Annotated in this window: 48 protein-coding genes and 3 pseudogenes (2 of these 51 cut by a window edge); 20 read left to right on the top strand and 31 right to left on the bottom strand. The window is 51.1% G+C overall.

All coding sequences use genetic code 11. From position 1 onward, the window contains the following. The 3 genes from C1N53_RS20300 to C1N53_RS20290 all read left to right on the top strand — a co-directional run. A protein-coding gene (locus C1N53_RS20300) for an MAE_28990/MAE_18760 family HEPN-like nuclease (protein WP_137761044.1) crosses the window boundary here: on the top strand, positions 1-102 show its 3' end. It extends 519 nt beyond the left edge of the window; 102 of the gene's 621 nt are visible here — the last part of the coding sequence; its start codon lies off the left edge, out of view; its stop codon occupies positions 100-102. Positions 103-435: 333 nt separating this feature from the next. After that, the gene (locus C1N53_RS20295) at positions 436-1,833 is read left to right on the top strand and encodes a phospholipase D-like domain-containing protein (RefSeq protein ID WP_137761043.1); all 1,398 of its coding nucleotides are present in this window, start codon (positions 436-438) and stop codon (positions 1,831-1,833) included. Continuing rightward, positions 1,778-3,034, top strand: coding sequence for a tetratricopeptide repeat protein (locus C1N53_RS20290; RefSeq protein ID WP_168194072.1), 1,257 nt, complete (start codon positions 1,778-1,780; stop codon positions 3,032-3,034). Before C1N53_RS20295 ends, C1N53_RS20290 begins: the two co-directional genes overlap by 56 nt. Before the next feature lie 233 nt (positions 3,035-3,267). On the opposite strand, the pseudogene C1N53_RS20285 reads toward C1N53_RS20290, so the two are convergent. Further along, a pseudogene (locus C1N53_RS20285) lies at positions 3,268-3,708 on the bottom strand (integrase core domain-containing protein); the annotation flags it as partial. A 69-nt stretch (positions 3,709-3,777) separates the two neighbouring features. Here C1N53_RS20285 and C1N53_RS20280 point away from each other — a divergent pair. Continuing rightward, a complete protein-coding gene (locus C1N53_RS20280) occupies positions 3,778-4,053 on the top strand; it encodes an IS66 family insertion sequence element accessory protein TnpB (protein ID WP_137761041.1) in 276 nt (91 codons plus the stop codon). A 96-nt stretch (positions 4,054-4,149) separates the two neighbouring features. On the opposite strand, the gene C1N53_RS20275 is transcribed toward C1N53_RS20280, so the two are convergent. The 3 genes from C1N53_RS20275 to C1N53_RS20265 are packed head-to-tail and all read right to left on the bottom strand — an operon-like array spanning position 4,150 to position 6,292. Then, positions 4,150-5,625: an IS66 family transposase gene (locus tag C1N53_RS20275; protein ID WP_137758838.1), complete on the bottom strand. Its 1,476-nt coding sequence runs from the start codon at positions 5,623-5,625 to the stop codon at positions 4,150-4,152. Positions 5,626-5,671: 46 nt separating this feature from the next. After that, positions 5,672-6,016: an IS66 family insertion sequence element accessory protein TnpB gene (gene tnpB / locus C1N53_RS20270; RefSeq protein WP_137758839.1), complete on the bottom strand. Its 345-nt coding sequence runs from the start codon at positions 6,014-6,016 to the stop codon at positions 5,672-5,674. After that, the gene (locus tag C1N53_RS20265; protein WP_137758840.1) at positions 6,017-6,292 is read right to left on the bottom strand and encodes an IS66 family insertion sequence element accessory protein TnpB; all 276 of its coding nucleotides are present in this window, start codon (positions 6,290-6,292) and stop codon (positions 6,017-6,019) included. Positions 6,293-6,341: 49 nt separating this feature from the next. Here C1N53_RS20265 and tnpB (C1N53_RS20260) point away from each other — a divergent pair, with 49 nt between their 5' ends. After that, positions 6,342-6,635 (top strand): IS66 family insertion sequence element accessory protein TnpB, encoded by a 294-nt coding sequence (gene tnpB / locus C1N53_RS20260; protein WP_137761040.1) that lies wholly within the window; start codon positions 6,342-6,344, stop codon positions 6,633-6,635. A 46-nt stretch (positions 6,636-6,681) separates the two neighbouring features. Next, positions 6,682-8,190 (top strand): IS66 family transposase, encoded by a 1,509-nt coding sequence (locus tag C1N53_RS20255; RefSeq protein WP_137761039.1) that lies wholly within the window; start codon positions 6,682-6,684, stop codon positions 8,188-8,190. Positions 8,191-8,207: 17 nt separating this feature from the next. On the opposite strand, the pseudogene C1N53_RS20250 reads toward C1N53_RS20255, so the two are convergent. Then, positions 8,208-8,771 (bottom strand): annotated as a pseudogene (locus tag C1N53_RS20250) (helix-turn-helix domain-containing protein); the annotation flags it as partial. Between the two features lie 302 nt (positions 8,772-9,073). Next, a complete protein-coding gene (locus C1N53_RS20245; protein WP_137761038.1) occupies positions 9,074-10,441 on the bottom strand; it encodes a hypothetical protein in 1,368 nt (455 codons plus the stop codon). A 324-nt stretch (positions 10,442-10,765) separates the two neighbouring features. Here C1N53_RS20245 and C1N53_RS20240 point away from each other — a divergent pair, with 324 nt between their 5' ends. Together C1N53_RS20240 and C1N53_RS20235 are read left to right on the top strand one after the other, a co-directional pair. Further along, a complete protein-coding gene (locus C1N53_RS20240; RefSeq protein WP_137761037.1) occupies positions 10,766-11,101 on the top strand; it encodes a transposase in 336 nt (111 codons plus the stop codon). A 2-nt stretch (positions 11,102-11,103) separates the two neighbouring features. Further along, a complete protein-coding gene (locus tag C1N53_RS20235; RefSeq protein ID WP_168194071.1) occupies positions 11,104-12,009 on the top strand; it encodes an IS3 family transposase in 906 nt (301 codons plus the stop codon). Positions 12,010-12,641: 632 nt separating this feature from the next. Here the strand turns inward: C1N53_RS20235 and C1N53_RS20230 are convergent. Further along, positions 12,642-13,322 (bottom strand): recombinase family protein, encoded by a 681-nt coding sequence (locus tag C1N53_RS20230; RefSeq protein WP_137761035.1) that lies wholly within the window; start codon positions 13,320-13,322, stop codon positions 12,642-12,644. 638 nt (positions 13,323-13,960) lie between these two features. Then, positions 13,961-14,197: a helix-turn-helix domain-containing protein gene (locus C1N53_RS20225; protein ID WP_137761034.1), complete on the bottom strand. Its 237-nt coding sequence runs from the start codon at positions 14,195-14,197 to the stop codon at positions 13,961-13,963. A 137-nt stretch (positions 14,198-14,334) separates the two neighbouring features. On the opposite strand from C1N53_RS20225, the gene C1N53_RS20220 reads away from it, so the two are divergent. After that, positions 14,335-14,805 (top strand): hypothetical protein, encoded by a 471-nt coding sequence (locus tag C1N53_RS20220; protein ID WP_137761033.1) that lies wholly within the window; start codon positions 14,335-14,337, stop codon positions 14,803-14,805. Here the strand turns inward: C1N53_RS20220 and C1N53_RS20215 are convergent. The 10 genes and pseudogenes from C1N53_RS20215 to C1N53_RS20170 form a co-directional block, all read right to left on the bottom strand. Further along, positions 14,780-15,781 (bottom strand): hypothetical protein, encoded by a 1,002-nt coding sequence (locus C1N53_RS20215; protein ID WP_137761032.1) that lies wholly within the window; start codon positions 15,779-15,781, stop codon positions 14,780-14,782. The two genes, C1N53_RS20220 and C1N53_RS20215, sit on opposite strands and share 26 nt — an antisense overlap. Before the next feature lie 308 nt (positions 15,782-16,089). Further along, complete coding sequence (locus C1N53_RS23010) at positions 16,090-16,209, bottom strand: IS3 family transposase (RefSeq protein WP_371415968.1); 120 nt, start codon at positions 16,207-16,209, stop codon at positions 16,090-16,092. A 103-nt stretch (positions 16,210-16,312) separates the two neighbouring features. Beyond that, positions 16,313-16,528, bottom strand: a pseudogene (locus tag C1N53_RS23005) (DDE-type integrase/transposase/recombinase); the annotation flags it as partial. 6 nt (positions 16,529-16,534) lie between these two features. Next, positions 16,535-16,867 (bottom strand): IS3 family transposase, encoded by a 333-nt coding sequence (locus C1N53_RS20200; RefSeq protein WP_371415967.1) that lies wholly within the window; start codon positions 16,865-16,867, stop codon positions 16,535-16,537. 156 nt (positions 16,868-17,023) lie between these two features. Further along, the gene (locus C1N53_RS20195; protein WP_137761029.1) at positions 17,024-17,752 is read right to left on the bottom strand and encodes a DUF4262 domain-containing protein; all 729 of its coding nucleotides are present in this window, start codon (positions 17,750-17,752) and stop codon (positions 17,024-17,026) included. Between the two features lie 23 nt (positions 17,753-17,775). After that, complete coding sequence (locus C1N53_RS20190; protein ID WP_137761028.1) at positions 17,776-22,107, bottom strand: DUF6443 domain-containing protein; 4,332 nt, start codon at positions 22,105-22,107, stop codon at positions 17,776-17,778. A gap of 68 nt (positions 22,108-22,175) precedes the next feature. After that, positions 22,176-23,579 (bottom strand): hypothetical protein, encoded by a 1,404-nt coding sequence (locus tag C1N53_RS20185; protein ID WP_137761027.1) that lies wholly within the window; start codon positions 23,577-23,579, stop codon positions 22,176-22,178. 60 nt (positions 23,580-23,639) lie between these two features. After that, positions 23,640-25,322 carry an RHS repeat domain-containing protein gene (locus tag C1N53_RS20180; RefSeq protein WP_137761026.1) on the bottom strand — a complete coding sequence of 561 codons (1,683 nt, stop codon included), beginning with the start codon at positions 25,320-25,322 and terminating at the stop codon, positions 23,640-23,642. After that, positions 25,235-27,121: a hypothetical protein gene (locus C1N53_RS20175; protein WP_137761025.1), complete on the bottom strand. Its 1,887-nt coding sequence runs from the start codon at positions 27,119-27,121 to the stop codon at positions 25,235-25,237. The genes C1N53_RS20180 and C1N53_RS20175 overlap by 88 nt, the downstream gene beginning before the upstream one ends. Before the next feature lie 69 nt (positions 27,122-27,190). Continuing rightward, positions 27,191-30,439, bottom strand: coding sequence for an RHS repeat protein (locus tag C1N53_RS20170; RefSeq protein ID WP_168194068.1), 3,249 nt, complete (start codon positions 30,437-30,439; stop codon positions 27,191-27,193). 811 nt (positions 30,440-31,250) lie between these two features. On the opposite strand from C1N53_RS20170, the gene C1N53_RS20165 reads away from it, so the two are divergent. The 7 genes from C1N53_RS20165 to C1N53_RS20135 all read left to right on the top strand — a co-directional run bounded on the left by C1N53_RS20165 (position 31,251) and on the right by C1N53_RS20135 (position 37,023). Then, positions 31,251-32,210 (top strand): hypothetical protein, encoded by a 960-nt coding sequence (locus C1N53_RS20165; protein ID WP_137761023.1) that lies wholly within the window; start codon positions 31,251-31,253, stop codon positions 32,208-32,210. A gap of 89 nt (positions 32,211-32,299) precedes the next feature. Then, entirely contained in the window at positions 32,300-32,638 is a 339-nt protein-coding gene (locus C1N53_RS20160) for a helix-turn-helix domain-containing protein (protein ID WP_137761022.1), read from the top strand. 14 nt (positions 32,639-32,652) lie between these two features. Then, entirely contained in the window at positions 32,653-33,879 is a 1,227-nt protein-coding gene (locus C1N53_RS20155) for a primase-helicase family protein (protein ID WP_137761021.1), read from the top strand. Positions 33,880-34,116: 237 nt separating this feature from the next. Continuing rightward, positions 34,117-35,085, top strand: coding sequence for a toprim domain-containing protein (locus tag C1N53_RS20150; RefSeq protein WP_137761020.1), 969 nt, complete (start codon positions 34,117-34,119; stop codon positions 35,083-35,085). Positions 35,086-35,231: 146 nt separating this feature from the next. Beyond that, a complete protein-coding gene (gene mobC, locus C1N53_RS20145) occupies positions 35,232-35,603 on the top strand; it encodes a plasmid mobilization relaxosome protein MobC (protein WP_137761019.1) in 372 nt (123 codons plus the stop codon). Further along, a complete protein-coding gene (locus tag C1N53_RS20140) occupies positions 35,600-36,535 on the top strand; it encodes a relaxase/mobilization nuclease domain-containing protein (protein ID WP_137761018.1) in 936 nt (311 codons plus the stop codon). The genes mobC and C1N53_RS20140 overlap by 4 nt, the downstream gene beginning before the upstream one ends. Continuing rightward, entirely contained in the window at positions 36,532-37,023 is a 492-nt protein-coding gene (locus C1N53_RS20135) for a hypothetical protein (RefSeq protein ID WP_137761017.1), read from the top strand. Before C1N53_RS20140 ends, C1N53_RS20135 begins: the two co-directional genes overlap by 4 nt. Before the next feature lie 45 nt (positions 37,024-37,068). On the opposite strand, the gene C1N53_RS20130 is transcribed toward C1N53_RS20135, so the two are convergent. Next, complete coding sequence (locus tag C1N53_RS20130) at positions 37,069-37,527, bottom strand: helix-turn-helix domain-containing protein (protein ID WP_137761016.1); 459 nt, start codon at positions 37,525-37,527, stop codon at positions 37,069-37,071. A 263-nt stretch (positions 37,528-37,790) separates the two neighbouring features. Between C1N53_RS20130 and C1N53_RS20125 the strand changes: the two genes are divergently transcribed. Together C1N53_RS20125 and C1N53_RS20120 are read left to right on the top strand one after the other, a co-directional pair. Continuing rightward, positions 37,791-38,201: a helix-turn-helix domain-containing protein gene (locus tag C1N53_RS20125; RefSeq protein WP_137761015.1), complete on the top strand. Its 411-nt coding sequence runs from the start codon at positions 37,791-37,793 to the stop codon at positions 38,199-38,201. A gap of 185 nt (positions 38,202-38,386) precedes the next feature. Further along, positions 38,387-39,460, top strand: coding sequence for a DNA alkylation repair protein (locus C1N53_RS20120; RefSeq protein ID WP_137761014.1), 1,074 nt, complete (start codon positions 38,387-38,389; stop codon positions 39,458-39,460). 152 nt (positions 39,461-39,612) lie between these two features. Here the strand turns inward: C1N53_RS20120 and C1N53_RS20115 are convergent, their stop codons facing one another. From C1N53_RS20115 to C1N53_RS20075, 9 genes are all read right to left on the bottom strand, one after another. Continuing rightward, positions 39,613-40,932 carry a site-specific integrase gene (locus C1N53_RS20115; RefSeq protein WP_137761013.1) on the bottom strand — a complete coding sequence of 440 codons (1,320 nt, stop codon included), beginning with the start codon at positions 40,930-40,932 and terminating at the stop codon, positions 39,613-39,615. A gap of 588 nt (positions 40,933-41,520) precedes the next feature. After that, positions 41,521-42,522 carry a metallophosphoesterase gene (locus C1N53_RS20110; protein WP_137761012.1) on the bottom strand — a complete coding sequence of 334 codons (1,002 nt, stop codon included), beginning with the start codon at positions 42,520-42,522 and terminating at the stop codon, positions 41,521-41,523. Positions 42,523-42,559: 37 nt separating this feature from the next. Beyond that, positions 42,560-43,792 carry a CehA/McbA family metallohydrolase gene (locus C1N53_RS20105; protein WP_137761011.1) on the bottom strand — a complete coding sequence of 411 codons (1,233 nt, stop codon included), beginning with the start codon at positions 43,790-43,792 and terminating at the stop codon, positions 42,560-42,562. Between the two features lie 107 nt (positions 43,793-43,899). Then, positions 43,900-45,018: a phosphatidylinositol-specific phospholipase C1-like protein gene (locus C1N53_RS20100; RefSeq protein ID WP_137761010.1), complete on the bottom strand. Its 1,119-nt coding sequence runs from the start codon at positions 45,016-45,018 to the stop codon at positions 43,900-43,902. Between the two features lie 10 nt (positions 45,019-45,028). Continuing rightward, on the bottom strand, positions 45,029-46,786 hold the full coding sequence (locus C1N53_RS20095) for a RagB/SusD family nutrient uptake outer membrane protein (RefSeq protein WP_371415935.1): 1,758 nt from the start codon (positions 46,784-46,786) through the stop codon (positions 45,029-45,031). 34 nt (positions 46,787-46,820) lie between these two features. Further along, positions 46,821-49,901: a TonB-dependent receptor gene (locus C1N53_RS20090; protein WP_137761009.1), complete on the bottom strand. Its 3,081-nt coding sequence runs from the start codon at positions 49,899-49,901 to the stop codon at positions 46,821-46,823. A 649-nt stretch (positions 49,902-50,550) separates the two neighbouring features. Further along, the gene (locus C1N53_RS20085) at positions 50,551-52,440 is read right to left on the bottom strand and encodes an alkaline phosphatase (protein WP_240773301.1); all 1,890 of its coding nucleotides are present in this window, start codon (positions 52,438-52,440) and stop codon (positions 50,551-50,553) included. 21 nt (positions 52,441-52,461) lie between these two features. Continuing rightward, complete coding sequence (locus C1N53_RS20080; protein WP_137761008.1) at positions 52,462-53,853, bottom strand: CehA/McbA family metallohydrolase; 1,392 nt, start codon at positions 53,851-53,853, stop codon at positions 52,462-52,464. A 623-nt stretch (positions 53,854-54,476) separates the two neighbouring features. Beyond that, a complete protein-coding gene (locus C1N53_RS20075) occupies positions 54,477-54,875 on the bottom strand; it encodes a DUF1761 domain-containing protein (RefSeq protein ID WP_137761007.1) in 399 nt (132 codons plus the stop codon). Between the two features lie 469 nt (positions 54,876-55,344). Here C1N53_RS20075 and C1N53_RS20070 point away from each other — a divergent pair, with 469 nt between their 5' ends. Continuing rightward, positions 55,345-56,097 carry a DUF2490 domain-containing protein gene (locus C1N53_RS20070; RefSeq protein WP_240773300.1) on the top strand — a complete coding sequence of 251 codons (753 nt, stop codon included), beginning with the start codon at positions 55,345-55,347 and terminating at the stop codon, positions 56,095-56,097. 87 nt (positions 56,098-56,184) lie between these two features. On the opposite strand, the gene C1N53_RS20065 is transcribed toward C1N53_RS20070, so the two are convergent. Together C1N53_RS20065 and C1N53_RS22620 are read right to left on the bottom strand one after the other, a co-directional pair. Further along, positions 56,185-56,532, bottom strand: coding sequence for a hypothetical protein (locus C1N53_RS20065; RefSeq protein WP_137761006.1), 348 nt, complete (start codon positions 56,530-56,532; stop codon positions 56,185-56,187). Positions 56,533-56,575: 43 nt separating this feature from the next. After that, a complete protein-coding gene (locus tag C1N53_RS22620; protein WP_168194067.1) occupies positions 56,576-56,719 on the bottom strand; it encodes a hypothetical protein in 144 nt (47 codons plus the stop codon). Positions 56,720-56,865: 146 nt separating this feature from the next. Between C1N53_RS22620 and C1N53_RS20060 the strand changes: the two genes are divergently transcribed. Then, positions 56,866-57,282, top strand: coding sequence for a BrxA/BrxB family bacilliredoxin (locus C1N53_RS20060; protein WP_137761586.1), 417 nt, complete (start codon positions 56,866-56,868; stop codon positions 57,280-57,282). An 83-nt stretch (positions 57,283-57,365) separates the two neighbouring features. On the opposite strand, the gene purD is transcribed toward C1N53_RS20060, so the two are convergent. Then, positions 57,366-57,671 carry the 3' portion of a phosphoribosylamine--glycine ligase gene (purD, locus tag C1N53_RS20055; RefSeq protein ID WP_137761005.1) on the bottom strand. The gene runs 984 nt beyond the window's last position, so the window shows 306 of its 1,290 coding nt (coding positions 985-1,290); its start codon lies beyond the right edge, outside the window; it ends in the stop codon at positions 57,366-57,368.

The following is a 57,671-nucleotide window of genomic DNA, read 5'->3' as shown; positions in this document are numbered from 1 at the left end:
ATGAATCATTTAACAGAATTTGTTTCTCTTGTAGAAAATTTGATGTTAGATATCGTGATTGGAGTTGAGGACAGTGAAAAGAATGAAACCTTTAAGAAATAAAAAAACACGAAGGCCCAACAATGGGTGTAAAACATGAGGCGGACAGTAATTTCCGCAAGCTCCTGGGTCTTTGCAAACTTAGTTTCGGCAGACATGTACTCAGTTTCGAAATACCTTGTGTTTCATAACAGAGAACGTCTTTACCTGGAGTAAAATCAAGGAAGATTTTCTTTACTATTCTACATCCTAGGCCTACCAATTACCATTATCGTTTTTTGTTATCTAATGTTGCTATTGGTTGCCAATCGGGTGCCAAGTATGAAATGATTTGCAGCAGTGTCTCCGTCTCAGAAATAAGGTGTTAATTCTTGTGATTTTTAAATAATAAGCTAAATGATTTTAACAGAAGCGCATTTTTCCGGAATTAAATTCAAAATCAAGGATGAAATTGCATTAGCTAAGAAGCATATCTATGTTGCAGTAGCTTGGTTTACGGATTATGAACTTCTTCAAGCATTGTTACAGAAGCAGAAACAAGGAGTATTAGTGAGTCTGGCATTAGTCAAGGATGAAATAAATTTTGGGGAATATGGGCTTAACTTTGATAGTTTGACTAATGCAGGAGGAAAGTTCTTTGCTCTTGAAGGTAGTCTGATGCACAATAAGTTCTGTGTAATTGATGGTCGTACCCTCATAACAGGCTCATTTAACTGGACACGAAAAGCTTCGGCATTGAATATGGAGAACATTGTTATCACTTATGATGATTTTGATTTAGCCCATAAATTTATTGAGCAGTTTCAACTCATTACAGGTTCTCGTGCTAACCAGGCAACTAACCCAAATGTAAATAGCATTCTGAAACGCTTGCAAGTGGTTAAGCATTTCATTGCATTGGATGAAGAAGAAGATCTATTGCTACAGGCTAATCGTTTGAAGAAAGATGCTGACGTAGAATGTATAGCTGATATAGTAGATCACATAATCGGGAAAGAATATTCTAAGGCAATTATCCTTATAGATCAACTTACCGCTAAGTATAGTCAAATAATAATTTATGAGAATCAAATGCTGTTCGCTCTACGGTTAGAGTTACGTGACCTTGAATACAGAACTGTTGCAATAGATTCTGAAATTAGTGAGAAGGAAAAGGTCATTAACCTCTATAATTACCTTCTTAATAAAAATCTTGGTGAACTACTGGAACAGATATTACAGTTAAAAAAAGAATATTCTTATTTCCACCGCAAAGAAAGCCAGTATTCTGAATCTGAATATCAAGAAGCAAAGCGCAAATATGAGCAGTACAGCCAACAGAGGGAAGAGGAAGAAAAGGAGGTATATCATGACTTATCTGCACCTGAGAAAGCAGAATTGAAGGTGCTGTACAAAGAAGCAGTTGTACTTTGTCATCCTGATAAGTTTCAAGGAAATAAACAAGAAAAAGAAGCAGAGGAAGTATTCAAGGAGCTTGGAAATGCTTACAAAAGGCAAGATATCAAATCAGTTTATGGAATTCTTGATAGCTTAAAGAGAGGAACTCTTATTATATCTCCTGACAAAGCGTCTGATGTGGAGCTACTTAAAATCAAAGTGGAGAAATTGCGAGTCACCTTGGAGAAGAAAATGATTTATCAAGATTTATTAGAAAAGTCAGAAGTATACCGAACTGCTTCATCCATATCTGATCATAGTAAGCATTTTGCGGTGTTAAAAACCAAATTAGAAGATGAGTATGAATTCTGGAGAAGAAGAGTTGGAAAACAAGCAACTTCCGCAAATATCGAATAGTAATGCTATTGGTATAGCATCTACTAATAATTCTGTTTTATGGGAAGTGCTGCAGGAAAGGAAGCCTGGTGTTTGGTATGCGAAAGGGATAAGGCAAATTAGCGACTTTGGTGATTATGACAAAGCATTGTATTTCTTTTTAAAAGAGGTTTCTTATAATCACGATCATTGGCAGAGTCACCTTTACTTAGCTTATCTCTATACTTGTAATATTACTTCTGGAACAGATGTAGTAGCAAGTAGTTCCCATTTTTTAAGAGCTTTGAAATTATCCCATAGGTGTCATAATGATTTTTTACATGAACTTAGCTATGATAAACAAACTGAGCTTTTATCATTCTATAAAGATAATATTAAGGGTGAAGTATTAAATTCAGATACTCTAGAAAAGATCTATATAGAGGAGGATAATCTTATAATTGCTTTTATTGTTGCTTCTTACATGGCGCTTCCATTCTTTACCCCGGATGTAGTAGCATATATGAAAGCATATAATGTACAAAGTGGTGAGGAAAGCTGGGTCGTTTACTTTATATTAGGAAGAGAATATTATTGTAGTGGTAACTATGTTCAGGCGCTTGAACACTTAAATATAACAATTGAACTAGAGCCAGAATTTGTGCAGGCATACTCCATGAGAGGAAATATTAAATCTCGATTAGAAGACTTCTTTGGTGCTATAGGAGATTATTCTCGCGCCATTAATCTTGAGCAAGGCACAAACCATTTATGGCGACATTACGAAGAAAGAGCAAATGTTCGAAAAAGAATAAATGATTATTATGGAGCTGTAGAAGATTTAATAGTAGCGATAAATAGCTGCAGTGAATCTACTAATCGCCATCTATATTGTGACTTGGCTTGTTTAAAAATAATCATACATGACTATCATGGTGCTATAGAAGATTGCACGAAATCTTTGGCATTAAGTGGTGACTATTGCGGATCCATGTCTAAAGGCTTTTATATAAGAGGAGTAGCTAAAGGTTTTTTAGGGGATACTGAAGGTGCAATTCAAGATTATACTAATTCTATCGAAGCATATCCAGAAAGTGCGATAGCATATTTCGGCAGGGCACAATCATATAAAGTTATAGGAGAAATAACCCTTTGTGAGCAAGATATGGCTGATTATGAAAGGCTGAAGAAGAGAAACGCAATAGGTAATCTTAGTTGGGGTGAACAATGGCACAGAGTATAAGCAATACGCATTTATTTACATGAGTTGTAATAGTCAAGATATAGTCTGACAGCTGTGGTTTAGCTGACAGGTATCTGCCTTAAAGTATTATTCCATGAGCCCGCGTCGTCGGGTTCATTTTTTTTCTGCACCACCCCTTGATCTGTGGGTGTAAGGGCTGGTTCCGAAAAAAAATGTTTGACAGGATCTTGCCTTAAGGTATCAAGCATCTTCTGCTGAGCCAGCGGGATCGTTTCGAGCAGTGTCTGGTAAGGTGTTCTGCCGAAGCAGTACTTGCCTGTATGCGTCCGCTCCTTATTGTAGTATTCGAGCCATAGGTCCAGATCTTGCTGCAGTTCTTCTAGAGTAGTATACACCTTTTTACGAAAAGCGATCGCATAGAACTCATCCTGCATCGTGCGGTGAAAGCGCTCGCAGATGCCGTTGGTCTGCGGGCTCCTGGCTTTAGTTTTACTGTGATCAATATCTTCGATAGCCAGGTAGAGTTGGTATTGGTGATGTTCTCTGGCCCCGCAGTACTCCGTGCCACGGTCTGTGAGAATGCGCAGTAGCTTCACATCATGCTGCTCATAGAACGGCAGCACCCTGTCATTGAGCATATCAGCTGCTACCAAAGCATTCTTCCTGTCATAGATTTTGGCGTGTGCCACTTTAGTATAGGTGTCAATGAAAGTATCCGGCCGACCAAGTGCATATTTTGTAGTTGAGTTGCAGGGCTTAGTTTTGCTGGTAAAAAGAGAGAGATGACACACCAGGAAAAGATGCTCCACTTAGTGGAGGCCTATGAGCAAAGCGGGCAGAGCCAGCGGGCCTTCTGCCAGGAGCAGGGCCTGAAAGTTTCACAGTTTATCTACTGGATCCACAAAGTACGAAAAGAAAAGCAGCAGGTCTCTGGTTTCATGCAGCTAAGTGCCGGGCCAGCAGCTGCCCACCTGGAGGTGATCTATCCTAACGGTGTAAAGATAAAGGTGCCTTCGGGTGATTTGAACACGCTTTCCCGCCTCATCCGGCTTTACTGATGTTCTCCCTGGGGTCCTCCCACCGCTATTACCTCTACCGGGGGCACTGTGACATGCGCAAATCCTTCGACGGGCTGTGCGTATCGGCCCTATGAACTACATATTTGCTTTGTTTTTGAAGTTCTGCGGGAAGAGGTCTTTGATGTTTTTGTGGTTGATGGACATGATGTTTTGCAGGGTGTGTTTTAGCCACTGGTAGGGGTTTACCTCATGCTTTTTGCAGATGGCCAGGAAGGAGTAGATCATACCGGCCCGCTTTGCAGCATCATGTGAGCCGGCGAACAGGTAGTTCTTGCGTCCCAGGGCCAGCGGCCGGATGGCGTTCTCCACCCCGTTGTTGTCGATGTGCAGGCTGCCGTCGTAGAGGTAGGCCGAGAGGGCGTCCCAGCGGGCGTAGGCGTAGGCCATGGCTTTGCCGATCTGGCTCTTGGGCAGCGTGCTCTTGATCTCCTCGAAGATCCATTTGCCCAGCTCGTTGAGCACCGGCAGCGACTCAGAGAGCCGTAGTTCTTTAATGGCTGCTGCCTCCAGCCCCTCTTCTTTTGCCTTCCTTTCCACTGCATACAAGAGCTGGATGAGGGTGAGCGCTTTGCCAGCCCTTGCCTTGTCATTTTCCAGGGCCCGCTCGAACTCTCTTCGGGCATGGGCCCAGCAGGCCAGGTGGGTGACCTCCTTTTTCCTGCCGTACTTTTCGTACACTGCGTAGCCGTCGGTCTGCAGGTAGCCCCGGAAACCATCAAGCATAAGCTTTACCCCCACCGCAGCGCGCGTGGGTTGGTAGTCGAAGAGCACCGTCCTGTCCAGGGGGGCATGGTAGACCCAGTACCAGCCGGTATGGGCGGCACCTTTCTTATCCGAGTCCAGCACTTTGATCGGCGACTCATCCACCTGCAGGTAGCCTTTTGCCTTGGTGTCGAATACCAGCTGCTCGTAGAGCGGCTCGAGCTTCAAGAGCGCCTCCTTGGTCCAACCCTCAATGGTGGAGGAGGCTATCTGGATGCCCTCCCGGGCGAAGCGCTGCTTCTGGCGGTAGAGCGGCAGGTGGTCCATGTACTTATCCACCAGGATGGAGGCCAGCAGTCCGGCCCCGGCGATGCCTTTGTCGATCACCCGTTCCGGCAGCTGGCCGATCACCACGCTTTCTTTGTCTTTGGCGGCATACTTATAGCGGATGTAGCGGCGGATGAAGAAGCGGGCCGGCTCGCACTCGAGCTCCTCGGTGACTTCCTGGCCGATGCACACCATCTGGGAGAGGTCTCCTTCCGGGTGTATCTCTACTTCCTCCACGGGCAGGTGCTCAGGGAGCTTGGCGCGACCGTGGTGGCGGGGGCGACGGCGCACGTAGTCGATCTTCTGCTTTACCTCCTGGTGCTGCTCTTCTACCTCTTTGGCCGCAGCTTCAAAGGGAAGCTGGAACTGGGAGGCGTCGCCCTCGAAGCGCTCGCGCCTCTGGCCGAACTGCATGCGGCGGTACATGGCCACCTGGGCCTCCAGGTAGGCGATCTTCTCGTCACGGCTGGAAATAAGCTCCAGCAGCTCCTGTTTGGAGAGGTTTTCCAGTACCGTTTGCATGCTCTAAAAATAAGCAAAAACAGCCATGGCACCAAGGATAATGCGTCTATGGTGGCAAAGAAAATCTTCTCCTGCGGTTGCTCTTCACCACTTCGATTCCTTCCACCATCAGCACCAGTTCGCTCCAGCTCATGGCGCTGCCCCCTGTCGCTTTGGGCAGCGGAAAGGTGCCCTGCTCGAGCCTTTTGTAGTAGAGCACAAAGCCCCCGTGTTCCCAGTGGAGCAGCTTGAGATGGGTACGTTTGCGGTTGAGAAACACGAACACTTCACCGCTTGTGGGACTGCGGCCCAGTTCCGATCCTACCAGACCGCACAAGCCGTCGAAGGATTTGCGCATGTCGCAGTGGCCTCGGTAGAGCAGGTAGCGGAGGGAGGAGGTGAGGCTGAGCATTTAGTAAAGGTGCAGCAGGCGGCTCACAAGGGCCAGGTCCCGGGAATCGACCCGTACCTGCACGCCATTGGGATAAATTACCTCCAGGTAGCTAGCTGCTCGCTCAGCGCTTAGCTGCATAAAACCGGAAGCCGGCTGCTTTTCCTTCCGTACTTTGTGGATCCAGTAGATAAACTGAGAAACTTTTAGGCCCTGCTCCTGACAGAAGGCCCGCTGGCTCTGCCCGCTTTGCTCATAAACCTCCACTAAGTGGAGCATCTTTTCCTGGTGGGTCATCTCTCTCTTTTTACCAGCAAAACTAAGCCCTGCAACTCAACTACAAAATATGCACTTGGTCGGCCGGATACGGCTGTGCGGTCTGGTAGGATCGGAATTGGGCCGCAGTCCCACCAGCGGGGAGGTATTCGTGTTTCTCAACCGCAAACGTACCCATCTGAAACTGCTGCACTGGGAGCAGGGGGGCTTTGTGCTCTACTACAAAAGGCTCGAGCAGGGCACCTTCCCTTTACCGAAAAACACCACTACTGGCGCTATAAGCTGGAGCGAACTGGTGCTGATGGTGGAAGGAATCGAAGTGGTGAAAAGCAACCGCAGGAGAAGGTTTACCCTGCAGCCATAAACAAGCTTTTTCTTGGTGCTATGGCTGCTTTTGTGTATTTTAGAGCATGCAAACGGTCCCGGAAAACCTCTCCCAAGAAGAATTGCTGCTGGCTTTCCGCCGTCTGCAACAAGAGAAAGACGAGCTGGGCAAAGAGAAGGACGAAAGGATCGCCTACCTGGAAGCCCAACTAGCCATGTACCGCCGCATGCAGTTCGGCCAGAAGCGCGAGCGCTTCGAAGGAGATGCTTCACAGCTGGCACTGCCTTTCCAGGCTCCTGTTGAAGCGGTAGCAGAGCAACAGCAAGAAGTAAAGCAGAAAATAGAATACGTGCGCCAGCGCCCCCACCACCACGGCCGGGCCAAACTGCCCGGGCACCTGCCTGTAGAGGAGGTGGAGATACACCCGGAAGGAGACCTCTCCCAGATGGTGTGCATCGGCAAGGAAGTGACTGAAGAACTCGAGTGCGAGCCGGCCCGCTTCTTCATCCGCCGCTACGTCCGCTACAAGTACGCCGCTAAAGACAAAGAAGGCGTGGCGATCGGCCTGCTGCCTGAGCGCGTGATTGACAAAGGCATCGCCGGAGCTGGTCTGCTGGCCTCCATCCTGGTGGATAAATATCAGGATCACCTCCCCCTGTATCGCCAGAAGCAGCGCTTTGCCCGGGAGGGCATCCAAATAGCCTCCTCCACCATCGAGGGCTGGGCCAAAGAGGCCCTTCTAAAGCTCGAGCCGCTCTACGGGCAGCTGGTGTTCGAGACCAAAGCAAAAGGCTACCTGCAGGTGGATGAGTCGCCGATCAAAGTGCTGGACTCTGATAAGAAAGGGGCCTGCCACCAGGGCTACTACTGGGTCTACCACTCCCCCCTGGACAGGACGGTGCTCTTCGACTACCAACCCACGCGCGCGGCGGCGGGGGTAAAGCTTATGCTTGACAGTTTCCGGGGCTACCTGCAAACCGACGGGTACGCCGTGTACGAAAAGTACGGCAGGAAAAAGGAGGTCACCCACCTGGCCTGCTGGGCCCATGCCCGAAGAGAGTTCGAGCGGGCCCTGGAAAATGATAAAGCAAGGGCTGGCAAAGCGCTCACCCTCATCCAGCTCTTGTATGCAGTGGAAAGGAAGGCAAAAGAAGAGGGGCTGGAGGCAGCAGCCATCAAAGAGCTGCGGCTCTCCGAGTCGCTGCCGGTGCTCAACGAGCTGGGCAAATGGATCTTCGAGGAAATAAAGAGCACGCTGCCCAAGAGCCAGATCGGCAAAGCCATGGCCTACGCCTACGCCCGCTGGGACGCCCTCTCGGCCTACCTCTATGACGGGGAACTGCACATCGACAACAACGGGGTGGAGAACGCCATCCGCCCATTGGCCCTGGGACGCAAGAACTACCTGTTCGCTGGCTCACATGAAGCGGCCAAACGGGCCGGCATGATCTACTCCTTCTTTGCTATATGCAAAAAGCATGAGGTAAACCCCTACCAGTGGCTAAAACACACCCTGCAAAACATCATGTCCATCAACCACAAAAACATCAAAGACCTCTTCCCGCAGAACCTCAAAAACAAAGCAAATATGTAGTTCATAGGGCCGATACCAATGAAAGTCTGCTGGTAGATTTTGCCTACACCTTTGATATAGCCCACGTAATAAGTGTCCTGCGCGCCCAGGTAGCCTGGGTGGTGTGTCTCGATCTCTCCATGCGCGGTTTTTTCTTCTTTGGCTTTCTCCAGGGCCACTACCTGCGCTTCTGTAAGAATCAATCCTTCTTCTGCTACTTTAGTTTCCAGCGCTTTTAGTCGCTTGGGAAAGGTCTCCAGCTGGTAACGAAGCCACACTGATCGCACGCCGCCTGGGGAGATAAAGATGCCGCGCTTCTTGAGCTCATTGGAAGCTCTTAGTTGCCCGAAGGCAGGTTGTTCAGTGGCCAGTGCCACCACTGCATCTTCAACGGCTTGCTCTACCCTGTTCTTAATATTGGGCCTTGCCCGGCTGATCTCCTGCAGAGCTGAAGTGCCGCCTTGCTCATAGAGTTGTTGGAAGCGGTAGAAGGAATCCCTGCTGTATCCCATCACTTTACAGGCTTGTGATACGTTGCCCAGCATCTCGGCCAGGTTTAGCAATCCTAACTTGTTTTTGATAATTTTGTCTTGAGTGGTCATGATATAATCGAGTTTAGATAAATAAATGCGTCACATTCAATTTAATTAAACTGTCAGATTATATCTTGACTATCTCACATGAGTAGAGGCTGTAAAATAAACTGTGTCAAGATAATGTTTATATTCCCAATGCCCTAAACTGTTAATTACCATTGTTGTAATTTTTTCCAATCTGGTGCCAGATAAGAACTGATTTGCAGTTGTGGCTCCGTCTCAGAAAAACGGTGATTTTCTGGTACAGCTCTAGTTTAGTATCATTCTGATTTTATGGTTCTGTTTTAATCTCAAATGAAATTTTTTATTTAATAAATTTTACTTGTTAAAGGAACCCCTACACTAAATCCTAAAGTGAATTTATCGGAACGGGACTTATTGGTTAAAAAGTTATTATTGTAGTCATTCCATTTTAACTGAATTTCAAAATTAGCTTTCGTGTCTTTGTCCTTTCCTGTCAGAGTAAAAGGGATTCCTAATTTAATATTTAGAGGATCATAACCCTTCATATATTTTTCTGCAGAGAAGCTAAGGCCTATTGATTTTTCTGCTAAAAAGAAACTAACTATTTGGAACCTTGTGAATGGAGTAAAATAGCTTGTATAATTTCCAATGTAAACATCCTTGGCCTGCAACTGGGCTAACTTAAGAGTATCTACACCTCCTAAATTCCTATAATCATTTATAGAATGTTTTTTAAGGGATGAGGTTATAATATTGTTGTGATTTTTTAATCCGCCTCCTAAAGATATAAACAAACGAATTTTTTCCTTCTCCAAGATATGATTATAGAGTAATCCTGCCTCAATATTATAAAGTTTCTTTTCGACTATTGGGCTAGTAAAGTCCTCACTTACCTCATAAGGCTGTTTAGTAAAAGGAACATAGATATTTAGGCTTAACCAATGGTTCCAAAACCAATTATACATTCCTTCTTCATCAATATTATCTGCCTCTCTAGTAATGTATGCTGATCTGTATTTTTTATTTTGTTTCTTGATATGGTCATCTAATTTTTTGATAGCCCAATTCTGGGCTTGTTCATCATCAATTAATCCAGATAAGGAATTTATGAAGTCTGTAGAATCTTCTTTCATTTCAGCATAAATTTGATTTTTTACCTGACGCCTCAAATATTCTCCAGCTTCCTGATCCGTATAGCTTATTTGTCCTGTTGAATCTAGACCAAGATTTACAAGGTTTTTCTGTTGTCTTAGTATTCGATTTGCATCATAGCTGATAATCCCTCTTCCTAATAAAGTCAGCTTTAGAACTGCCCCAATGTTTTCTTTCAATTTATTGTCTTCCCCAGAGTATATAATTGAAAAAGCATCTGCTACATTCATTTTTATTCCCCCAGTAAAGACCCATTTTGTCCTACCATCTCCAGAGGATGGATCTTTGGCATGATTAGTACCAATAAAAAGACGCCCATCTGTGGGGTCTATAATAAAATAGCTTTTGTTCAAAGATAAATCCCCTGTCCCTGTTAAGTACGTATTAACTTTTTTAGCCATAAACACATTGAGACCAGGATCGGTCATGAGGACAGTGCCTGTTGCGTTATCAAGCGAGTCTATAAACCTTCTAGATTTATTATAGATCTCTTGAGCATACGTGCTGCTATTTAAAAATATAAATACAACAATTATATAAAGCCTTAATAAGTGTCTCATGCATTATGATTAAAGTAATTGAATCTATAAAAACTGTATGCTATAATATTAGCAATTAACATGGTATTGATGGCGACAACAATACTGATTTTTCAGTATTGTTTACTTTCATCCTTTTTTATCAGGTTTTCCCAATAACTATTGATATTCACTTACGATGCGCTTAACCTGTTCCATGCAGCGCCTATTTTCCAGAGCTATGTTGTTGCATGGCTTTCTGAAATAATAGGTTGCTGATGTTAATTTTAAGCAGCTGATAAAAAGGAGAACGATTGCAATTTTTTTGTCTAGTCCTGAAATAGGTTGACAAAAAAGTCAACGAAAATGAAGGACAAAGCATTAAGAGAACGTATTGTAGCTGAGTATCTCACCTCGGGTCAGAGCTACCGAGAAGTGGCCGATAGATGTGGTGTTGATTACCGTAGCCTGCACCGTTGGGTAAAGGAGTACCAAGGGCGCATGAAAAAACCACACAAAATCAGAAGGGCCAGGCTGCTGCGGGAACTGCCCACAGACAAGTTGCCGACCAATGTCGAGACCCTGCAATCAGAGCTACGCAAAGCCAGGCTCTACAACCAGGCCCTGCAGGAGGCTATCCTCATAGCCGAGGAGGAGCTCGGAACTCCCATCCTAAAAAAGTCTGGCACCAAGCAATCCTAAGAGTGGAGCAAAGAACGCCCTTCCAAGCAGTTGGAGTGCTTTGCCGCTTGTTTGGTTACAGTAGACAGGCGTACTACCAGCACCTCAGAATTCGGCAGCAGCAAGCGCTGAAAGAGGACTTGCTTGTGCAAGAGGTACTGCGAATCCGTCGCACGCAGAAGCGGCTGGGTGCGCGCAAGCTGCTGGTGATAATGTCTCCTTTTATGGCTGCCCATAACATTGAAGTAGGCCGAGACGCCTTTTTTGAACTCCTGCGCGAGCGCGATCTGCTTGTCAGGAAGCGAAGGCGCTCTAAGCCCCAGACCACTTTCTCTGGTCACTGGCTGCACAAGTATGAGAACCTGACTATAGGTTTTGTGCCCAAAGCAGCCGGGCAGCTGTGGGTGAGCGACATCACCTATATTCACCTGGAGGAAGGCTTTGCCTATTTGAGCCTTGTTACCGATGCTTACAGCCGCAAGATCGTCGGCTTTTACCTAAGCGAGGATCTTACCGCCTGTGGATGCATCCGGGCTTTGGAGATGGCACTTGCTAACTGCCCCATGCTAGGTTACTTGATCCATCACTCCGACAGGGGTATTCAGTACTGCAGCCAAGGTTATGTCAGGCTGCTGCAGGAGCGGCGAATCGCTGTCTCCATGACCCAGAGCGGCGACCCGCTGGAGAATGCGCTGGCCGAGCGGGTGAACGGTGTCCTCAAGCAGGAGCTCCTGGAGGCAGTGTACCCTGACTTCATGGCGGCCCAGCTAGCCGTGGCCACGGCAGTGAGCATCTACAACTATCAGCGCCCGCACTCGAGCGTGGACATGCTCACGCCTGTGGAGGCGCACGACAGGACCGGCGAGCTGAAGAGACACTGGAAAAATTATTATACTGACAAGAAGGGAAAGGAGGTGCCCATGCAGTAAGGTGCAGGCCAGGAAGGCTTGTTGTTGCCAGAACCCCTTACTTATGGTGAGGGTATAAGGTGTAAAGGGATGGCAGGATTAAGAAACAGCTGTCAACCTGGTACAGGATTAACAATGTAAACTGTCAACTTTTTTCAGGACGAGTCATTTGCTTTTATTGTGAAGCAATCGTCCCATAAAACGGCAGATTAATGAGTACGTTTTATCAGTGAGAGCTGAGCACCAGGTATAAAGGCTATTTTTGGCTATAGGGTAAGTTGATTTTCGGTTGAAAACGGATTGCTCTGCGGCTGATGTTCGGTTGCTGTTATATCAAAAAAGTGGGTATTGCAGGGATATACAAAACTTGCTGATGGACCTGAAGCGAAACAGCAGCGAGTTAAAAACAGAGCTTCAAGAGTAGTTTTAGCTGCTATTCAAGCACAAAACATTCTTTTCAAGCTTATTTGCTCTTATTTCGGGCTTGTTGCTTCTCGTTGCTGAGTTGTTGCTACCTGTTTTAGGCTTGCAGCGCATCTCAAGAATACGTTACTATTTAGGACGATACATTATCTATCTCATTTTACCGTCTCAATAAATAAAAACAGAATTTAATTTGTGAGACGGAGGAATGAGACAGATAGTAGATTTGACTAGCCTTGCACTTCTGAGTAAAGGCGCATGGCCTGCGTCGCCTGAAATTCACCACCCCTACTTGTTCTAAACCCACCCATGTTAAGCTCCTGGGCAATTTGCCGCCAGGTCAGCTTTTGGTAGATTCGCAGGGATTTAACCAAAGCGGCTGCTTTCCTGTTGTTGATGTTGGCTTGCGCCTTCTCCTGGATGGCCACCACTCCTATCGAGGAAGCCTCGCCATTCATAAACACAGCGGAAGGAAGACGCCACTCCCCGTCGCGCTTACGCTTCTCATCCAGGGCCGCTTTGGTGCGGAGGCTGATGAGCTCCCGCTCCCGGTCGGCGATGGCCATGAAAAGGGTGAGCGTGAACTTGTCCAAGTTGGGAATGTCACAGGACTCCAGCCTTCCCTCCAGTTCGGAGTAGATCCGGAGGGCCTGCTCGGTATTGCGACTAAGCCTGTCTATTTTGGCCACCACCAGCGTCGCCCGGTGCTGCTTGCAGAGGGCCAGCGCCTGCTGCAGCTTTGGCCGGTTTGTAATGTCCTTGCCGCTCACCGTCTCTACAAACTCGGCCACCGGCTCCTGGGAGTAGAAGTGCCTGACGTATGTGCGCTGTGCCTCCAGGCCCAGGCCGCTCTCGCCCTGGCGCTTGGTGGAGACGCGGTAGTAGACGATGATGGGCTTGTTTTCTTTCATATTTTCACTCTTGTTACAAAGCTTCTACGTTCGTAGAAGTAATGTAACAAAGATAATTAATTTCTCCTTTCAGACATTTCTACCCTTGCCTCGGCAAGACAAAATCCCAGTTTCCATGTTTGGAAATACCTTCTCCCGCCTATCTTCCCCTCGTATTTGACTTTCAGCGTTGTTCACCAGTATCAATAAGTGCGGCTGCGTGCCCCGATATCGAACTGTCAATCTCAGGCGATGGCAAGGCCTCATCTATGGTAAGGATATTCTATCTGTTATGCCCTTTGCCTGCTTTTCCTGGATTGAAAGCAGAATTGTTCGATCTGAATCCCTTCTTTATAGGAAGCGGCGACTTCGGCTAAACGAAAGTATTCTTTGCCAAATAGAACCCTAAAATGCGCGCAACGAGCTCTAAAGGCTGTTTTGGCAAAGCTTGAGTTTGGCAAAGTTGGCAGAGGACATCGGAGTAGTTGGCAAGGAACGCCAACAAAAAACTCACTGTCAATATATTAGATATCGTACCTGCCACTTATGGCTTCCTCTTCTTTAACAGCGCATTGGAGCAGAAAACATCAATGCCGCACATCTTGGCAAAGAACAGGGCGGCGCGCCTGCTGCGATCATTTGTAGGAGAAGCTGAGTTTTTAGGATAGGCTGTGGATGTTGAGTAGGTGGGGTGGGTCCACCTCCAGTGCCCGTGCAAGCGCGAAGAGTGTGCTGACGGTGGTGTTGACCTCTCCCCGCTCAATCCTGCCAACCTGGTTGACGGGTATGTCGGCCTGGTAGGCCACCTCTTCTTGAGAGAGCCCCTTCTCCAGCCGGATGCCCCTGAGGTGGCGCCCGAACCTTTCCAGCAGTTCCGAGTCCCTTACTTTGGTCACGGGGCAAGTTGAGGATTCGCCGTTGGAATTATTAACACATATATGTGTTATAAAGAGAATTTCGCTATTCTTGCAACTGATTGGAGGCTGCCTTTAAGGGAACAACAGCTACAAGACCTAAACTTAAGAAGAATCAAATGGAAAAGTATTTAATCGGATTTGCCCAGGTGCCGCTGCAGGAGCAGGAGCCGATAGTGGTGTCGGCCGAAGGTAAGGGGCAGGCCTGGGAGAAAGGTATCCGCGAGTTTGTTATCAAGCAGGAGCAGTTCCTGAGCAGCGTCTATGTCAATACCGCGGACTCTGTCTTTGCGGAGGCTCTGTGGGAGGACGAGGAGGGGCCTCTGCTAAGCAGCGACGGCTTCAGGGAGGGGCTCACGCAGGAGGAGGCCTGGGAGATTTTCGAAGATAATCTCAACGATTTCTTCCGTGATGCACCAGACTATGCGAACCTGTACCTACGATTCACCAAGGACACGGTCACCTCAGACTGGCAGGAGGCAACGGAGGCATGGCAGTTTCCTGAGGAAATGCTGGCCGATATCTACAGAAGGGGCGGCGACTGGGAACACCTGCAGCTGCATGTCATCCCGCTGAGGGAGATGGAGTGATCTCAAGCAGTTTGTCCAAAAGCTGCTCTCGGAGGTTCGGGGTATGTTGGACCAGGTATAGAATAGTCTCTAGCAGCTCCTTGTCTGAGCGGTTGGTGACGTCTTCAGGTTTAGGCGAGGGGGGAGCGGGGAAGGGGATGCGCCTGGTATCCCTCCACCTTTTGGGGTCCAAGTTGGTCAGGGTGAAGAGGACGGCGCCTAGAGAAGGCGGCACCTGTACAGTGGTCTCTTTACTGGTTTTGAGGTGCTTTGCCACTGTGCCGTCTGGCAGCAGGGAATGCGCGTAATACGCCTCCTTCCTCGTGTACTTAAAGCCCTTAACCAGCTTCAGAAGGCCAGTCTCCGCTGCCTCCAAAACCTGCCTGCTTTTTGCCTTACCGCTTTTTCGCTTGCCTATTTTATAAAGAGCTCTTATTTCTCTCACTTCCTTTCTCCACCTCCAGAATGTCTGGTACGGGACACCTGCCTTTTGGCAGCATGCGGCAATGGAGTCCAGGCCCAGCGCGTACTCCGAGCAAATGGCGAGCGCCAGCCCGAACCTGTCCCGGTCCTTGGGAGATGAGAGACTCTCCCTCATCTCTCGGATACTCACCTCGTCTAGCAAAGGAGTATGCTCTGCCAGAATTTCCGAAAGCAGCGCCTCCCGCTTGCCTTGGCTGAACTTATAGCTTGACAAGGAGACTAAAACGTTCTTTACAGGGGTAACATGCTTTTTTACAGGTGCTTGAATATTTTGTTTTTTACTGCCTTCTACTGTATTGTGCTTTGCCACCTCATGCTTGAAGTCACGCAGATAAGGAATAAGCAGGCTTTCCTCATAAACAAAGCGCCTACTTTCCTGCCGGGTAGCTGCACGGTACAGTGTCTGGTCAGTACGCTTCAGATAACTTATCTGCCGTTCAATGGTGCGCTTGCTAGTCTTCACGCCCTGACCGATAAGCATGGAAAACAGTTGGTCAATAGTCAAGAAGGCCATGGCTTCCGTGTTGTACAGCTAAAGATAAGGTCTGTTGGCGGAGTTAAGAAATGTTGGCGGAGATAATTTTGGCAAAGTTGATAAAACTGCTCTGTTTTGCATCCCGCAAAATGTGGGTGCCTGTTGCACAACTCATCTATCGGTTTACTTGCTCTCGGTCTTACTTCAAATTAGATGCTTAAAATCCAAGCTCAATTTTCCAGCTGGAGAAGTGATGGTAGCAACACTTCAAAAAGCTTAGGAGAGGCTGTTGGTGTTCCCTTTCCATGGTGATGGCTGGAATTGCAATGTTTTACTGGAGACTTTTTTCAGGCAGCCACAGCTTGGCTGTACAACTGGTTTTCATATTGGCATGGCGTCAGATAACCTAGTGCCGAATGTTTCCTTTTCCTGTTATACCACCCTTCGATATACTCGAAAACGGCCAGTTTTGCCTCTGCTATGGTGGCAAACTTGTGGTGGTACACCATTTTGAGTTTTCATCGTCTTGAAGAAGCTCTCGGCCACCGCGTTGTCCCAACAGTTGCCCTTGCGGCTCATACTCTGCTGCACCGGCATTCCCTCCAATTGCTCCTGGAAGGCACTGCAGGCGTATTGCACGCCTCGGTCAGAGTGAAACAAAAGGGAGTGGAATACAGGCCTGTTTCTCACGGCCATTTGGAAGGCAGCCACCGTAGTTACCTCCGCCTCCATCGTCTCGCTCAGGGCCCAGCCCACTACTTTTCTATCGGCCAGGTCCAGTACCACGGTCAGTTACAGCCAGCCTTCCCCAGTTCTGATGTAGGTCAGATCAGATACCCACTTCTCTGCCGGCCTTACTGCCTGGAAATCCCCTGCCAAATGGTTGTCCGCTATAGTATAGGTATGACTGGAGTCGGTAGTTCGCACCCTATACTTCTTTCGTATAATACTCTGTATATGATGATTCTGCATAAGACGGGCTACCCTTGGGCGGGAGGCTCGAATGCCCCGCTCCTCCAGTTCAAAACTTATCCTGGGACTGCCATAGCGGCACTTGCTCTGCTCATATACTTCCTTGATCTGCTCCACTAACTCCTGTTCTTTCTCATTGACAACGTCGTGCAGAACTACAAAACCCGCAAGGCTTTCCAGTAATTTACTTTTTTAATAATTTCTATACCGTTTTCGGCCTCTTTTCCCGAAAACAGCCCGAAACAGAAAGGCCCGGCGCATTGGCCGGGCTTCTCTGTTTCTAATTAATTGAAGCATTGAGATAGCAACCTATCCCCAATTATTCCAGTCAAGTTCAAATATATCTCGCCATAAACCTTTCCCAACTTCTAAATCTACTACTTTTTCAAGGCTGTTATCAATACCTAATATTGTACCTAAAGGTATTGTACGAATGTCTTCTTTAGGCACGTCAGGTCCAGCACCCGAAAATATTTCCCATTCATCTGTTTCCCATCTCATTACTTCGGTAGCTTTCTCTCCATAAAGAACCTTTAAGTTAGTTACTGCGGTAGAGTTATAAGGAACCGGATAGTGCCATTCTTTAACTAACCATTGCCAAACTGGTTCTTCAGTTATACCAAATACCTTTGACATATTAGGAATATCAAGAGTATTATATTGCTTGTCTGGTATAATCTGTAAAAAATGAATATCCTCTTGATTATAAAAATCGAAAGCTCCTAAGGCTATTAATTTACTCCAAGATTTGTCAACTTTTGACAACGAAAAAGAACCTAAAGAATTTACTCCTAAGGACATTTTTTGCCAATCGCCCCCTTTTGTGAGTTCCTTAATCATATTATCAATAGCAGTACTAATATTATCTTGAGAATAAAATTCACCACCAGCGAAAATAAGTTCTGAACCAAAAGTTTCTTTACATCCAATTGTATAAGCGAACCTTGGCAAAGCGCCCCCACTTACAAAAGTTAAATGGTATCCATCACTTTCAATATTTTTCTTAATTCTCTTTAAGAAATCAGATCTTTCAATCATGTCTGTAAGTGTTACTACTTTCGTTAGTTTCCGGATCTATGAACCTGTTTATGGCAATCTGTACAAAGATTAGCCGTATTCTCTTTAGTTGTACCACCTCCATCTGCGTGCCTTCTTTTATGATGCGCTTGAACATCTTTCGTTGTCACTGGTTTATCACATCCTTCACATTTACCTCCACGTTCGTTCAACATTTCTTGTTTTTCCGATTTCGTAACTACCCGTTTTGGATCTCGCTGCCCAGGAGGTACTGAACCTTTGCCTTTTCCAGGAGCTGGAAGTTCAGAACCATTTGGCATCTTTACCTTTCCGTTTTCTCCGACTTTATCAGCTACTTTCTTGCCAGCTACAACAGCTTTTGCAACAACCCTTTCCGTCTTACTTACTTTATTTGCCCCATTTACGGCGGCTCCCAGTGTAGTAAGATTTCTTCCCGCATTTAAGGCAGATAAACCGGAAGTTGCTGCCCCAAGTGCGGCTGAAACCGCAATAGATTTACCGTCAATATTCGTAAGCGCATCGCCTAAATCCTGGCCCTGAATAAGGTTTGCTGTTACCTGGATGCCGTAATCGGTAGCCGCACCAATAATTGCTCCTACAACAAAGTTAGGCAAACGGCCATCCGGGTCGTTATGTGCAATCGGGTTATTGAGAACAAAATTATACGGGCTCCAGCTTTCTTGGTCTTCTTCTTCGCTGTCCGGATCAACTACGTGCCAGCGTCCAATTTGAGGGTCGTAAAAACGCCAACCGTGGTCGTTCCAGTTCAGTCCAAACTCCTCCTGTTTCTCCTTTCCGTTGTACTGGAACCTGTTCTCCATTGATCCGATCGCCCGGCTGCTGATGCCTGCCTGCACCAGGCCGAAGGGGTAGTAGTGCGACTCCTCCAGCAGCTGCCCCCGCACGTGGGTGAGCTGGAAGTTGTCGAAGTAGACCAGCTCGTTTGCCTCGTTGGCAACGTAAACATAGGCATACCCGCTCTTGTTTGCAACAGGCCCGGCGGATCCCACCAGCTGCAGGGTTCTTTTAGTGCCCGCCGCCAGGTAGTCCACCTTCAGCACCCGGCTGCTGGCCTGGTCGAAGCGGAACTGCTCGTCGAAGAAGAGCACGCACAGGTAGGCCTTGGGCGCCTGCTGGCTCGCGTTGTTTGGGTTGGTGCTGGCGGCCGGGTTGAGGAAGCCCGCCAGGCCCGCGTCCCCCGTCAGCTGCTGGCCGATGAGCGCCTCGTTGCCCTGGATCACCCCGCCGGCCACGCCCGTGCCCGTCAGGCTGCCCAGCACGCTGGCCACCATGCTGCCCAGCGGGCTGGCCCCGCTGTTGTCGGCGCTCGGGATGCTGTAGGCGTAGTCCACCTGCGTCTGGATCCGGTCCCCGGCCATCACCTTGAGCAGCTTGGCGGCGCCCACTCCCCCGGTCGCCTTCCGCACGCCCATCGCGTTGGTCACGCTGCCCCCGAAATTGGTGGAGGTGCGCACGGCCGCCACGTTGATGCTGCCCCCCTGCCGGTTCTGCCACTGCTCGTTCTGCTGGGCGATGCCGGCGTCCTCGAAGGTGAGGGCCTGGTACTGGTCCGTGCGCGGCTCCTCGGTGAGCGTCATGCGCACGTTGCCCAGGTGGTCCTTAAGGAAGTAATCGTAAACGAAGGCCGCCGCCGTGGCGCCCTGCGCCGGCTTGTAGCGCACCCGCCCCTCCTCGTGGGAGATGAACTGCAGCTCCTCGCCCTCGTACACGGCCCCGGCCAGGTAGTGGGTGACCTTGGTCACCCCGTTCTCCTGCACCGTCTTCTTGAGCTTGGCCCCCGAGGCGTCGTAGGTGTAGGCGATGGTGCCCCGCACCGTGCCGTCGGCCTTGCGGAAGGTAAGCTCCTGGGGCAGGTTGAGGTGGTTGTAGGCAACGCCGCCGGCCGCACTGCTGCCCAGCCCCTTGTTGAGGTCCTTGGTCATGTTGCCCGAGGCGTCGTAGGCGTAGTCGGTGCCGGACTTGGCGTTGAAGCCGTAGTTGAAGTCTCCCAGCTTCGTGGCCGCGTCGTTCTTTTGGTCCGTCACGGCCTGCAGCCTGTTGCCGCCCGACAGGTAGCTGTAGGCGAGAATGTCGATGTCGGCGCTGCCGCCCACTTTCCATCCTTTCTGCGTCATGGACAGGATGTTGCCGTTGGCGTCGTAGGCAAGGCCGCTGACGCTGTAGTCCACGCCCGCCGTCTTGTTGAAGCTGCCCCCGGTGTGCTGGTTGAAGGCCGCCCCTGACAGCCTCCCGGTCCCGTCGTAGCTGAAGTCGTACTTGCGCACCTCGTCGTCCCCCGTCGACTTCCACACCGTCCCCGCGATGTTGCCCCCGAACTGCCCGGCGGCGTAGGAGCCGATGGCCGTCGCGGTCGTGGCCTTGACAAGGGTCTTGTCGTAGCCTAGGTCATAGCCGAAGTAGGCGGCCGCCGTGCTCCCGGTCTGCTTGGCGTAGTCGCGGTTGGCCCCCAGGAGCCAGCCGCGGATGTTGTAGTCGTAGGCCTGCGTCTCGAGCGGGTCGGAGGCGGTGCCGGGCTTTATACCCAGCTTCTTATTTTTGAGCTGGCCCAGCGCGTCGTACTCCAGGCGCGAGAGCGTTTTCCAGGCGCCGCCGTCGATGCTCTTCTCCACCTGCGTCAGGCGCCCCAGCACGTCGTAGCCGTGGCGGGTGGCCTCCTGGGTCTCCACAATGCTTTGCGGGGCCGCCTCCTTTTTGAACTGGCGCCGCAGGTGCGTGCGCAGCGGCTTGCCCGAGAAGTCGTACTGGGTGGTGGCGATGTCCACGCCCCCCGTGTGGTTCACCGTCTGGGTCTGGATCACCCGCCCCTGCTCGTCGTAGAGCAGGGCCGCGGAGACGAAGGCGGAGGTGCCCAGCACCCGGCTGCGGGTCCAGGTCACCAGCCCCTTCACGGCCAGCGTACGCTCCAGCGGCTGGGCGTAGAGCGGCGAGGCGTTGTAGGTGAGCACGAAATTGGTGCCGTTGAGGAAGGTGCCGCTCCCCTGCAGGGCGGAAGAGAGCCCGGCGGGGAGGCCGCTGTAGTCGTCGTAGTGGGTCTCGGAGAGCAGCTCCCAGTTGGTGGCGGGCGTCGCGGTTGGGGCGAAAGGGTAGTCCGCGGCCGCGGCCCCCATGGCCTGGGCGCTGTGGAAGGCCCGGTCGCTGGCGCTCGTCCAGATACCCGTCTTCACCGGCCGGTTGAGCGCGTCGTAGAGGGTCACCAGCCACCTCTTGGCGCCGGTGGCCTGCACCGCGTCCTGGGTCATCACCAGCCTGTCGCGCCTGTCGTAGACCAGGGAGACGGTGCCTGCGCCGGGCACCTGCTTCATCACCATCCGGCCCCGCCCGTCGTACTCGTAGCGGAAGCAGAGCTCGGCGAGCTGCGCCGCCGTCAGCGTCCAGGCCGTGGTCGCCGAGGCGGGAACGCTCTCCGTAGCTTTCGGCTGCACCACGGCCCGCAGCTGCCCCAGATCGTCGTAGACGTAGTAGGTGCACAGCCAGCCGGCGTGCCCGCTGCCCGTCCCGGTGTCCTTGGAGGCCGTGTGCTGCACCTTCCGCAGCACGACCAGCCCGTTCTTGTCCTTGAACTCTACCTTCTGCCTGCCGTCCTCGTCCTCGGTCACCGTTTTGGAGAGCTCCCTATCCGCATACACGGAGGCCGCTGCGTAGGTGCCCCAGGTGCCAGTAACATCGCTCACCCGCCACAGCCGCACGGCGTCTGCGGCGCTGTTGTGCAGGTGGCTCACCTTCACGCCCCGGCCCTGGCTGACCCAGCTGTTGCCGGGCGCGTAGGTGCGCTCCACGCGGTTGAGGGGCGACGCCTCATACTCGGTCTTGCCGTAGTAGAAGGTCTCGCCCTGCCCCCTAACCGGGCTCTGGGCGTTGGCGTCGCTGTAGAAGAACTGCTGCTGGTCGAAGGGGTTGAGCTTGAAGGCCCCGTTGCTGACGGCGGTGTTGCCCCCGGTGCTCCCCGCCGCGAAGGGCAGGTAGGCCCGCGCCTCGCGGCCGAAGCCGTCGTACGCCCTGGCCGTCACCAGGTCTGTGGCGGCCGTGCCGGTGGCCATCGCCCCCTGCCGGACCACCGTCTGCAGGGGCCTGCCCAGCCCGTCGACGTACTCGGTGCTCATGCGGAAGCGCTCGGCGGCGGCCGTGGAGGTGATGTTGGCCGCGTTGGTCTCGGGCGCGGTGGCCTCCCAGGCCCGCACCTGGCTGACCTTGGTGCCGGCCGGGTAGGCGGCGGGCTTCACCACGGTGGCGTCCTGCGAGCTGGCGTGTAGGGAGACGAGCAGGGCCAGCGATAGCAGCACATGCCCCAGGGGGCTCTTCCGCCCAATCAGGCGGTACGGTAAACGCTGTTTCATAGGGGGATCGGTCAGGGACCTTTTTAATGTTCTGTTGGAATGCTTATGAGTCGATGTCTTTAGATTTTTCACCTGAGCTGGTAGCCCACCCGGAGCAGGACGGCCTGCGTGCGCGGCGCCTGCCGGTAGCTGAGAAAGTCCCAGAGCAGCTGCATGCTGCCCCGCGCGCTTCCCCGGAGCCGGTACTTGACCGCCAGGCCCGCCAGGCCGCTCGGCTGCCAGCGCCCCCCCGCCGTGTCCCCCGCCGCAGGGGGCAGGACCGCGCGTCTGGGCCCCGGGCGGTGGTTGAGCTCGTAGCCCGCGTAGGCCAGGTAGCGGCCGCCCAGGCGGTACTCGCCGTAGGTGCGGAGCCCCAGCCCCTGGTGGCTCAGGCGCAGGTCCCGGATGCCGCTGCCCCAGCCCAGCCGATAGGAGGCCCCCAGGCCCGCACTGGCCCTGTCGTGCAGCCGGTAGCCCAGCCACCCCCCCAGCTCGCTGGAGGCGGGCAGGGCATGGCGGGCGCCCTGCGACTGCACGTTGAAGCCGTACTCGAGGCGCTGGAGCAAGGGCCTTGCCCGCTGTCCGTTCGGCCTGAAGCCGTGGGCCTCCGCCTCGGAGGGGCCGATGCCCCCGCCCTGGCCCAGCAGGGAGCCCAGGCGCTCCTGGGTCTCCCGGAAAGGCTCCAGCAAGTCGCCGCCCGCCTCCCCGAAGCGGTCTCGGAGCGCCTCCCCAACAGAGGTTAGCGTCTGTATCCCCGGCTTGGCGGCCTCAGGGCCAGTCCCCTGCAGGTTGAAGATGCCCCCCAGCTGCGAGCGGGCCTGGAAGAAGGACTGGAACCGCGGATCCTTTGCCAGTTGCCGCAGCAGGGCCGCCTCCAGCCGTCCCGGCTCCGAGACGCTTTTCTGCAGCTCGTCGGCCTGGGCGCCGAAGTAGTAGACCTGCTTGCGCAGGGGCTTGAGCCTGCCGCTGAGCCCCGTGCCCTGCAGGCGCTCGAGCAGCTCCCGCTCCCGCTGCTCAAGCGCCTGCCGTATGTGGTCGGTGCGGTCGAGCCGCTCCTGGAGGGCCTCCAGGGAGGAGAGTGCCTGGGCCTGCGCTGTACCGGAAACACCGCCCTCCTCCAAGAACCGCAGCGCGGTCGTCAGCGAGTCGAGGTGACCCGTGTAAACCCTGGCATAGGGATCGCTTCCGGCGGGCGTCTCGGCCAGCCTGCGGTAGCGCGCCGCGGCATCGCCTGGGAAAAGCTCCCGGGCCCGCAGCGAGTCCTCCCGCAGCAGCCGCTTTCGGAGCCGCTCCTCCCGGCGGGCCACCCTGTCCAGGTAGCGCCGGGTCTGCCGGGCCAGCCGCTCCTCCGCCTGACCACTCTTCCGCTCCAGCGAGCGCCAGAGCTTGGCAGGCGGGCTCGCCGCCTCCCTGAGAGGGGGGCTTCCCTCCTGTGCCTTTGCTCCCGAGGCCAACAGGGCCAGGGAGAAGAATAGAATCAAGACGCGTAGCATGCTGGCTCAGTGGTTATGGTTGTGGGAAAATCGGTGTATCATTGGTAGATAGGCCTTAGGCTAAGGGGTGTCGCAGGAGATAAGCTCCCCGGCGTAGCTGTAGCAGAAGGCCTTGAGGATGTTCTGGCGGTGGTCCCTAATCAGGCGAAGCCTCCCCATCCCGTCGTACTCGTAGTGGGTGGACTGCCCCCGCGCGTCCGTCACGCTCGTCACCCCGGCAGAGGGGCTGTAGGTGTAGGTGGTCACCTGCGCCTGCGGCAGCTGCGACCGCAGCCCGTTGAGCTGCGCCTGCTGGGCGGCCGTGAGCGTGGCCGACGAGGCGATCAGCGACACCGCCGCCTCCCCGCCCAGGGCGTCCCGAACCGCCTCGTAGGAGGCGTTCTCCACCTGGGCAACAGGAAGCGAGTGGTTGTAGCCCCAGATGTAGGTCAGCTGAACGTCCCCCTCCTTAGAAACTGTTTTAGGCTTGCCACGATCGTCGTAGCCGTGGTAGCGCAGGCGAACCTCCGGTTCGTTGCCCAGGCTCTGCGTCTCCACCGTCTGCGGAACGAACACGCCCTGACCCGCAAACGGGCGGTGGTAGTTGGTCCTCACCGTCACCAGGTGGCGGACATCCTGCCCCTCGGCCACCGTCTGACGCTCCTCCACCACCGGCCGCAGGATGTTGGCCGCCACCATCTGCCCGTACACACTAGAAGCGCCCCCCGTCGAGGCCACCAGGTCCTGCGGGTACTTGAGCTCCCGCGACTGCGTCTCTCCCCGGCTTCCCACAAAGCTGCTCCTGCGCAGGAAGCGCGTCGCCGCGTCGTACTCGTGGCGCGTCTCCGTCTTGTAAGACACCGTCGACGTGCCCTGCCTGCTGTACTCCTGCACCGTGCTCTTCACCAGGTCCGTCCGGCCCGTCACAGGGTAGAAGTCCGACTTTAGAAAGTAGATCGGGTCTGGAGACTGTTTTACCCAAAATGAATTCTCTACATCACTATCTGCTCCAAGGTAGAAGTACTTGACGGGGGCCAGGGAAATGGAGCGGAAGCGCTCCATGCGCACGGCATCCTGGTGGTAGCTCTCATCCTTGGAGAACTGGTACTCGTTCACCGTCTCTTTCAGCAGTGCGTTCTCCCGGCTGTAGACCAGCTCCCTTTTCAGAAGCCCCAGCTGACTCTCGTTGATGATCGGGGTCGTGTAGGGAAAGGTGGAATTGTAGCTCGGCGGGTGGTCGGCAAAAGAAGTGAAGTAGCTCTCCGTCCGACCGTTGTCCTGCCCCCCCTGCGTTTCACGCTCCACCACGCGCCTGTAGGTCACAGGGCTACCGTTGGAATAGGCAATGTCAAAAACAGCCGAACTGGAGCGTACAATGGAGTTGGGACTGAAATTACCATGGTAAAATTCTTCGGGTTCAGGGTTGTTGGGGTTATCTTTATCTGTTAAAGTGCCTCCATTTGTGCTTCTCCAATCATAGTGTACCCTGTGGGTGTAGGTGGGGTAGGCGCCCAGGGCTCCGGAGGAGGTTACCCCGTCCTCCAGCACATAGGCGTACTCCCGCACCCTGGCGGGCGTAGTAGATATCCCGTCGTAGTCTGTCAGCTTCTTAGCACGCAAGCCACCCACCCAGGGCTGCAGGTGCCTGAGCGTCACAGTCGAGCTCGTCCCCGCGTTCACCTCTCGCCACTTGACCTGCACGTAGTTCTCAAACTGCAGCCCCCCCGTCGTGTAGAAGGTGACCGTATGCGTCCCCTGCACCATGTTGAGCAGGCTGAAAGTGTAGTAGATCGTGTTCCCGTCCCCGAGTAGGGGATCACCTTCTGGACGTATTGATAGCTAGGGCTGCCCGGGGCGCGGATCTCGGCGACGACGCTGCAGCCCCCGTAGGGGCAGGAGCCGTAGCCCGGGATCTCGAACTCGAAGTTGGTTGTGGTGTTGGGCTGGCCGCTGAAGGAGACTTGCGCTACAGCGGAACTCCCGCTTGACAGGTACACCGAGGTGTTCTTGTCCGTGTAGGGGGGCTGCTGCACCGTGTAGGTGAAGCTCTGGTCCAGCCAGTTGTCCTGGGCCTGGTTGGCCTCCAGCTCAAAGACCGTGTAGCCGCCGGTCGGGTAGCTCATCTTCGTGAGCGAGCCCGCCTTGACCCGCTCCGGGTCCGTGTCCCGGTTGCCACCCAGGAGCTTGTAGTTTGAAGCCTTCCTCTCAGGCCACGGGTAGATCTCCTCCGGGATCAAAGACCCCGTGTTGCTGTTATAGTAGCCCCAGTGATCCTTCATCCAGCTCATCCTGTCGGGAAGCGGACGCCAGTGGTACTCGAAGGCGTAGGGCTTGCTCTCCGCCTCCGAGGCCCCGCTGAAGGGGATCACCTGCCGGAGTGTGGCCCGGTTGGTCGAGTAGTCCTGCACCAGCCGGAAGCCCCGCCTGGCCCCGCCAGCGTCCGTGATCGTGATCTTATCCAGCAGGCGGTCGCCCACAAGGTCCGTCCTGCTCTCTGCCTTATAGCTGTAGCTCATCTCCACCCCGTCTGGGAAGATGATCCGCTTCAACCGCTTGCCGCTTATGCTGTTATAGCTGATTGATGCCGGTGATCCAGGTTTATCCGCCCTAGGGAAAATGCCAATAACATCCGTAAGCGTCTGGCCGATGCTATAGGCTGGGATGGTAGTATCTTCATACTCCAGCACAATTTTGTCCTTGCCCGAAGGCGTGGCGATCTCGGTCAAATACCAAGAGGAGGTGTATACGCCGAAGACAGTATTGGCACCACTATCAGTTGTTTTCTCCACCGCATCAAACACGTATTTATAGCCGTTGTCGTCGGTGATGGTAAAGCTGTTGATCCGACGATCTGCCCCACTATGAATCATGGTGTTCTCAATCTTGAGCTGGTCGAGGTTGTGGATGAGCAGATCTCCCTGCCTGCCGTAGGAGAACTTGCCGCTCCGCCCGCCGAAGCTGTAGCTGAACAGGTCCCCCTGGCTGTCATAGGTGTTCGTGTAGATAAGGTTGTAGGGCCTGGCGCTGATGTCGAAGGGGTTATTACCCGCTTCTTCTTGTTGGGGCGGCGTGTAGGCCATGAAGCCGTATGTAGGTACCTCGTCGGGGATGCCGCGCATCACCCGGCTCACCACACCGCCTGCATTCAGCGCCCAGCCTATTCCCACACTCGAGGCCACCTCGTCCACCTTCACCCCGCCCGCATGGTAGTCCAGCGAGACCGACAGGCTCAGCCCGTTGGTCGCTCCAGAGTAGGAGTAGATCGGCACGCTCACCCGCGGAATGCCCGTCGAGAGCCCCACCGGCACATTGCCGAACTTGCCCAGGGCTGCCGCGTTCGGGGACGGCGGGAAGACCTTCTCCAGGCTCGGGTTCAGCGAGCCGGGGGCTGTTTGGCCATGCACCCCGCATACAAGGCGAAGGCAGATAAGCGCAACAAGTATACATTGCCTTCTACAGGAAGGCAAAATCATAGCCCGACAGCCCGTTTTAGCAGGTAGAGAGCAACGCCACGCCCCCGCGTTTGGCAGCACGGCGACCGCTGCAATCAGTATCTTTTTCATGTCCACGGTAAAATGTTATTTACTTGTAAGGCTGTTATGTTTCATCAAGGCACAGGCACCTAGTAGTGCTCAAGGGGTGTCGCAGGAGATAAGCTCTCCGGCGTAGCTGTAGCAGAAGGCCTTGAGGATGTTCTGGCGGTGGTCCCTAATCAGGCGAAGCCTCCCCATCCCGTCGTACTCGTAGTGGGTGGACTGCCCCCGCGCGTCCGTCACGCTCGTCACCCCGGCAGAGGGGCTGTAGGTGTAGGTGGTCACCTGCGCCTGCGGCAGCTGCGACCGCAGCCCGTTGAGCTGCGCCTGCTGGGCGGCCGTGAGCGTGGCCGACGAGGCGATCAGCGACACCGCCGCCTCCCCGCCCAGGGCGTCCCGAACCGCCTCGTAGGAGGCGTTCTCCACCTGGGCAACAGGAAGCGAGTGGTTGTAGCCCCAGATGTAGGTCAGCTGAACGTCCCCCTCCTTAGAAACTGTTTTAGGCTTGCCACGATCGTCGTAGCCGTGGTAGCGCAGGCGCACCTCCGGCCCGTTGCCCAGGCTCTGCGTCTCCACCGTCTGCGGAACGAACACGCCCTGACCCGCAAACGGGCGGTGGTAGTTGGTCCTCACCGTCACCAGGTGGCGGACATCCTGCCCCTCGGCCACCGTCTGACGCTCCTCCACCACCGGCCGCAGGATGTTGGCCGCCACCATCTGCCCGTACACACCAGAAGCGCCCCCCGTCGAGGCCACCAGGTCCTGCGGGTACTTGAGCTCCCGCGACTGCGTCTCCCCCCGGCTCCCCACAAAGCTGCTCCTGCGCAGGAAGCGCGTCGCCGCGTCGTACTCGTGGCGCGTCTCCGTCTTGTAAGACACCGTCGACGTGCCCTGCCTGCTGTACTCCTGCACCGTGCTCTTGACAAGGTCCGTCCGACCCGTCACAGGGTAGAAGTCCGACTTGATGAAATAGATCGGGTCTTTATCCTGGTACTTCCAGTAATCCCTCTCAGGATCTGAATTAGAAACCCCCCCTTCTACAACAGGATCATGCCCATAAAACCTATACTTAACGGGGACTAGGGAGATAGAACGGAAACGCTCCATGCGCACGGCATTCTGGTGGTAGCTCTCATCCTTGGAGAACTGGTACTCGTTCACCGTCTCTTTCAGCAGTGCGTTCTCCCGGCTGTAGACCAGCTCCCTTTTCAGAAGCCCCAGCTGACTCTCGTTGATGATCGGGGGCGTGTAGGGAAAGGTGGAATTGTAGCTCGGCGGGTGGTCGGCAAAAGAAGTGAAGTGGCTCTCCGTCCGACCGTTGTCCTGCCCCCCCTGCGTTTCACGCTCCACCACGCGCCTGTAGGTCACAGGGCTCCCCAAACCATAGGCTATGTCAAAAACAGGTGAACTGGAGCGTACAATGGAGTTGGGACTGAAATTACCAAGATAAATTTCGTATGGGTTAGAAGGGTTCTCTGGTCCGTTCAGGCTTCTCCACGCATAGTGCACCCTGTGGGTGTAGGTGGGGTAGGCGCCCAGGGCACCCGAGGAGGTCACCCCGTCCTCCAGCACATAGGCGTACTCCCGCACCCTGGCAGGCGTAGTAGATATCCCGTCGTAGTCGCTTATCTTCTTGGCACGCAGCCCGCCCACCCAGGGCTGCAGGTGCCTGAGCGTCACAGTCGAGCTCGTCCCCGCGTTCACCTCCCGCCACTTGACCTGCACGTAGTTCTCAAACTGCAGCCCCCCTGTCGTGTAGAAGGTGACCGTGTGCGTCCCCTGCACCATGTTGAGCAGGTAAAAGGTATAGTTGATCGTGTTCCCATCCCCCGAGTAAGGAATTACCTTCTGGATGTACTGGGTGTATGAAGCGCCCGGGGCGCGGATCTCGGCGACGACGCTGCAGCCCCCGTAGGGGCAGGAGCCGTAGCCCGGGATCTCGAACTCGAAGTTGGTTGTGGTGTTGGGCTGGCCGCTGAAGGAGACTTGCGCTACAGCGGAACTCCCGCTTGACAGGTACACCGAGGTGTTCTTGTCCGTGTAGGGGGGCTGCTGCACCGTGTAGGTGAAGCTCTGGTCCAGCCAGTTGTCCTGGGCCTGGTTGGCCTCCAGCTCAAAGACCGTGTAGCCGCCGGTCGGGTAGCTCATCTTCGTGAGCGAGCCCGCCTTGACCCGCTCCGGGTCCGTGTCCCGGTTGCCACCAGCAAGCTTGTAGTTTTTGGTGGGGATGTCGTTGTAGGGGTAGATCTCCTCCGGGATCAGGTGCCCCGTGTTGCTGTTGTGGTAGCCCCAGTGATCCTTCATCCAGCTCATCCTGTCGGGAAGCGGACGCCAGTGGTACTCGAAGGCGTAGGGCTTGCTTTCCGTCTCCGAGGCCCCGCTGAAGGGGATCACCTGCCGGAGTGTGGCCCGGTTGGTCGAGTAGTCCTGCACCAGCCGGAAGCCCCGCCTGGCCCCGCCAGCGTCCGTGATCGTGATCTTATCCAGCAGGCGGTCGCCCACAAGGTCCGTCCTGCTCTCTGCCTTATAGCTGTAGCTCATCTCCACCCCGTCCGGGAAACGAATGTGTTTGAGGCGCTTGCCGCTTACAATCAGGGTTCCTCCCCCGACAGAGGTCTCCCTACTTCCCCTTGGGAAGATACCTATAACCTCTGATGCGCTTGGCCCAAGGTTATAAGGTCCAATCTGTGTACTCTCATACTCCAGCACGATCTTATCCTTGCCCGAAGGGGTGACGATCTCGGTCAGATACCAGGAGGAGGTATAATCCCCAAGTACTGTGTGGTAGCTCTGATCAAAAGTCTGTTCTGCGGCTCCGAAAACGTATTTATAGCCGTTGTCGTCGGTGATGGTAAAGCTGTTGATCCTTCTGCTCATGCCCGTTCCGGTCATGGTCTTCTCAATCTTGAGCTGGTCCAGGTTGTGGATGAGCAAATCCCCCTGCCTGCCGTAGGAGAACTTGCCGCTCCGCCCGCCGAAGCTGTAGCTGAACAGGTCCCCCTGGCTGTCATAGGTATTCGTGTAGATCAGGTTATAAGGCCTGGCGCTGATGTCAAAGGGCACGTTTCCCTCCTGCTCCACCTGCGGCGGCGTATAGTCCATGAAGCCGTAGGTGAGCACCTCGTCGGGGATGCCGCGCATCACCCGGCTCACCACGCCCCCAGCGCTCAGCGCCCAGCCTATCCCCACACTCGAGGCCACCTCGTCCACCTTCACTCCTCCCGCGTGGTAGTCCAGCGAGACCGACAGGCTCAGCCCGTTGGCCGCTCCAGAGTAGGAGTAGATCGGCACGCTCACCCGCGGAATGCCCGTCGAGAGCCCCACCGGCACATTGCCGAACTTGCCCAAGGCTGCCGCATTCGGAGAGGGCGGGGACACTTTATCCAGGCTCGGGTTCAGAGAGCCGGGGGCGGTCTGGCCATAGCCCTCATACAGCAGGGCTAAGCAAAAAAAGACGCAAAGGAAAGACTGTTTCATATACAAAGTTCAGTTCACAGCTTAAGGTGAAAGGAAACACGGCTAAGGGAACCGAAGTCTCACCAAAATTTTAAAAACTTTATATATTAATAAAGGAATGTTTTATACGAAAAGTAACATTGATTATCCTCTATATTATATGTTCAAATAACCGCACTGGCGCGCCCAGATGCAGAAATGGGTCTGATAAAAATTGCCAAAAGTAACATTTCAGTGTTACACCACTTATTAAAAATAAATGTATTGCTGAAAGTTTGTGAAGGGAAGACGCATTGTATAAAAATGCAGAAATGCTTGTTGTGCTACCTTAGATGCCAGAGCTCCCATAACACACGTTATGTTAAACAAAGAGATGAATACTTCTAAAAAACAATAGGCCCTCACCTCTGACGGGACAGCGGGACCATGCAGAAACATAGCAGTATCGCCCCTTCATCTGCCAGCGGTCTATCTCCTGCACAGGTCCCGGGTCATGCCTCTGCCCGCGCCTCGGCTACCGTAACCTTCGCTCACAAAAGCCGCTCCCCTTCTTTGTTGTTACCACGCTTTGGCTTATATTGAGATGGGAAAGGGCAAGGCGCAGCCTACCCCTGCCTTTCCCCCTCCTCGCCTTGCGGGAGCTGCACCGGCTTTGCCCGGTGGCTGGGCAGCAGCAGAGTCCCCTAACCAAAACCGCCGCACCATGAAGCACCTGAAAAAGTTCCTGACCCGCCTGCAGACCTTCGAGCTCCGCCTGGTCCAACGGCATGTGCCCGTGGGCCCCCTCGGCCATAGGGAAGTTACTGTCTACGACCTGCGGCACGCGACGCACTACGACGAGGCCGCCGCCTTCGAGAGCCAGCTCCGACTCCTCTCCCAGATGGCCGCTCTGGACCTGCTTCCCCTCCACCACCCCCAGCTGCAGCTCGTCCTGCACCAGCTCACGGGCATCGAAAAACGCTTCAGAGCCTTCTGGGTAAACTTCCACAACAACGCCCTGGATTTAGGAGCACCTTACCCCACCGCCTACCTGCACCAACTCCAGCTGCCAAATCTTTTCCTGGTGCACAACCTGCAGCCGCTTGATGCCGGCATAGCCATTCGGGAGGAGCTGGTGGACGATCTGGCCGAGTCGGTCAAGCTGCGCGAAGCGATGCTGGCCAGCCTCCTCCTGCACCTGCAAACGCTGCTTCCCACCCCGGAGCAACAGGAACCGGTTTCGGATGTTCCTCCCAAACCAGTTTCAGGTACTCCCCGCTTCGTGGACGGGGTAGCCGAAAGGCTCTTCGACATCCTCAAGGGCTACTTCAGCCCAGAGGACCAGCAGCAACTATTGCCCCTCCTGCTGGAAAACAAAGGCGTCACCTCTCCCCTGCTCTTCCACGGGAACGGCAACCAGCTGGCTGATGCTTTCAAGCAGCTCTACGAATCCAACCTCCTCGTCGGCTGCCTCAAAGGCGAGCTGGAGACCTGGATCTCCCGGTACTTTGCCTACGTCTACCGCAGGCAGCAGCGGACCCTGCCGCAGGGGTACCTGGCCGCCCTCATCTCCTCCAACGCCAAGCCCTGCCAATCCCCCATCCTGGATGTAAGAAAGCAGGCCGACGGTACTTACGCCGTCTTCCCCGTCCTGCGCACCCAGAAAAATTATACCATCCCGTAGGAAACAGGTAGGATAGCGGCCAGCCTTCTTGCAGCCCATCCAAATAAGCCCCTACCATTGCAGCAACAACCACAAAAACACACGCTGCCATGGAACACTTCACCTTCGAGCAACTGCCCCAGGCCCTCAGCCTGCTGCACGAGAAAATGAACCGCATCGAGCGACTGCTAGTGGAGCAACAGCCCCCACCCGAAAAGGAGACCCTGCTCAACGTCTCCCAGGCTGCCACCTTCCTCCACCTCTCCGTGGCCACCCTCTACACCAAGGTCAGCTGCCGGGATATCCCCTACAGCAAGCGGGGCAAGCGCCTCTACTTCCGCAAGAGCGAGCTGGAGGACTGGGTACGGCAGGGACGGAAGAAGACCGTCTCCGAGATCCAGCAGGAGGCCGTGCAAAAGGCAAGTAACAACGGCAGGAAGCGCTACTAGGTTATCTGCCTGCCATGGAAAACAAGCACTACCCCCTGGGCAGCCCGGAGAGCTACATCCGGGTCCAGACCTCCTACTACAAGCGCTGCCGACAGCCTACCCTGCAGGGGGACTTCACCGAGCTGTGGGTCCCCTGGTCGGCTGAGACCCTGCGCCAGGACCTCTCGCGCCAGCAGGTCAAGAAGATCCGCCGCTACGACGGCTTCTGCTGCGTACCCAGCCACCTGCACTTCCAGGAGGCGGTGGGGAGCTTCTACAACCTCTACCACCCGCTGGAGGGACAGCCGGCGGAGGGGCCTTGCCCGCAGACGCTTGCCTTCCTGCGCCACATCTTCGGCGAGCAGTACGAGCTGGGGCTCGATTACCTCACCCTCCTCTACCGCAGCCCCACCCAGCACCTGCCGGTGCTCTGCCTGGTGTCCAGGGAGCGAAAGACGGGCAAGACCACCTTCCTCAACCTGCTCAAGCTCCTCTTCGGGCGGAACGTGACCTTCAACGGCAACAGCGACTTCCGCTCCCAGTTCAACGCCGACTGGATGAACGTGCTGCTCATCGCCGTGGACGAGGTGCTGCTGGGTCGGAAGGAGGACTCGGAGAAGATCAAGAACCTGAGCACGGCCCGCACCGCCAAGATCGAGGCCAAGGGTAAGGACCGGCGGGAGACCGAGTTCTTCGGAAAGTTCGTCCTCTGCTCCAATAACGAGGAGAGCTTCCTCCTGATCGAGCCGACCGAGACCCGCTACTGGGTACGGAAAGTGCCGGTGCTGGAAAAAGAAAACATCTACCTGCTCCAGGAGATGAAGCGGGAGATCCCCCACCTGTTGCACTACCTGCTCCGGCGGCCACTCTCCGTACCGCAGGGTCTCTCCCGGATGTGGTTCTCGGAGAAGCAGCTGCGCACCGAGGCGCTGCTACGCGTCATGCAGGGCAGCCGCAACCGGGTGGAGACCGAGCTGCTCCTCCTCTTGCGGGAGCTCTTCGAGGCCACCGGCGAGCAGGAGCTGCACTTCACGGCCAAGGACCTGCTTGAGCTGCTCCGGCGTCACCAGCCCCGCCTGACGCGCCAGCAGGTGCGGCAGGTGCTCCAGGGGGAGTGGCAACTGGTACCCGCTCCCAACAGCCTGAGCTACAATACCTACCACTACAACGCCCAGGGGGAGCCCTGCCAGGTAAGACTCACAGGGCGCTACTATTCCGTTTGCCAGGACTGGATCCGGCAAAAGTTTGATGAGAGCTACTAAAATCAACTGTTACACTTTGTAAATCAATCATTTACACGCTTATCATATACTTTATTTTTTGATGAGGAATGATGAGTACGATGAGCAGGCTCATCACAGCCAAACAGCGTGATGAGGCTTTGATGAGGACTTATTTTATTTATTATCAGGAAGTTAAAGACACAATTCATCAAATCATCAGGAAAAAGCACAGCTCCTACCCGGTCATTTTTACGCTTGCTTCTGAAAGGGAAAAACATGAACATACAGCAGATCAACAGCGGCCTGGCCATCACCGACTTTTTGGCCAGCCAGGGCTTCCGGCCCGCCTACACGCGCGGTGCGGACTGGTGGTACATCTCCCCCATCCGCCCGACCGAGCGCACCCCCTCCTTCAAGGTCAGCACCCGGCTCAACCGCTGGTACGACCACGGGGCAGGCGAGGGCGGCAAGCTCTTCGACCTGGCCCTGCGCCTCTTCGGCAACGGCGAGGTGAAGGAGACCATCCGGCTCCTCTCAGAGGAGTTCTTCTTTTCACAGGCAAACGTTCTGCCCCGGCAACAAACGCACCGTATCCCGGACGTACCCGGAACCTGGAAGCATATAGCTCAAACGGATGCCGTCCAGAAGGAGACAGTCACTCCACCCGGTACCTCTTCCGGTATCACCATCCTGGAGACACAGCCCCTGCGCCAGGGCAGCGAGCTGGCCGCTTACCTCCGCGGTCGGGGCATCCGGCACGGGACGGCAAAAGATTATTGCCGGGAGGTACGCTTCGCCCTCGGGGAAAAGGAGCACCGGGCTGTCGGCTTTGCCAACCGCTCGGGCGGCTACGAGTTGCGCAACGCCTGGTTCAAGGGCTCCTCCTCCCCCAAGGATATCACCTTCCTGGACAAGGGAGGGAAATCCGTCTGCGTGCTGGAGGGCTTCCTGGATTTCCTATCCCTGCTCGAGCTCAAAGCGCACAGGCAACTCTCTTCCAATTTCATCATCCTCAACTCCGTCGCCTTAGCGGGCAGGAGCCTGGAGCTGCTGGAAAAGCACCGGGAGGTGTACCTCTTCCTCGACCGGGACCAGGCCGGGAGACGGCTGACCGAGCGGCTGCTCCATTCCCATACCAAAGCCATCGACGCCTCCTCTTTCTACCAAAGCCACCAGGATGTGAACGCCTACCTCGTGGCCAGGCAGCAGCAGACTAAAAGGCAGCGGCAGAGGCCGGGGCTTTGAAAGGGCACTACCTGATTGCGTCGTGGAGCAAGGCTGTTTGAGAGTGGGAGCAAGTTTGTGTTTTTGTCATACAAAAACCTTTTCCCGCCCCTGTGCTCCCGGTGGTCGCAGCAGGGAATTTACTCAACATCATACCAAGGCTAAACATGGAAACAAACAGAGACGAGCGGCCTGAGCCGCAGCGAAGGAAAGGCGGCCGCCCCGCTAAAAGCATCAAGCGCAGCTGTACCCTGGTGGTGCGGCTGACGGAGACCGAGTGGCTCCTGGTCCGGGGCAAGGCCCGGGAGGCGGGGCTGAGCGCCTCGGCCTGGTTCCGGATAGCCGCCAAAAAGGCAACGGTGGTGGCACGGCTCTCCCCGGAGGAGGCGGCCCAGCTGCGCATGCTCTCGGGGCTGGCCAACAACCTCAACCAGCTCGCCCGCCTGGCCCACCGCGAGGGGCTCCTCACGGTGCAGGGCAAGTGCCGCCTGGCCCTCGAGGAGATCAACCGCCTGCTGCAAAGCCTCTCCCGCAGATGATCGGCAAGGTGATGATTGGCAAAAGCTTTGCGGGCTGCGTGCGCTACGTGGCGCAGAAGCAAGGGGCGCGGGTGCTGGCAGCAGAGGGGATCCGCACGGATTCCGTCTCCGCTATGGTCGCCGACTTCCACCTGCAGCGCCAGCTCAGGCCCGAGCTGGGCAAAGCCGTGGGCCACATCGCCCTGAGCTGGAGCACACATGACAAGGAGAAACTCAGTGCGGAGGTGATGGCGGAGCGGGCAAGGGAGTACCTGGAGAAGATGGGCATCCAAGACACGCAGTACCTAGTGGTCGAGCACCGGGACCGGGAGCATCCGCACCTGCACATCGTCTACAACCGGGTGGACTACCACGGCAAAACCATCCCGGATAAGCTGCAGCGCCGCCGCAACGCCCGGGTATGCCGGGAGATGACCGAGCGCCACGGCTACTACCTGGCACCGGGCAAAGGGCAGGTGAACCGCCAGCGCCTCACAGGGGCCGACAAGGCAAAGTACGCCCTGCACGATGCCATCAGCTCCGCCCTGGGCAAGGCCAGCAGCTGGCAGGAACTGGAGGCGCTGCTGCTGCAGAAAGGCATCACGCTTCACTTCAAGTACAGAAGCGGCTCAGAGCAGGTGCAGGGCGTCAGCTTCCGCCAGGGGGAGATCAGCTTCAAGGGCTCTGCCATTTCCCGGAGCTTCAGCTACCGCGGCATCAGCAAACAGCTGGAGCTGAGCAGGCAGCAGGAAGCGCTGTCGGCACTGGTCCAAAAGCAGCAACAGGTTCACCTGCATATCACAAGGCCTGCTGCTCCTGGCCACACCCCCTCCTTGCTTCCCTCTGCCGGCAGCGGCTTATTATCCCCTTTAGGCCAGGCAGAGAACGCAGCGCCTGTGGAGGATTACCACTTGCGGAAGAAACGCAGAAAGAAAAAGAGCAGACACCTATGACACCAGCGGAATTAGAAGAACGGGTGGCCGACGCGGAGCGCGTGCTGGCCCTCCACGGCAAACGGCTCGAAAAGCTCGAGCATCCTGCCGAAACGGCAAGGCCCGGGCAAGAGCCAGAGCAGCAGGCGCCTGCTGCTCCCGACATCTCCAGGCAGCTGGAGGAGCTCAAGGCCCTCCTCGGGCGGCATGACCTGAGCCTGCAGGCCCTGCAGATCTACGCCCAGATCAATTCGTTCCGCGACACGATCTCCAAACTGCCCAAGGTGCTGCCCGTCCGGCACCACCACCACTTCGAGGACAGGTCGAGAGGCTTCATCATCGGGGCCATCGCCTGCCTGTTGGCAGCTGCCATTTCCGCAGGGCTGTGCTTTGGCCTGTACCGGGAGAACGGCAGGCTAAAAGTGAACGAGGCCAAGTACAGGGCGCTGCAGCAGGCTTACCCGGAGGCGGTACAGTGGGTGGACTCCACTTACCATCGTCATCCATAAGAGGCCGCAACCAACGTAAGAGCGAACAACCCAAAAGCAAGCCGTTTAGTTACGGTTCCCTTCTCCTCCCCTATCTAATGGCTGCTCCTTTTCCAGTGCATGCAGTTGCTCCGCCAGGGCGAGGATGTCCTGGTGGACACGGGTGAGCAGCTTCATTTTTTCCTTCTCAAGCTGGAGCAGCTGCTCGAAGAGCGCTACCGCTTTATCAATGGCATGGTGGCTGGACGTTGCGCAGGTGGCAAGGATATGCTGCTGGAGGTGTCGGACAGCCTCTTCTTCGTCAAACCGCCTGATGAAACCTGCTGTGACCCCTAAGCCCTTTGCCAGCCGCTCCAGCGTCTGGTCCGGTATGGTTTCGCTCTGCTCCAGCTTGGAGGCGTTCTGCTGGCTCATGCCAGTTGCACGGGCTAAGACAGCCTGCTTCATGCCCAGCACTTCCCGCAAACGCTGTACCTTGTGCCCCAGGTGGGGCCTGGGCTCCTGTTCCTCCGTTCTCTTTGACATAATAGCTGTTTATAACCGTACTGGTAATGTAGCAGGGCAGGACATGACTAGCCACTCCCATTCATTTCAGTCTGCAGGAACACGATATCATCCGGCTGCATCAAGGACCACCCGGAATGGCGGCTGCTTTCACCGTTTGCATGACATCTTGGTCTGCTGTTTGCCTAAGATGGTACATTATCTTTGTGTACCGAACCCAAAGCCTGTGTACTTTACTCATCTTATTGTTTTTCGTACTCAGGCGAAAATGCTATATTTGATACATGGAAACGACTATGAAGCCCGTGCACATCGGAAGAAAGATCAGCCGCATTAGAGAGCTGCGCGGCATTAAGCAGGAAAGTCTTGCCCACGAGCTGGGCGTGAGCCAGCAGACGGTGTCGCGCATTGAAGCAAGTGAGGCGGTGGAAGAGGAAACGCTGGTGAAAATTGCCAAGGTGCTTGGCGTTCAGACGGAGGCTATAAAAAACTATAGTGATGACGCTGTCATTAATATAATTTCTAGTACGTTAAATGACAATGCTGGTTCAGTTAACAATAACTGCACTCTTACCTTCAATCCGCTTGATAAGCTGATGGAGGTAATGGAAGAAAATAAAAAGCTTTACGAGCGCCTGCTGCAGAGCGAGCGGGAGAAGGTAGAGTTGCTGGAGCGACTGATGAAGAAGGAGTAGTATTTGCTGTTTGTACTCTACAATAGATATAATGTAAAGCCCGTCAGATATAGACTGATCTCGGCGGGCTTTGTTATACAATAGGTACAAGTAAAGCCTGTCGGTACTTTATCAATATATCCTGCTGACACACTGTTGTCATAGCATTGTGATTAACTTGCAGGCAGATCAACCGCTTAGACCAGATGTCGGCACTCTTAAAGGATATTTACAACAAGGCCCTGGTGCAAAGGCTGGCGGCCAACCTTTCACAACATCTCCCTTTGTTTCAGCAAAAGGAATTTACCCGGGCCGTGCTGGATGAGCAGTGGGAAAAGCTGGAGCTGAAGGAAAGGATGCGGCACATTACCCGCTGCCTGCACCGGTTTATGCCCCTGCCCTATCCGCAACAGCTCGATCTACTATACAAAGTTGCACCGGGCTATACAGGACTGGCAGGAATAATCTTCCCTGACTTTGTGGAGGTGTTCGGCCTGGAGCACTACGGGGAATCTGTGGCGGCGCTGGCCGCTTTTACATCCTACTCCAGCTCCGAGTTTGCCGTAAGGCCTTTTATCCTGCGTTACCCAGCGCCTATGCTGGAGCAGATGCTGCAGTGGGCAACACACGAGAACCACCATGTCAGGAGACTGGCCAGCGAAGGGTGCCGCCCGCGCCTGCCCTGGGCCATGGGGCTTCCGGCTTTGAAAAAGGACCCTTCGCCTGTTTTACCTATCCTGGAAGTACTAAAGGCCGATCCCTCTGACTACGTGCGAAGAAGCGTTGCCAATAACCTGAACGACATCTCCAAAGACCACCCGGACGTGGTGCTGCAAATTGCCGCTTCCTGGCTGGGAACAGACGAAAACACGAACTGGATTATCCGGCACGCCTGCCGTGGCCTGATCCGCAAAGGTCACCCGCAGGCGCTGGCTTTGTTTGGCCTGCAACCGGTGCAGGAGGTAAAAATCATCGACCTAGCAGTGGAAACGCCTGCCGTCAGCATCGGCTCCAGGTTGAGCTTCCGGTTCTCTCTTCATGTAAGCCAGCCGCAGAAGATCAGGATCGAGTACGTCATCCATTACGCCAGGCCCGGCGGTAAACACGGCACCAAAGTGTTCAAACTGGTGGAGAAGTTTTTCGAACCCGGACAAGCCGTGTTCAGCAAAAGCCATTCTTTTCAGCAAATGACCACCCGCAGGCATTACCCGGGCGAGCACCGTGTAGCCATCTACCTGAATGGCGTCGCCTTTGCTGAAGCTGCCTTTGAGGTGGTGTGATCAGGCGAGCAACCCATTCCCACTGCCGAAGAAGCATAATAAGCAACTTCATCTAAGTCTTTTACTTTCTGCATCGGCAGTATATTATGACCCCAGGCAGATACAAAGTCATACTTAATATTCTAATAAGATCAATCTATAGGACATTAAGCTTAACTAAGCTTACCGAGACTGGCATTCTTGAAAGCTGTCAGCTGCGCTGTGTACTGCCTCTTCACACTATCCTCAAAGCTATCCAGGTAGCTTTCGGTAGTCTTTAGATTAGAGTGCCCCAAGGACTCAGATATAAGTTCTATTGGTGCCCCTGCCCGCTTGAGGACGGTGGAGAAAGAGTGCCTGGCCGTATAAGTGCTTACATTTTTCTCAATGCCAACCGCAGCCGCCACTCGCTTAATGTACTTGTTGATGGTCTTGGTGGCGTGCTGAATCTTTGCCCGCTCCCGCTCCGCCGATAGCTCCGGCTCAAGTAAGGGAAACACATAGGCCTCACTATAAGCAGGTTTATTGCCCCATCTCTCGATGATCTCGTCTATCACCGGTGTTCGCATGGCCGTGATAGCTTTAAGGTTCTGGCGGCTGGTGCGTTCCGTTTTAGCCCTGACAAACGTGATGGTGTCCTTGTCGAGCTGCCTGTATTTCAGCCGCGCCATGTCCTTCACGTTGATCCCGTTGCACAGGTAGGAGAAGACCCACAGGTCCCTTGCACGGCCTTCATTTTCAGAAGCAGGCTGGTAGGAGAAAATCTTCTCGATGTCCGCCAATGTCAGGGCTTTCTTCACATTCCGTCCCGAAGGTATCTGGTATTTTCTTTTGCCGAACGGATACAGGTCGACGGTCACCTCCCCGGCAGCGATGGCATTGTTGTAGATGGCCCGGACCGCTCTAAGGTAGATACCGATGGTGGTGATGGAATTGCCGTGTAGAAGCATCCATTTCTCATACCCCGTCAGGAAGTCAACCGTGACAGCGGCATACGCCAAGGGTTTCCGCTTTTTCAGCAGATTTTCCTTTTTCTCGTTTGCTTTAGCCCGAGACAAACCTTTGTTCCTGGTTAAGGGCTCCTTGTGAATGTAAGAAAGCAGGCTAAGGCTGGCACTCTCATAACTGCTGGCTGTTCCTACCCTGCCCTCTTCCGCCAGCTTTTTGACCTGTTGTTCGAAGGCAGTGAAGACATCATTTTTGACGGCCGCTTTTAGATACTTCTTTTCGAACTGCTCAAACGTGAAGACATCCAGGTTACGAATGATACCGATAGCCTTCTGCTCTATCGCCTGGAAGGCTATCCGAAGCTCCTTGTATTTTCCCTTAGGTTTTTCAGCCTGGACTTTGGAGAATTCTGCCTCGCTTAAAGAGTAGCTGGTGTTGTAGTATTTGCGCTGCCGTTGGTAGGTCAGCCGTAACCTTACCGGAAAAGAACCGTCTTTCAAGGTCCTTCTGGTATCCAGCATGACGGAAGTAAGTACAGGTATCATGTGTGTGCAAATAATTTTCTGTACACACAATTTGCACACAAACCCTCAAAAAGTCAAGGAATATTGCTAAGTAAGGCGAAACAAAAAGTGCTTAATTTGGCTAAAAACAGGCTTTTTATAAATATCTAAAACTAACAATAAAGGACATCGTCATGACTACGAATCAGAAGGTTTGGGGTTCGACTCCCTACGTGACCACTTTAAAGGCCCTTAGCAGCACGCTAAGGGCCTTTTTTATTTGCATACAATTTGCACACAAACTTTCATTATTTATCCGTTTTCTTATTTGCAAAAAATGGGATGCGGCAGGATTGAGATTGTAGAGCAGTTAAAGGTGATACTGCTTAACAGGACCAACTGAGTGCCGGGCATTGATGAGCTTTCTACGGGAGGCTCCGTAGCTGCCAAAACTTACCTTCACTGCAGCACCCAAAGCCTGCGTCTGTTCTATGTCTTTTGCCACAACCACCCACCACCCCTCCCCAAGTGCGGCGGATCTACATCGTTTTATATATTTATTTAATAGTTCCCGCTCTATCCTTAGATTTCAGGAGAAGGCTATTTTGAAACAGCCTTTTGCCTCTATGACTATTTTTCTATCCTTACCTTCTTCAGAACTTTACCTTTCCGATCAATTGCCTGCATCAGGAGCATATTTTCCGTTAGAGCAAAGGTCATAAAGCCCTGTATAGGCGCAAAGAAGTCGTGCGGAGCCCTTGGCTTCAAGCTTTCGTTTGCCTCTGACCCTGCGCCGGAAATAAAATGATGGGTCACCTTGTCCTTCGGATGATAATACTGCAAGTGATGCTCATGACCGCTCAAGTATACATCCACTTTATACTTCTCAAATATCAGTTCCAGGGAGTGGCGGAAGTGTGGCTCCTGCAAAGCCCTGTTACCGGCAGTATACATCGGGTGGTGCCCTATCACTATTTTCCATTTTACGGTGGGATCGTCATTCGCTAATACCTGCTCCAGCCATTGCTTTTGAGCGGCACTATCCTGCTGCACCAGTTCCTCGCCATAAGTGCTCTGGTAAGCGGCCTTGTCAAAGGTGTTAGTATCAAGGTAAATAAAAAGTGCTTTTGCGTCTTTCCCTACATTTCGCTTGAAGGTATAATAGCGGGCGGACATGTTCCAGCGCTGGCTGATGTGGGTATAATCAACCTGTGCCTGTGCATTTCCAGCATAGTCGTGGTTACCCAACACCGCATACCAGTCGCGGTGCAGTGGGTACTGGTAAAAGACATTCTCGAATGATAACTGCCACAGCGGATCCTGTACACTCGCCACCCCGTGAGGATAAATGTTATCGCCCGTGGATATAATAAAGCTGGCATTTATGCCTGTCACGGCTTTTGCCAACTGTTCGGCCATATCTTTCTGGAAATACTCCCCTCCCCTGCCAAAATCTCCTACGGCAACAAATTCCAGCGCACCGTCTATCGACTCCAGCTTCTTAATATAGCCGCCGCGGTACCCTTTGGCATATTCGGCCTCATAATCCTTGGTTTGTGCCTGCGCCTGCAGGCCATAAGCGGCACAAGCTATAAATACAACAAAAAGCCGCTTGATTGACATGTATGACATCTTATTTTACTTGACAACAGAACTTATTCAACCGAGACTAAAAGTTCGGGTCGAAATTAAAGAAGATCGGGTTTGACAGTGCTACCATGTTCTCGCTTAGCTGCATTGACTGCGGCACCTCCGGATAGTCTGTCGGCGAGCCCTCTACCACCACACGGTAGTAACTCCGGCCAAGCGCTTCCGGTATATCAGTAAACTCTACCACTGGCTGGTTACCAGTTACTTCAAAGGTGCGAAACTTACCACCGTTCTTCACCACATTTATGGTATAGGATGCTCCTAGAACAGTATTGCCTGTCAGCTGCACGCGGAATTTGACAGCCTTCCCCGTAGACTTGGCATTGTCGCCCATCATCATGTCTTGCTTGCCGTCCTGGTCTAGATCGGCATGGAACTCTACACGCGGTGCATAAGGGTTAGCACTGATAGAAACGCGCCCGTTCGTAAGGGCATCTACAACCGCCTGTGAAGTTCGCTCGGTGGCAAACACCCACGTGGTAGGGGTACCGACATAGTTGGCTGTTGCCTGCCTACTGTTTTCCGTGGCCTGTTCTGGTGTATCAGGCACGCCATGGTGCGCATCGCTTCCACCCCTGCCCGTCAACTTTCGCCCCGATGAGAGCATATCGTCCCAAATCATAATAGCATTGGCATTTTTAGACCAAAGCACCGAGTTCCATACTTCAATGGACTTGATCATGTCATAGGAATATCCGAAATGGTCTTTCCCGCTCGGGTGGTTCGCAGACAAATGAATGCCAAGGTCATTTACCACCTTTCCGATGACTGTATCCCGTTGGTCGCGCACGTCGAACAGCCGCTGGTGATGATATGGTTTGGCCGAAAACGGATTGCCGTGGCCTCGTGTAGTAGTCCATTCTGCGCCATACAGCAGCAGCACGGAGTCTGACTTGAACTCGGGATCTGCCCAGGTATTGTTTGCTACGTCTCCATTCACATGGTTATCGTGGTCGGTAATGCAAATGAAGTCTATACCGACTGCCCCAGAAAAGTTAAGAATCTTTGAAATAGGATTGTTCGTTGACTCCTTGCTATGCCTGGAGTGCACGTGAAGGTCTCCTTTGAGCCATACGCCATCGGTAAGACTGGCAATGGGAGGCAGCGTACCTACATCCTTTGTTGCATAAGGGTTGCTGTAGCCTGCCTGTTCCGGTGCAGCACTGCTGACGCAGCTTGATATGCTGCCAAGTAATGCAGTACAGACAAGGCCCAGAAGCAGAATACTGTTTCTGTTACTTTTGAAAAACATGATAAAAAATAATGGAATTAAAATCAAACTTATAGTAGCATAAAAGCCTGTCAGAAAGCTGTTCTTTATAACTTGAAGGACAGCTTTCTGACAGGCTTTTATAAATGTTACTTCTTGAACAACGGGTTAGCTCTCAGATAAACATTTCCATCGAAACTCACTTCGTAATCAGAAGCAAAATGGGTGCTTTTCTGATAATAATCTGTTGTAATGATTTGTGCTCCAGATTTACAGGCAGCTTCAAACTGGCTTCTGTCGTTCTTTCGGGCTTGCTCAGTATTTGCATCTGCTCTGGTACGCACGATGTACCCCTTCTTTACCAGCTCCTGTATCCTGGTTGCCTCTTTTTCAGGGTCATTCAGAATTAAAATAGCTGCTTCCGGGGTTCCGGGTTCGGCATTTGCAAATAACACGCGTCCTTTCAGTGATGGATGGCCCTGAATGTAAGTAGTTCTTTTTTCATCCTGCTCATCCAGCACAAAGATAAACTTGCCTTTTGCCTCTTGTAAGGATGGCCAATTACCCTGAAGCACGGCTTTCTCCAGGGTGCTATACTTGCCTCTTACCTGGTCTGGCGTTAGCAGTTTATCTTTCCCCAGTTCATCCAGTATCACGCGGTCGAGCTGATCTAACACAGCAGCAGTAAATTTTTCCGGAACAGTGAATCCCTCTTTCTCGATGGCCTGATCTTTGGCATTCATGGTGATGAAGACGGGTTGATGGCCGGGGTGCTGGTCTGACCATTTTTTCAGGTCCTGCAGGCAGTTTTTCAGCGTCAGGTAATGGCTCCTGAAATCTACTTCCTGGATATGGAATATTTTAAAGCCAGGTGCCATCATCTGCTTTTCAGGGTCATACTCATTTGCCTGGTTCTTCACCCAGTCCAGCCCCTTCGGGTGCGCATACTTGCCCCCTTCAGTATCTGCATAGATATCAATCTCCAGGTTTGCCAAGCCCATATTCAGCTGCTCTATGATGCTGACATGGCTATAGTCTATACCAGTAGCCAGGTCACCGTTAGTTTGCTTCAGCATCTGAAACAGTGCAGGGTCGATAGCTTGCTTGTAACTGTTATGAGACCCTATCACCTGGATATGGTTTAGAGGCATTCGAGCTGCTTCTTTCTCAACTTTACCGGCTAACTCTCCTTTCCTGGCATTTGGAGCCTGGGCCACAACCGCACCAGACAATAAAATGCTGGATAATAAGATGACGATTCCTTTCATTGTTGTAGCCTTAGTAACCCTGGTTTTGCACTAAAAATCCTGCTTCGCTGGAAGCACCATCGATTGCTCTTTGAGGAATCGGGAACAATCTTTTGTGTACATCACTATCAGTCTTCCCGGTCCAATTGCTCTCGTATTTGCCAAATCGTATTTGATAATTTCTTCTGAACCCTTCCCAGTACAGTTCAAAGCCCGACTCACGGAACAATATATTTAGGTCAATACTACTCAAGGCAGCAGGAGTCTGATCAGGCCGGGCATTTCTGGAAGTTCTTAAGGTATTGATATCGGCCAAAGCCCCGGCATTGTCACCGCTTCTCAACTTGGCCTCAGCACGCATCAAGTAAATCTCTCCCAAGCGAATCAAAACAAGATCGACACTACTATAGCTACAACAATTGTTAGCGGTATGACTAAACTGATACTTTGAAAAACGATATCCTGTGTTATGCAAGCTCCCCGGACCACTAAAATCAACATTGCGTGTATGGTTAACATAGGTTAGATTTGCACCACTCGTTCTTTTATTAATTACAGGATATATCCTTACTTTGCCATCGCCGCAAGTCAGAATATTGCCTCCTCCATCTTTTCTGGGTCCCCAAATTACACCGCGGAGTATTCCTCTGTCAATCTCAAAATCAGTAGCATTCACACAATAATAATGCTCTGAATCATTCATTGGAGTTATACCAGTAAGATCTTTAAGTGCATCAGGAATAACCGTATTTTCTTTATAGAAACGGGCATCGGCATCGGCAGGATCTACATTGCCGTAGGCATCTACCCAGGTCTGGTAAAAATCAGGGGTAACTGCTACCGCATCCGTCCCACGTGTATTCGGAAATTCCGGTCTTGGAATCAGGTCACCGGATATAGACCAATAGGCCCATCGTTGGTGTTCGTTTTCAAGCACCCCTCTTTGGTCAAGTGCGAATATAAGCTCAGGATTAGAGTGGTTATTATCACTAAACAAATCGAAATACTCAGGAGATAGTGAATAAGGACCAGAAATAATATCGCTGGTGTATTGTATAACCTTATCCATATCCTCTCTTCTAAAGTTAGGTGTACCGTATGGGTCGCGATAAACGGCAGCATTCAGATACAAACGTGCCAGCAAAGCCTTTACAGCATCTTTCGTTATTCTACCCGGGCCTTTATTGTTGTTAATGACGTTCACAACCGACAAAAGCTCACCTTCGATATAATCGATTGCTTCTTGTCCTCTTAGAATTACTGATCTTTCGCTGGAAAGCTCTTTCTTGAAAACAAGGCCCCAGTTATCAAGCGCTAGCATATTGAGGTATGCTTTCATGGCGACCATTTCATAATAACCATCCTGGGCATTTGAATTGCCTTTTTCTGATTCCTGCTTTAATCTTTCCGCAGCAATTACTGCTCTCGATAAAGTTAAAGTTATTTGCGTCCAGGTATCCCCTACCAAGCTATTACTAGGGGTCATCAGATGTTGGTGAACCGCAATAAACTTGCCACCATCATACCAGTCTGTACCCCCACGATAGGGAAGAATGCCTTCATCAGAAGCAACTTCCTGAAGTCCGAAATTCACCGTATGCATCCATACGCCAGACCGGAGAAGACCATATACCGGCGCTATGGAACCACTTACAGTTTCTGCTTGGCCGACTCCTGTCAACTCATCAAAAATTTCTTCCTCTAAAGAGGTACAACCCAAAAATGTAGAAAACAATACAATTATAGGCAGGACTTTGTAAAACTTCTTATTCCTCATTTTATTTTGCATTTCACCGTGATGTTAAAAGAGTCTTTTGTTTATTTTATAATGTTACATTAACACCGAGCAAAAATGTCCTTGCTCTTGGGTAAGTAAATCGATCAATACCAAATGTTTGTATTCCACCTGAAGCAGTTCCCGTATTGATTTCAGGGTCAAATCCTGAATAATCTGTTATGACAAATAGGTTTTGCCCGGTTAACGTAAGACTGATTCGTTGAAAGGCATCTCCTAATCTGCTACCAGTTAAATTTAAATTATATGCCAGTGTAGCGTTATTTAATCTTAAGAAAGAGCCATTTTCCAAATAGCGTGTGGACACAGTATTGGCATTGCTTAATATCTCGTTAGGGTACTGAACAGCAAAATCGGTTGTATTATTAGACTTGGCCAATTGTGCTTTACTGAACAGGGTCATGGTCGTGTGATTGTAAATCTTATTTCCTGCTACACCATTAAAATTCAAACCCAAGTCAAAAGCTTTGTACTTGAAGTTTAGGTGATATCCATAGATAATTTTAGGAATCGCACTGCCCACTACAACACGGTCGTTGTCTAATATTTCACCATCTCTATTGGTGTCCCTAAATATATTCTGCCCATTATCAGCATTGATACCATCAAACTGGAACATATAGAATGCCCCTATTGGCTCATTGTTAATATAGCCGTTAATAGTCGCGCCCGATTGTCCAGAGCCTTGGGCTGCACCTGTAGTTAAGACAGAATATGGCGAATCTTTCACTTTATTCTGGATATAGGTAATATTACCTCCAATATTATAAGAGAAGTTGTGCTTTGGGTCGCTATTGTAATTCAAAGCTAATTCGATGCCTTTGTTAAGGATTTTCAAATTAGGGATATTGGTCCAGTACATATCATAAGGCTGAACAGGATCGGCAGGAACAACTTCCAAAAGTATATTAGAGGATTCTTTATTGAAATAATCCACTGTACCGGTCAAACGGGAATTAAAGAAAGTGAAATCAACTCCTACATCTACCTGGGTGGATACCTCCCATTGTATATCTGGGTTTGCCAATCGGGTAAATACAATCCCATAAGGATAACCTTGCAAGGAACTGGCATCGGTACCGATGGGATAGGTACTGTTACTACCGGCACCGGTTATTAAACGCTGCTCTAAATAACTGGCTTTTGTGATTTTGGAGGGAATCTCCTGGTTACCTGTTCGGCCCCAGCTTGCACGTAACTTTAAGTTGTTAAAAAATGAACTGGCCATAAAATCTTCGTTGCTAATATTCCATCCTAAAGCAAAAGAAGGAAAATACCCATACCTGTTATTCTCTCCGAACTTTGAGGATCCATCGGCACGCAGCGTACCAGTAAACATATATTTATCTGCATAGATGTAGTTCACCCTGCCGAAGAAAGACTGCAGCTGATTTTTAATGGCTTCCGAACTTACCGGAGTAAAAATTTTATCTGTACTGGTATGGTCCTGGTAAATGGGTTCAATATTATTTTTGGTGAAGCCGCGGTATGTCGTTATCCGGGTTTCATCAAAAAATTCCTGGAAAGAATGTCCTGCCAACACAGTAACGTTATGAATATTCCGGTTCCAGTTATAGGTAAGCGTATTCTCAACAAGTTGATTGGTATTCGCACTTATGGCAGCATCCAATACCCCATCAGAAATATTTGCCTCATTGATAACAGCCGTAAAGGGCTTGTACTGCTGGTTTCTGGTAGTAGCCGAATAATCAACCCCTAAGTTCAGCTTATAAGTAAGGCCGTTAACTATTTCTAAGGATGGTGAAATATTCGCCAAAATACGGTTATTAATGGCATTGTCACTAAATAAATCATACCTGGCAAGTGGATTCAAAGCGTTTGTGTTCAATAAAGTAGGTTTACCATCGGTATATGCCGGAATAGTCGGATTTAAATTAAGCATATCGCTTATGGTAGAAGTGATACTGGGGCGTAAGTTTTCGGTGCGGGAGGCCGTGAGGTTATAATCTATATTTAATCTGCCATTGAATGCCTTTTGATTCATATTCAGTTTCCCCGAATAACGTTTTAGCCTGCTATTCTTCAGGATTCCTTCCTGATCCTGGTAGCCTACCGAAGTGAAGTAGGAAAAATTATCAGTACTGGCTCCGCTCATAGATAAATTGAAATTATTTGATACCCCCTTTTGGGTCAGTTCATCTTGCCAGTTCGTGTTTGCACCAAAGTCATCTAATGTTCCACCTACGGCTACCACCTGCCTGCGAAAAGCGTCGGCATCGAAAACATCGATTTGATTGGCCATAGACGACACAGCGGTGGATGCAGAAAAATTAATCTGCGGTTTTCCCTTTCCTTTTTTAGTGGTGATTACGACAACCCCGTTTGCTGCTCTGGAACCATATACAGCTGTTGCACTGGCATCTTTTAACACATCGATACTTTCGATATCGTTAGGGTTGATAAAGTTCAGGGGATTGGTGGAAACACCCGTTGAGGAATTGTCCAGCAAAAACCCATCGACTACATAAAGTGGCTGTGTTCCCGAACGCAAACTACCAATACCCCTGATAATTATATCTTGTGCTGCCCCGGGTTCACCACTATTTGCGGTTATGGAGACACCAGCTAATTTACCCTGTAAGAGTTCACCTGGGTTTGTTACCACACCCTTATTAAAATTTTCACTAGTAACTGAAGAAATGGCACCCGTAACGTCTGACCTTTTTTGGGTACCGTAGCCAACTACAACAACTTCTTGCAACTGCTTTGTGTCTACTGCCAGCGTAACGTCGATGCTAGCATTAGATACGGCAACTTCTTGTGTCTGGAAACCAAGCATAGAGAAAACAAGTGTTGCATTGCGCTTAGCTTTAATGGTATAGTTTCCATTTGTATTCGTCGCAGTACCGTTCGAAGTATTCTTAACCATTACAGTCACCCCTGGCAAAGGCCCTTTGTCATCCCGAACAGTTCCTGTAATCACGATTTCATCACCCTGCCCCACTTGCTGGTCGACAGACAGAGCGGCAAAGCTTCCTTTAAGGTTATTAGCATATAAGCTGCCTGGAAAGGATAATGTCGTTCCACATAGAACTGTCGCAAGGAAAATGGGCCTTAATTTAAAAGGTGTGCTAGATCTTTTTTTCATACATTTTTATTGAGTTCTAAAACTGGATATAACTGTTTGCTCTTTACAAGAAGTCAGAAAACTGGGGATACAATTCGAATCACTCTACACGAAAGCTTAAAGCTTTATCTGCAGCATATCTGTAATAAATTAGCTCTGTCTGCAGGAAGCCTGCCGCTTAATTCTATGCTTCAAACAGAAATTATAGTTCAGGAGATCGCATCACTAAACGTTCCAGCAATGTGTGTTAATCAACCTGCTTAATCTTATGCAACAATGGAATCTTTAGCGCTGTAACATCTACAGGAAAATTGCCTCATTCCAAAAAGCGAACCTTATTTAGCGCAGTAATATTTATCACAAAATAAGTAGAGGAACATTACTTGGATATTTCTTTACTGTAATAGAAATGTTAATTAGACACAGCTTTTATTAATACATTATTAAGGATTTATAAAAACAAGAGGCAATTCTGACAAAATCAGAAACATAAACCTGAGAATTGAGAAGAATATTTTATTGGGTGAGGAAGAGAAACAACCAAAGAAACTACAGAATATATAAAAAGCACTGTAGCATTTAACCATCATACTTTCTGATAAAAGACAACCTTTTTACCACGCGAAAACAATGATGGAATTTTATAAGAAGCAAAGAGAAAAGAAGCCTATTAATGATACTTATTTATCACCTGCATAATCATTTTAAACAATGCTGTATTTTCGTATACCCCCCGGAAATCCAGCGAGTGCGGGCCGTAGGCAAATACAGGAACAGGAAGGGCCGTATGATCATCAGTACTAAAGTTGCCAATTACAGCTCCTTTACGAACATCTCCATATAGTAAACTAAGGCCGCCTGTTTCATGGTCTGCCGTAACTATAAGCAAGGTTTCTCCATCTTCATCAACAAACTTCATGGCCTCTCCCACTGCTTTATCAAAATCCAGCATTTCCTGCACTATGGTCGACATATCATTTTGATGCCCCCCATGATCTATTTGAGCACCCTCTGCTACAATAAAAAAGCCCTTTTTATTTTTACTTAGAACTTGAAGGGATTTATTCAGTGATTTTGCCAGAAAATCACCTCTGCCTTTCTGCATGGAGGTAGCCACCTGGTCGTCCAGCACCACGAACTTGCTTGCTGAAATAGTGTCCAGGGCAGAAAATTTATCTGAAGTAACATAGCCATTCTCCTGCAGTTGGCCTATGAGATTCTGTCCATCCTTACGCCTAGAGAAAGCGCCGTAGTTACCCCCAATCAGTATATCCACTGGGCTATTGATGAAGTCTGCAGCAATGGCTTCGCTAAGGTTACGCTCTGTTTGGTGCGCATAAAAGCTGGCGGGTGTGGCATCAGTAATATCCCCTGCCGATATTATGGCACTTTTCATTCCTTTCACGGCAACCAGTTCCGGAATAGAAGTTAAACGGTTGCCAGCTGAATCTACGCCGATGAAGCGGTTGTTTGTCTTCTGCCCTGTTGCCATGGCAGTTGCGCCTGCAGCTGAGTCAGTTATATAGCTGTCGGATGAAACGGTTTTCGCTAAGCCAATGTTCAGAAACTGAAACAGATTAAGTTGACCGGCAGCAGCTGTGTAGCCAGCGTAAATCTGTGCCAGTCCCATACCGTCTCCAATCATGAGAATTACATTTTTTACTTTTCTGCGCTGGTCGTTGTGCCTGTAAGTTGGAGTGTAAATACTTACAGGCGTTTTGTGCTGATATGCGTTTTTTGGAAGATTTTCTAAGTAATTGCTTAACCCTATTACATCATCCGTCCCTACATAATCTACCCCCAGGTGCACAAGCGTTTGCCAGGTATTTACATTATCCGGAGTGGCCCAGAACCGGAACTTTTTATTCAGATGATGTACACTGTCTATTAAGTGCCGGATGCGGTTTCGTTCGTCTTCCACAATCAAGCCTTTCCCGTTCCATTGCGTGTACTTCCGGAAACTATCGCTGAACATAGCAATCCGCTGAAGCTCATTAGGAGTATAAAACTCAGCCGGGTTGCCATCGAACTGGATAAAATTGGGGTACTGTGCCCAAGTGGATGGCGCCGGCTTGCTGCCGCTAATCACGAGCTGTATTGCTGTGTTATGGCTTATAGCAGGAAACTTTTCCAACGCTTTCACCAGTACCGGCAAGGTGGTTTTCCCATCCGTTTTAAGATCAAACAGCAGTTGCAGTTTCCTCTGCGGTTGGCTGTAGGGGGCTCCTTTATTCTTATCTATCAACTTCTGGAGGGGCTCCAGGTATAGGCTTTCCAGGGTACGGTCAGGTTGAATTTCCTCCTGTTCATGCGCCACATATAATTCACCGTTTTGCAGAAATATGTCTGCTTCGATAGAGCCAGCCTGCCGGTAATAAGCTGTTAAGAGCGGAATAGGCTGCTGGTAATCGTTATGGGCATGTACATTCGCCACCGTATAGTTGTTTTGAGCCATTAAGCCCTGATGAAGCGAAACAAGCAGTATGAGAGGGAATAAAGCTTTCCTGAGGAACATATAATTATTGGAAGTAGATGAAGGAGTAGAATAAACTAATGGCATTTTTACTTTTGAATGGCCGCTTCACAAGAGCCAGATTGGATTCGTCAAGGCTACCATATCTCCCTTTAAATCCCGGACTTCTACCCGAAGATACTTTGTTGCCCCAGCCGCAATACGCCAGCTAAACGTTGGGTTACTTCCTGTGGCCTTTTCGGAAGCCAATATTCCCTTATCGCCCACCAACGTAGCGGTAAAAGCATCAGGAGTACCCGTTACAGCTAACGAAACATGCACTTCCTTACCTGGCGAAGTGGCTAGCTCATTGCCGATACCTGCCGTTACAGCTCCTGCCTTGGCGGTGAAGGTTAAGGTGGTTTCTTTTCCCTGAGCCAGATAGGCTTTACCCGCACGAAGGCCTGCCATAATCTCCTTCCTGGATAAAGCTTCTGCTTGTACTACGGTGTGTGGTGAGCCTACCGGATTGTCAGACAATTCCGGAGTATGTGAATCGCTGGCAGCAATGGCAATTTTTCTTTTCCCCTGGCGCAACAGGCTGTCCCACCATTCCAATGCCAGCTCATCCAGCTGGTTCCATTTGGCGTGCCCGTTCCATACTTCAATGCCGTCAAATAAATCTGCATCAAAACCAAAGCTGTTAATACGCTCTTCGTTGTAAAAGGGATGATTGATGATAGCCAGCCCACCATCAGCTTTCACTTGATTCAAATAAGTACCAATCATGTTGTCTTCAGGCGTATACCGCCATTCAATCCATGAGGTAGGACTTAAGCCAATGGCGTTCCAATGTCCGAAGGCCGTGGTGGTAACTTCTTCGCCGTTTATCACCAGAAGTTTATCTGTTTTGTATTGACCCCAACTGAGGTTGGCGCTGTTGGTATTATGCTCTGTAGAAACTATAAAGTCCAGGCCATTTGCTTTTGCCTCCTGTAGTAGTTTCTGCTGGCTTCGCTTGCCATCGGAGTGAAAGGTGTGCATGTGCAGATCACCTCGGTACCAGCCCGGCTTGTTGTTCACCGTCTCCGGCGCAGGCGAGATCTTAAATGGAGCTTTGTTAACTCCTTTTACAAGTATAACATCAAGTTGCCAGTTTATCCCTTCGGCAGTGATTGTAGAGGGGTAAATGAGTATATTCCAGATACCGGCTTTTATCTTACCTGCCACATAACCTGTAGAAGCCTCCGATGCATTCATGAAAAACTCGGTTTTGGCACCACCTGACCAGCCCCTGAATCCTGCTGTGTTTCCCAACTCGAACCCTTCTGGGCCATAGATGCCTAAGTTAAGTACGTTCTTGCCCTTATCAGAGTAAGTTTCCTTTACCCGAATCTCTGTAACGCCCTCAGGAACAGTAAAAGGTACATATACCAGCTTGAAAAGACCTTTTGCAGGGATAAAACCTGATAGATTTACCTTTAATGTATCTTGGGCATGTAAGACTTTTATGCTTAGCAAAAGACATATTAGGGTGATACTAAACTGTAGATTTCTAAAAAGCATAGAGAGAAGCTTAGTGAGTATAAACTGCTTCGACTTTGAGAAAAAGCTGCACCCTGAAACGAGGAGAAGTATATAACGGCAGGGAGGTATACTTATCATCTCTTTCGTAACTTCTGAACTTGTAACTCTTTTCTCAGTTTACTTGATGCGAAACTACTGCCTCTATGTTAAGTGCTGATTAAGGCTTCTTTAAGTTAAGGTTAAAAACCCCCTGCTCCTGATATCACCCCCACTTATTTAAACTTGGCGCACGCAGAGCTGGTCTTGCCTCCTACTTTGTTACTACTTCAATGCATCATTAAGCAGCTTTTTGTCTGTTGCATACCTGTATTCCAGAAGTTTTGTCAATCTTGGCGCTTCTTCGTCTGTAACATCTGGAAGATTTTCTTACAATTTCAGGGTCGAATGCTATTTATCCTAACCTTTAGATTAGCGAAATAGCGTTTATCTGATAGCTGTACTTTCCAATTACCAGCCGAGTATAGAAGTAGTGTGTACCTATAGCCGCTCTTTAAAAAGCAAAAAGCTCAGGAGGTACCTGAGCTTTTTGCTTTTGTTCTACAGTGCTTGAGCGATTGCTAAATGGCAAAAAGCAACCCCATTACTGCAAATATCAGCACAATATAAATGCCTCTCTTCAAGAGGTACTTCCAAGGCTGCTTTTCCAAAAGAGAAATAGTACAGATAGCCGAAACCAGCCAGCCAATTCCTCCCATCAATCCTGCCAGTAAGCCAAACAACATGCCCCCTCTTCCAATAAACAAAGCCAGGTTAAGCGACATAAAAAAAGACAGGTAAGAAACACCAACAACCCGTGGCATACTGCGCCCCCTCAAATCCACTTTAATATGATTCACAGAAGCCACCCAATCTTTCCCGAAAAAAGAATACCAAATATTGCCAATCAGGTAGGTTGCAACAGCTGCCACTGTTACATTAAACCAATTGAGGCTTTGAATTATATCTGAAACTTCCATATATAGTCTCTTGACGATATCAAACTAAAAAGGTTACATAATCACCAGCAGTGCTACAGCCTCGCCAGGTATTAAGTTTGTCTAGAAGAAGAGTGGTTGTGCGGAGAAAGGGATTAGCATTTTCCTATTTAATAAAACGGATGCTTAAAAGATCCTGCAGCAAAGCTAGTCGCTGATAGCTACTCAAATCTTATCTCAAATATTAATATTATTTTTAAACTGAACAACAAAAATATTAATAATCAGATATTTATTTTTTGTAAACATCGTAAGCATTACGTTTTTCTCTCTACGTGCAATACATGCCCCCTTTGCTGAGTGCCTGTTATCCGGGTACAAGCCAATGCTTTTAAAGGAAATCGGCTATCGGCCGTTCGGTTAATTTAGTAGAGAGGGTGCCGATAACTAAAGATTCAAATTAAAACCACCTTCTGTTGAAGTTTAGGCTTTAATAGTCCATTTTTGTTCTATGAAAACACTTCGTAGAATGCTGCAGCTTTGCCTGCTGCTAGCTCCCGCTCTTTTTAGCTATAGGGCTCAGGCACAAACTGATCGTATAAAGGACTTCAACCAGAATGGCTGGTACATGTACTTCGGAGATCATAAACTTACAGATAAATGGGGAATCCATACTGAAGCCCAGCTCCGCAGGCACAACATAGTAAGTGATCCGCAGCAGTTTCTTCTCAGAACCGGAGTTAATTATAATCTAACGAATACAGCTATGTTCACATTGGGCTATGGCTTTATCGAAACGCATCCTTATGGAGATTTTCCGGCCGCAGGTAAATTTCCGGAACACCGCATTTATGAGCAGCTGCAGGTAAAAGGCAATATAGAACGTGTGGGCCTCCAGCATCGCTACCGCTTGGAGCAACGCTGGATAGGCTCTGCCGCCGCCGATACATATACCTACTTAAACCGGGCCCGCTATATGTTAAAAGCCACGCTGCCCCTTTTAGGTACAACGATCGATGCTAAAGAGCCTTTCCTGGCAGTGTATGACGAAATTTTTATTGGTTTCGGCAATAATATTCAACGAAACATATTTGATCAGAACCGCGCCTATGCAGCAGTTGGGTTTAAGTTTAATGATGCGGCCACCCTGGAGTTAGGTTACCTGAACCAGATCCTGCAAAAAGCCAGTGGTACCGTTTTCGAGCATAACCATACGTTACAGGTAAGTTTGTTCTATAATATCGATTTTACAGGTAGTAATTAGCTTCCTTTTTAACTAAAAAAGGCGAGGGTGAAACTATATACTAGTTTCACCCTCGCCTTTTAAAATCCGCCGGTTCTTTAGCTTCCGTTATGCAGCTACTTCTTCCGACAGAGTAAACTTAGCTTTAAAAGCATTCAAAGCTGCTAGCACCTCCTCATTTACGGCATTTTGCTGGTGATCTGTTAACATCTCTTCCCATGAGGTAAAAATTCTCCAGGTCTGCTTCTTCCCAAACTTAGCTGTCTCGGCCTCCGTCATGTCTCTATGAAAGAAAGCATACAGTTCAATATCTTCTTCTCTGACAGGAACCCGGATACACCAGCCACCACTGTTTAACACCGATATCACTTCAGCAGGTTTCTGGTTTCTGGATGGCATGTAATAATAACATACCTTTGCCTGGTTCTTTGTCGGGTGATTTATATTTTTTGCCAAAGCTTTATAAAATATTTATAGTTTAAATACCCCGGTCAACTGCTTAGGCCGCACTAATCAAACAATTAAACTTGCCTATGGATATAAACAGGTCGTTTGATAAGCCTAATTTCTGATCCTGCCCTACTATACTTTCAAAGCCTGTGCCTGGTTTTATGGATTGCACATTATCATAAAACAATGCCATAGCTTATTATTTTAGTCTAATCAGTAATTTTCTCCAGCTAATATCTCTGTGAATCCTTTATCAAGCTTTGGGTATACCTAATTGTAGAAAATTCACTATTTTTGTAGCATTATTATTCTTCAATTAAAAAGCAGATAATTATGGGAATGTATCCTGAATATATGGTAGCTCCAATCCGTGAAGATTTAACTTCAGCTGGATTTGAGCAGTTAATGACGGCAGAAGAGGTAGAACAGGCTTTATCTTCGACAGAAGGTACAGTATTGGTTGCTGTTAACTCTGTTTGTGGTTGTGCAGCTGCAAAAGCCCGCCCTGCCCTTAAAATGGCTGTAGCTTCTTCTGATAAGAAACCAGCTAAATTGGTAACTGTGTTTGCTGGCATGGAGCAGGATGCAGTAGCAAAAGCCCGTGAGCACATGTTGCCTTACCCTCCTTCTTCTCCATCAATCGCTTTGTTTAAAGATGGTGAATTGGTGCACATGATTGAGCGTTACCACATAGAAGGTAATGAACTGAACCGCATCGTAGACAACCTGAAAGGAGCTTTTGAAGCGTATTGCTAAGCAAAGGCATCCATCATAAACAGGAAAGGCCGGCAATATTGCCGGCCTTTCCTGTTTATGATGGTCAGATCCTATTTGTGTGGCTACACGCTTAGCTTTCGCAGATCAAAGCCAATATCCTGCCTGAAATAACGGTCTTGCCAGGTAATTCTTTCAGCCGCTGCATTTGCCTTTGCCAGTGCTTCTTCCATTGTGTCGCCTAAACCTGTTACAGCTATTACACGGCCACCATTATTCAGCAACTTGCCATTTTCAAACCTTGTACCTGCATGAAATACCAATGTATCGGCATCCACATGCTCTATTCCTGATATCTCTTTTCCTTTTTCGAAACCTTCCGGGTAACCACCAGAAACCAGGAACACAGTTGCTGCCGTGCGTGGGTCAAC

Source organism: Pontibacter sp. SGAir0037, assembly GCF_005491705.1.
In the GTDB taxonomy this organism is placed as follows: domain Bacteria; phylum Bacteroidota; class Bacteroidia; order Cytophagales; family Hymenobacteraceae; genus Pontibacter.
This window is presented reverse-complemented; position numbering and strand designations above follow the sequence as displayed.

Excerpts from the sequence above, each read along its gene's own strand:
- C1N53_RS20295 (WP_137761043.1), top strand. The coding sequence starts at position 436 with ATGATTTTAACAGAAGCGCATTTTTCCGGAATTAAATTCAAAATCAAG.
- C1N53_RS20290 (WP_168194072.1), top strand. The coding sequence starts at position 1,778 with ATGAATTCTGGAGAAGAAGAGTTGGAAAACAAGCAACTTCCGCAAATA.
- C1N53_RS20280 (WP_137761041.1), top strand. The coding sequence starts at position 3,778 with ATGACACACCAGGAAAAGATGCTCCACTTAGTGGAGGCCTATGAGCAA.
- C1N53_RS20275 (WP_137758838.1), bottom strand. The coding sequence starts at position 5,625 with ATGCAAACGGTACTGGAAAACCTCTCCAAACAGGAGCTGCTGGAGCTT.
- tnpB (WP_137758839.1), bottom strand. The coding sequence starts at position 6,016 with ATGCTCAGCCTCACCTCCTCCCTCCGCTACCTGCTCTACCGAGGCCAC.
- C1N53_RS20265 (WP_137758840.1), bottom strand. The coding sequence starts at position 6,292 with ATGACCCACCAGGAAAAGATGCTCCACTTAGTGGAGGTTTATGAGCAA.
- tnpB (WP_137761040.1), top strand. The coding sequence starts at position 6,342 with ATGCACTTGGTCGGCCGGATACGGCTGTGCGGTCTGGTAGGATCGGAA.
- C1N53_RS20255 (WP_137761039.1), top strand. The coding sequence starts at position 6,682 with ATGCAAACGGTCCCGGAAAACCTCTCCCAAGAAGAATTGCTGCTGGCT.
- C1N53_RS20245 (WP_137761038.1), bottom strand. The coding sequence starts at position 10,441 with ATGAGACACTTATTAAGGCTTTATATAATTGTTGTATTTATATTTTTA.
- C1N53_RS20240 (WP_137761037.1), top strand. The coding sequence starts at position 10,766 with ATGAAGGACAAAGCATTAAGAGAACGTATTGTAGCTGAGTATCTCACC.
- C1N53_RS20230 (WP_137761035.1), bottom strand. The coding sequence starts at position 13,322 with ATGAAAGAAAACAAGCCCATCATCGTCTACTACCGCGTCTCCACCAAG.
- C1N53_RS20220 (WP_137761033.1), top strand. The coding sequence starts at position 14,335 with ATGGAAAAGTATTTAATCGGATTTGCCCAGGTGCCGCTGCAGGAGCAG.
- C1N53_RS20215 (WP_137761032.1), bottom strand. The coding sequence starts at position 15,781 with ATGGCCTTCTTGACTATTGACCAACTGTTTTCCATGCTTATCGGTCAG.
- C1N53_RS20195 (WP_137761029.1), bottom strand. The coding sequence starts at position 17,752 with ATGATTGAAAGATCTGATTTCTTAAAGAGAATTAAGAAAAATATTGAA.
- C1N53_RS20190 (WP_137761028.1), bottom strand. The coding sequence starts at position 22,107 with ATGAAACAGCGTTTACCGTACCGCCTGATTGGGCGGAAGAGCCCCCTG.
- C1N53_RS20185 (WP_137761027.1), bottom strand. The coding sequence starts at position 23,579 with ATGCTACGCGTCTTGATTCTATTCTTCTCCCTGGCCCTGTTGGCCTCG.
- C1N53_RS20180 (WP_137761026.1), bottom strand. The coding sequence starts at position 25,322 with ATGGTGCAGGGGACGCATACGGTCACCTTCTACACGACGGGGGGGCTG.
- C1N53_RS20175 (WP_137761025.1), bottom strand. The coding sequence starts at position 27,121 with ATGAAAAAGATACTGATTGCAGCGGTCGCCGTGCTGCCAAACGCGGGG.
- C1N53_RS20165 (WP_137761023.1), top strand. The coding sequence starts at position 31,251 with ATGAAGCACCTGAAAAAGTTCCTGACCCGCCTGCAGACCTTCGAGCTC.
- C1N53_RS20160 (WP_137761022.1), top strand. The coding sequence starts at position 32,300 with ATGGAACACTTCACCTTCGAGCAACTGCCCCAGGCCCTCAGCCTGCTG.
- C1N53_RS20155 (WP_137761021.1), top strand. The coding sequence starts at position 32,653 with ATGGAAAACAAGCACTACCCCCTGGGCAGCCCGGAGAGCTACATCCGG.
- C1N53_RS20150 (WP_137761020.1), top strand. The coding sequence starts at position 34,117 with ATGAACATACAGCAGATCAACAGCGGCCTGGCCATCACCGACTTTTTG.
- mobC (WP_137761019.1), top strand. The coding sequence starts at position 35,232 with ATGGAAACAAACAGAGACGAGCGGCCTGAGCCGCAGCGAAGGAAAGGC.
- C1N53_RS20140 (WP_137761018.1), top strand. The coding sequence starts at position 35,600 with ATGATCGGCAAGGTGATGATTGGCAAAAGCTTTGCGGGCTGCGTGCGC.
- C1N53_RS20135 (WP_137761017.1), top strand. The coding sequence starts at position 36,532 with ATGACACCAGCGGAATTAGAAGAACGGGTGGCCGACGCGGAGCGCGTG.
- C1N53_RS20130 (WP_137761016.1), bottom strand. The coding sequence starts at position 37,527 with ATGTCAAAGAGAACGGAGGAACAGGAGCCCAGGCCCCACCTGGGGCAC.
- C1N53_RS20125 (WP_137761015.1), top strand. The coding sequence starts at position 37,791 with ATGGAAACGACTATGAAGCCCGTGCACATCGGAAGAAAGATCAGCCGC.
- C1N53_RS20120 (WP_137761014.1), top strand. The coding sequence starts at position 38,387 with ATGTCGGCACTCTTAAAGGATATTTACAACAAGGCCCTGGTGCAAAGG.
- C1N53_RS20115 (WP_137761013.1), bottom strand. The coding sequence starts at position 40,932 with ATGATACCTGTACTTACTTCCGTCATGCTGGATACCAGAAGGACCTTG.
- C1N53_RS20110 (WP_137761012.1), bottom strand. The coding sequence starts at position 42,522 with ATGTCATACATGTCAATCAAGCGGCTTTTTGTTGTATTTATAGCTTGT.
- C1N53_RS20105 (WP_137761011.1), bottom strand. The coding sequence starts at position 43,792 with ATGTTTTTCAAAAGTAACAGAAACAGTATTCTGCTTCTGGGCCTTGTC.
- C1N53_RS20100 (WP_137761010.1), bottom strand. The coding sequence starts at position 45,018 with ATGAAAGGAATCGTCATCTTATTATCCAGCATTTTATTGTCTGGTGCG.
- C1N53_RS20095 (WP_371415935.1), bottom strand. The coding sequence starts at position 46,786 with ATGCAAAATAAAATGAGGAATAAGAAGTTTTACAAAGTCCTGCCTATA.
- C1N53_RS20090 (WP_137761009.1), bottom strand. The coding sequence starts at position 49,901 with ATGAAAAAAAGATCTAGCACACCTTTTAAATTAAGGCCCATTTTCCTT.
- C1N53_RS20085 (WP_240773301.1), bottom strand. The coding sequence starts at position 52,440 with ATGCCATTAGTTTATTCTACTCCTTCATCTACTTCCAATAATTATATG.
- C1N53_RS20075 (WP_137761007.1), bottom strand. The coding sequence starts at position 54,875 with ATGGAAGTTTCAGATATAATTCAAAGCCTCAATTGGTTTAATGTAACA.
- C1N53_RS20070 (WP_240773300.1), top strand. The coding sequence starts at position 55,345 with ATGAAAACACTTCGTAGAATGCTGCAGCTTTGCCTGCTGCTAGCTCCC.
- C1N53_RS22620 (WP_168194067.1), bottom strand. The coding sequence starts at position 56,719 with ATGGCATTGTTTTATGATAATGTGCAATCCATAAAACCAGGCACAGGC.
- C1N53_RS20060 (WP_137761586.1), top strand. The coding sequence starts at position 56,866 with ATGTATCCTGAATATATGGTAGCTCCAATCCGTGAAGATTTAACTTCA.